We start from the raw sequence: 57,671 nt of genomic DNA, 5'->3' as shown, positions 1-57,671 counted from the left end.
GATGAACCGACGAATCACCTTGATCTGCCATCACGTGAACAGCTTGAAAACACATTAGCTGAGTATAATGGAACACTTGTTATCGTTTCTCACGATCGATATTTTTGGGAGAAAACAACTACGGCAAAACTTGTGTTTGTAAACAATACGATACAAAAGCAGCTCGAAGAACCTACGAAAACAAGAGATGAAATTGAAGAGCTACGTTTAACGTTAGAAACAGAAAGACAAGAAGTATTAGGGAAATTAAGCTTTTTAACTCCTAAAGACAAAGAATATAAAGAACTAGATGAACGGTTTATGGAACTTACGAAGCAGATTAAGGCGCTTTAACGTAAGTAAGGGGGATTAGACATGGGAGAAGAGGGTTTGACTAAGCTATTTAAAATAGATTGTGGTGATATATACCTACAAGAGTTTACGGTCAAAGATGCAGAAAGTATTTATAAAATAGCAAATCAACCGGACATAGAAAAGTTTTTACCGGACTGGAAATCAACGAAAGAACAACGAGTTAATTGGGTTACAAATTATGAAATACCAGAAAATAAAGCATTTCTTCATGCAGTGAGAACTACGACTAACATAGATGATCACATATTAAGACTAGGAATATTTAAGAAAACGACAAATGAATTTGTTGGATGGTGCTGCACAAGTATGAAAGATGAGCTTCCTGCACCGAATAGAGAAATTATGTATGCTGTTTCAAGTGAATATCATAATAATGGATATGCAACGAAAGCAACTAAAGGACTGATTGACTATTTGTTTAAAAATACAAATGTGGATGTCCTTAACGCAATTGCATTAATAAACAACGCACCATCAAATAAGGTCATTGAAAAATGCAGATTTACTTATTTGGGTCAACAGATGATAGAAAATCAAATTTATAATCATTATGTATTGAGTAAATCCGAATGGATAAAAAATAGCGCTCTTTAAAAGGAGCGAAAATGTAATGAAATCATTAAAAAGCTTAGAGCTAAAGTTCTAAGCTTTTTTGCATTGTGTGCTTTTCACCGAAAACAGATGTATTAAGTTGTACATGCAAGAACCATTTTATAAACAACATATTTGAAAAGGGATTTGGAATATTTTGTCGAAAGTGTTTATTTGTGGAAAAGATAAATTTTCACTCTAATAATGTTGTAAATGAATTACCTTAAGCTTTAATAAAAGCATAAAGGGAACAAGGAGTTTGTATCTAAAATTAACGGTTAAGTGTTAGTGGATTACATTTTTTAAAAGTATGAAATAGTTTAAACAAGGGAGGAGAAAGCTTATTATACTTTGGTTTCGTGACTTACCACAAATAAGTATGGATTTGTCAGAATGGACTCCTTTTATACAAAATGATTGGCACCGAAAATATTATATGAAGTTTGTATATGTACTTCAAATCATTATTTTTCTAATACCGTATTATTTTGGAGCAAGTTTCACTCATATTAATATATTTTATCTTATCATTTTAGGTATTTTAGTCTTCATCATTCATGAATGTCTACACATTATTGTTATAAATAAAATGGGGGATATTAGCTTAACTTGTAGCGGAATATTTTTTTGGCTAAATACAAATGCAATCCTATCCAAAACGCGGTTTTGGATTTTTATGAGCTTACCTATAATTGTATTATCGGTCGTTCCGGCGATTATATTATTGTATGTATCGGGAAATATTAAATCAATCTTATTGTTTGTATGTTGGATAAATGCAATAATTTCCGCTTCAGATATATACAATTCATTTTTAATTGCGATTAAACCGAAGAACTCAATTTTTTGTAGAGGTTATTTTAAAGTGAAAGAGACTAAAAAAGGGTATCTCAAAAACATTTCAACTAAAGGTATTACTTGAAAGTATAACTTTGGGAAGGAAAAGACCGATAAAGCTATCGGTCTTTTCTCTTTTATATAATAAAGATATGATATACATTGTATTTCTTGCCACTATACAATTATTATAAGATAGTTATGCGTTAATATTAATTTGTAAAAAGTTTATTGTTAGTTTTTTCAGAAATCTTACGAGCGTGTAAGATAAATGAAAGATGAATCAATATGAGATAAAAGACAATTCATTTACACTCTATTGTGAGAAGTGCAAATGAAGGGAGAATAGAAATGGAAATTTTACATGCGAAAAATATTAGTAAAGTATATAAAGGGAAAATACCTTTTAAAGCATTAGTAGATATTGATTTATCGATTCAAGAAGGCGAATTTGTAGGGATTATGGGTCCATCTGGTAGCGGGAAAACTACATTATTAAATATGGTATCTACTATCGATTCTCCGTCCTCAGGAGAAATAGTAATAAACGGTACAAATCCTTTCCAGTTATCATCAGAAGATTTAGCTTTATTCCGTAGGAAACAATTAGGATTTGTTTTCCAATCATTTAATTTACTTAGCACGCTTACAGTGAAGGAAAATATCGTATTGCCGATGACATTAGATGGCGTTTCTGTGCAAGAAATGAACAAATGCGTACAAGAAATCGCAGAGAAATTAAATATTACAGATATATTGAATAAAAGAACGTTTGAAATATCAGGAGGCCAAGCTCAAAGAACAGCAATTGCTCGTGCAATTGTTCATAAGCCGCAATTATTACTCGCAGATGAACCAACAGGGAATTTAGATTCTAAATCTTCAAATGATGTAATGGAGATGTTAGATACTCTAAATAAGGAAGAAAAAGCTACGATGATGTTAGTGACTCATGATCCGTATGCAGCGAGTTTTTGCAGCCGAGTAATTTTTATTAAAGATGGTCAACTATATAACGAAATTTATCGTGGTGAAAGCAGGCAAGCATTTTATCAAAAGATTATGGATGTCCTTTCTTTGTTAGGAGGGAAAAGGCATGACTTTTCGTCAATTCGCATTTAATAATATTTTTCGTAATAAGCGTACATATGCTGCCCATTTTTTAAGTAGTGCATTTTCTATAATGATTTTCTTTACGTATGCTCTTTTATTATTCCATCCTGATTTACAGGGGGAGTTGAAATCGACAAGTAAAACAATAAGTACATTTGGTACATTAGGATTTGAAGTTTCTCAAGGTTTGATTTTTGTCTTTTCATTCTTCTTCATTCTATATTCAGTGAGTTCGTTTTTAAAAACGCGTAAGAAAGAATTTGGCATTTTAATGATGCAAGGTATGTCAATGAGACAGCTTAAGAAGTTATTGTTAATTGAAAATATGTTAATTGGACTTGGTTCAATTTGTATAGGGGTTCTTATTGGACTTATATTTTCTAAACTAGTTTTATTAATAAGTGCCAGTGTATTAATGATTAGTAACGGCTTACCTTTTTATATACCAGTAAAGGCGGTATTATTAACTGGCATCACGTTTCTATTCTTATTTTTAATTGTTTCGCTAGTTACTTTTAAAATGATAAAAGTAACAGAACTTGTGGAACTTATTCAAGCAGGGGAAAAGCCAAAGCCTGAACCGAAATCGTCAATTTTATTATCAATTTTTTCTTTATTTAGTATAGGATATGGCTATATTTTAGTATTTCGCTTTATCCCAAATTATAGTTTTATTACGCTCGGAATGGGTGTTCTCCTAGTAATTATAGGAACGTACTTTTTATATACACAGTGTAGCGTTTATATATTGCATCTTGTGAAAAGGAGTGAATCTTTCTTTTTAAAGAGAACCAATATATTAACATTTTCAGAATTAATATACCGTATGAAAGATAATGCAACAATGTTTTTTATAGTATCTATTATTTCAGCAGTTGCTTTTACAGCAATTGGCACGACAGCAGCTCTTGGAAACAAAGATTTGGTAAGGATGACAAACCCGTATACATTTCTGTATACAGCTCCTGATAAAAATAAAATAACGGATAAACATCTCTCGATTATAAAAAAACATCTTGCTGATTCTAATATTCCATATCGAATGGCTTCCACTTCAGATATTTATACAGAAAGTAATGTAAATGTAATGAAGTTAAGTGAATATAACGAACTTGCGAGAGCACTCGGGTACCAACAAGAAACGATTGAAAAAGAAGATGAAATGTTATTAATCCCTGGAGTCGTATCACAAAAACAAGAGTTTAAAAATGGTGATTATAAAAAGAATATTGAAGTCATTCAAGGCGATTGGACAAAGACATTTCATGTGAAAAAAACTGTAGATAATTTAGTTTTGCCACACGATACGGAAGGGATTAATATTGCGATTCAAGATCATGTGTATGATGAAATTCCGCTTAATAGTAATCTAGATTTTGAAAATATTATCCAATATCGAACTTATGGATTTGTTGTAGATGATTGGATAAAAACGAAAGAGATTTCAAACCAATTAAGTGACATATTCGATCAAGATCCTAGAGACATACATTTTGAATTTAGAGCACTAACTATAGAGTTGTTAAGTGCAAAACAAACGAATGGGTTATTACTTATGGCAAGTGTTTTAGTTGGAATCGTCTTCTTTACTTTCGCTGCTAGTTTTATTTATTTCCGGTTATATACTGATTTGGACCGCGATCAGCAGCAATATAAGATGATTTCGAAAATGGGATTAAGTAAACGAGAGTTGAAAAAAGTTGTAACAAGACAATTAGTATTAATGTTCTTCTTACCGATTATCGTTGCAGTGATTCATACTGTGGTCGCTTATATGGCATTACAACAATTAGTCGATTTTTCTATTATGAATAGCTCTATCATAATTTTAATTTCATTTATATGTATACAAGTTTTATATTTCTTTATAACTCGTTGGCGTTACTTACAAAAGCTTTATAAAACTATGGAACAGTAGAGAATATCAGCAAGTAAGATTGTAGAAAAGCATGTAAAAAAACAATTTGAGTTATGAAAGGAACTGTGATGAAAAAACCACTCTCTATTTTCATATTAAGTATATTAATTTTAATAAGTTTAAGTGCATGCTCTAAAAATGAAAACAGATTTCCAGCTAACGGCGTATTAATCATTGGAGATGAGAATCATACTTCAACAATTATGAATCGTTATAAGGAAAATACGAAAGAACATGAAGTTTTTTCGGTGAAAACAGGTAGATTTGACCAAAAAAGGGTTTTGATATTAAATGAATCTACTGCAAAAGCGATGATTAAAGCAAAAATTTTTCGTAAAAGAGATCATTCATCTCATTCTAAACCTTTAGATACGTTACCGAGTTTTCCAAAAGAAAGTTCACTATTATTTATAAATGAAGAAGAAAAGAATATAAAAAGTATTGAAATAGAAGGAAAAGTGATACCAGTTACATATGATAGTGATGCTTGGCTTGGTAATAATCGAAATTATGGAACACTATGGTATGTAATTGTGGCGAGCAATAGTGTATATAAAGAAATACAGGCAAATGAAACAAAAATGCAACTTCTTCATCTGAAAGAATCTTTAGGTGACGAAAAACCTAAAATGTCGACAGATAATACATTGACTAATGAATATGTAAAAGTAAGAAAGTTAATTAAAGATTTTGAGGAAGAAGTATCAGTTCAATTTGTCACGATTGGAGAAAAATCATAAAAAAGAGTTCAAGGTTGATAGGAATTTTATCAGCCCTGAACTCTTTTTAATTTTAGACCATTTAGATAACATAGTTTACATTACTTCATTTAATCGCGTCTCGCTCGGTTCTTCAATCGCATTTGAATTTTGAATTGAATTATTTTGAGATTCTTTTTCCTTACGAGACCTTTGTAGCATTTCAAGTATGATCCATAAAGGAACACCTTTATCTTTTAACATCTTCCATAGATCTAATTCGTTAAATTTATGCTCAGGTTGTTTCATTTCTTTTTCAGATGAACGAATATCAAATTTGATGGGATCATTTGATTTTTTATCTTCAAGTTTAGTAGAAGAGATAGTATTATGCTCAAGATTAGATGGAGTTATTTTAGTAGGTTGAGATAACGTATGAATATTTAATCCGATTTGCATGCCTTTTCCTCCTCCTTAAGTAATAAAATTAGTTTTCTTATAATTATTAAAGCTATTTAATATAAGGAACCTATATTTAATTATAAATTTAAATAATTAGATTTACAAGTTATATTGTAAAAAGTAATTCCTCACTTAAATTAATATTTATCAACATTTGTGTATGTTTTCTCTATATACAATGTATATAAAATACTTTACATTATGTTTAAGTTAAGAACTCATTTTTAATAGGGAAATGTAAACGTTTTATTAGGGGGGAGGAAGCATGGGGAAATTATTTTTAAAAATATTTTTATTCGCAATAGGGACTGTGTTTTTATTCGCAGCAAAAATAACTTACGCTGAAGAGAAACAACAAAATAATTATCCTATCATATTAGTGAATGGATTTGCTGGGTGGGGTAGAGAGGAAATGTTAGGGGTTAAATATTGGGGTGGTGTTCATGATATACAAGAAGATTTAAAAAGAAGTGGCTATACAGTACATACTGCTGCTGTTGGACCAGTTTCTAGTAACTGGGATCGTGCATGTGAATTATATGCGCAAATTAATGGAGGTACAGTAGACTACGGTGCCGCACATGCTGAGAAACATGGACATAATCGTTTTGGTAGAACTTATAGTGGTTTTGCACCGAATTGGAGTGAAACAAATAAAGTTCATTTAGTTGGGCATAGCATGGGCGGACAAACAATTAGAACATTAGTACAGCTATTAAAAGAAGGTAGTTTTGAAGAAAAAAATCATGTGAAAAATCATCCGAACACGAATATATCACCACTATTTGAGGGCAAGAAATCATATGTTCATAGTGTGACAACATTAGCAACTCCTCACAATGGCACGACACTTGCGGATGGTAGTCTTCTACTACCGTTCGTTAAAGATTTACTCATTACAGCTGCAAGTTTTGGAGGGAATAATAATTTATCGTTATATGATTTTAAATTGGATCAATGGGGTATAAAAAAGAATACTGGAGAGTCTTTTTTTCAATATACTGATCGTATTGTAAATAGTTCACTTTGGGAAGATACAAAAGATATAAGTCAATGGGATTTAAGTACAGATGGTGCAAAGGAGCTTAATAATTGGGTAAAAACGCAATCAGATGTGTATTACTTATCATATAGTGGTCATGCATCACAAGCGGCACCTATAACAGGTTTACATCTACCTCATATAACGATGAATAAGGTGTTAATGGGTAATGCGTTTTTCTTAGGTTCCTATGCAAGATATGAAGAAAATCGACCATTAATTGATACTTCTTGGTGGCAAAATGACGGTGTAGTAAATACAAATTCTATGGTCGCGCCCTCATCTAATGCTATTGTAAATAGTAATGAGCATTTACAGATTGGGAAATGGAATCATATTGAAACAAAAGCAAATTGGGACCATCTCGATATGGTAGGACTTAGTGTTTCAGATACGTTAGGTTTTTCTAGCATTCAAGAGTTTTATAGAACAATTGCAGAAAAATTATCAAGATTACCGAAATAGGTAATAATAAAGCGCTCTCGATGGAATTCGAGGGCGCTTTATATTATATTGAAAGAGGGATATGGTAGAAAAATATGGGGGGATATTATGAAAGTTCAAGTTGTATTATCTGGATATGGGACAGTAGGAAGAGAGTTTATAAAATTATTAAATGAAAAATATTTATATATAAATGAATCATATGGAATAGATTTAGTGGTAAGCGCTGTATTAGGTAGAAATGTTGCAATACATAATGAGGATGGATTATCTATTCATCACTTATTAATGTATGGTGGCGGTAGCGCTGCAATTGAAGAATACATTGAACATCATCCAGAGGAACGAGCAACAACTAGCATAAGTGGAACTGTATTAGTAGAATCAACAGTTACAAACCTTAAAGATGGAAATCCAGGAAAACAATATATAAAACAAGCGATTGAGAACCATATGGATATTGTAGCAATTTCAAAAGGCGCACTCGTTACAAACTGGAGAGAACTAAATGAAGCAGCAAAAATCGCAAATGTACGAATTCGATATAGTGGTGCAACTGCGGCGGCATTACCGACACTTGATATTGGTCAATTTAGTTTAGCTGGTTGCCATATTGAAAAAATAGAAGGAATATTAAACGGGACTACAAATTATATCCTTTCGAAAATGAATGAGGAAGATATTACGTTTGAAGAAGCACTGAAAGAAGCACAAAGTAAAGGAATTGCTGAAACGAACCCCATATTAGATGTAAGTGGTTCTGATAGTGCGTGTAAATTGTTACTTTTGACAAACAGTTTAATGGGAACAGAAAATACGCTTACTGATATACATATAAAAGGAATCGAACATGTTACAAAAAAACAAATTCGAAATGCTAAAGAACAAAATAAATATATTAAATTAATAGCTTCAGCATATAAGGATAAGGATGGTAAAGTGGCTCTTCATGTGGAACCGTACGAAATAGATAAAGATCATCCGCTAGCAAAAGTAAATGGAACAGAAAAAGGAATTACGTTCTTTACAGATACGATGGGGCAAGTTACTACAATTGGTGGTGCTTCCAATCCACGCGGAGCCGCAGCAGCAGCTTTAAAAGATGTAATTAACTTATACCGCAAAGATTTATCCCTTAGTAATAGGCAGTAAAATGCCTGTTACTAAGGGATAATAATCAGTGGGTGATAATCAGCCCCATTGATTAAAGTTCCACTTTATAAGACCGTACCGCCCTTTATAAAAAATACATATGTAGTGGACCTTTTGAGAATGAAATAAATATGCAAAAATGATTGCAGGGGGTAAGGAATTGTTTAAAGATTTTAAAGTTGTGAAAGATCGTCCCGTTTATATTCAATTGAAAGATTATTTAAAAAAGATGATTATGAAAGGTCATTTGCTCGGGGATCAAAAAATCCCTTCAACTAGGGAACTAAGTGAATTACTAAGTGTGAGCAGAAATACTGTACTCGCTGCTTATGCAGATTTAGAGCAAGAAGGACTCATTTATGCAGTTAAAGGGAAAGGGAATTTTGTAGCGAAGGTTGATATATCGAACACTTCGTCTGTTGAAATAGATTGGAAACATAAACTTAATACAGTTACCTTATTAGCGGATGAATTAGATTTAATGAAACATGGTGTTCGCTGGGAAAAAGGAATGATTGTTTTTAATAGCATTGCTCCGGACGAAAAGCTATTTGATGTGGAAAATTTCAAAAGAGCTTTTCTTACTCGTATGTCCATTGAAGGGGATGTCGTATTAAACTACGGATACGCAAAAGGTTATAGACCTTTAATGAATTATCTACTTCATTATATGGAAATGAAAGGTGTAGATATTTCGAACAAAGATATTTTAATTACAAATGGATTTACAGAAGGATTAGACATCGTGCTATCCTCGTTATCGAAGAAATCAGGGCGGGTTATTTGTGAGAATCCAACTCACCATGCTGCATTGAAGCTTTTCCGTTTACATGGACTTGAAGTTCACGGAATTAATATGAATGAAGATGGCATCGATACGAACGAAGTAGAAAAAAGTTTGCGTGAAAAAGAGTTTGATTTCGCATATTTAATTCCTTCCTATCATAATCCAACCGGTATTGTTACGAGTTCGGAGAAAAGAACGGAACTGATGAGATTATTCTCCAAATATAAGGTTCCTATTATAGAAGATGGATTTAATGAAGAGCTACGTTATTCAGGTTCACACTTAGCACCATTATTAACTTTTGCTGGCGCTGGTAATAATGTAATTTATATTAGTAGCTTTTCAAAGGTACTTTTCCCTGGTTTACGTGTAGGCTGGATCATCGCCGATAAAGAACTGATTCATCATTTAGAAAGTGTAAAAAGAGCAAGAACGATTCACACATCTACGTTAGATCAAGCTGTTCTATTTCAATATTTACATGAAGGATATTTTGAAAAATATTTAAAAAAGGCAAGATCAGTTTATAAGAAGAAATATGAATTAGCTGTTGGGGCGTGTAACGAGTACATTCCGTTTCAAAGAATGACCGGTGATGGTGGACTTCATTTATTTATAGAGTTAGAAGAAAAAATTCATGCCCGCACACTTTTACAAAAGTGTTATGAGCAAGGGGTTACATTTTCTCCTGGAGATGTTTTTTATTCTGATGGAGGAGGAGCGACTACTTTTCGATTAGGATTTTCACGTCTGAAAGAAGAAGAAATAGTTCGTGGAATCAAAATAATCGGTGATACAATAAAAAATGAAATTTGGAGTTGAGGAAATGAGAATTGGCGTTATTATGGGGGGAGTATCCTCTGAAAAACAAGTATCAATTATGACTGGAAATGAAATGATTGCAAATTTAGATAAAAATAAATATGAAATCGTACCAATTACGTTAAATGAAAAAATGGATTTAATCGAAAAAGCGAAAGACATTGATTTTGCGCTGCTTGCATTACACGGAAAATATGGAGAAGATGGGACGGTTCAAGGCACGCTTGAAAGTTTAGGTATTCCATATAGCGGGAGCAATATGTTATCTAGCGGTATATGTATGGACAAAAATATTTCGAAAAAGATTTTACGCTATGAAGGTATAGAAACACCCGATTGGATTGAACTTACAAAAATGGCGGATCTAAATCTTGATGAATTAGAGAAGTTAGGATTTCCGTTAGTGGTAAAACCAAACTCTGGTGGATCAAGTGTTGGGGTAAAGATTGTATATGATAAAGATGAATTAATTTCAATGCTGGAAACTGTGTTTGAATGGGATTCTGAAGTAGTAATAGAGAAGTATATAAAAGGTGATGAGATTACATGTTCAATTTTTGATGGAAAACAGTTACCTATTATTTCAATCCGACATGCAGCTGAGTTCTTTGATTACAATGCAAAATATGATGATGTTAGTACAATTGAAGAAGTTATCGAACTTCCAGGAGAATTGAAGGAACGTGTAAACAAAGCGTCACTGGCTTGTTATAAAGCATTGAAATGCAGCGTTTATGCAAGGGTGGATATGATGGTAAGGGACGGAATTCCATATGTAATGGAGGTTAATACATTACCGGGGATGACACAAGCAAGTTTACTACCGAAAAGTGCAGATGCAGCTGGTATTCATTATAGTAAACTATTAGATATGATTATTGAAACTTCATTAAAAGCAAGAAAAGAAGAAGGATTTTAAGAAGCGCTATCATGAATACTTTTGACAGTAACATGAAGTATGTTATGATGAATACAATACGAAAATTAAATATTTATCCACTAGGGGGGCCTATTATAGGCTGAGATCAAATGAGAATTTGAGACTCTTAGTACCTGATCTGGTTAATACTAGCGTAGGGAAGTGGGAAGACATTACTATTTTATGAATAAATACTGTCAATTTCACTTTCTTTACGTTTGTAAAGAAAGTTTTTTTATTTTACAGATTTAATAACTGTGGGTAAATACTTAAATTTTATACTTTATTGGAGGGATTTAAATGACATTTTCACAATCATTACGTCAAGAAGTAGATTCAATTTGGGAAGCTAGTTTTCATCACCCTTTTGTAAAACAACTTGGTGAAGGAACGTTAGATTTAGCTAGTTTTCGCTATTACGTACTTCAAGATTCATATTATTTGAGTCACTTCGCTAGAGTACAAACTTTAGGAGCTGCAAAGGCTCTAGAATTAGAAACGACAGCTCGTATGGCACATCATGCTCAAAATACATACGAGGCGGAATTATCTTTACATGAGAACTTTGCGAAGAAACTAGGGATAACACAAGAAGAGAAAGATAATTTTATCCCTGCTCCAACTGCATACGCTTATACTTCACATATGTATCGTGCTGCGTATGAAGGACATTTAGGCGATATCATTGCAGCAATTTTACCTTGCTATTGGTTGTATTATGAAATTGGTGAGCGTTTAAAAGAGTGTCAGCCAGAAGAGCCAATTTATAATGAATGGATTTCTGCTTACGGATCTGATTGGTTCCGTACATTAGTTGAAGAGCAAATTACACGATTAGATACTATCGCTGAAAAAGTGACAGAGTCTGACCGTAAGCGAATGAAACAGCATTTTATTATTAGCAGTCAATATGAATATTCATTTTGGGAAATGGCTTATACATTAGAAAGGTGGCCAGTGAGTACAGAAGTAGAAGATGTCATTGGATAATGAGTAGGGGTATTGCTATACATAGGTATGGATAATACTTATGTATATGATTTCACAAAAGAAGTATCGCAAAAAGACGCATCAATCTAAGTGCGTCTTTTTTCAATTTATAAAAATGAGCCTATGGGAAAAATAACCTAAAAATAGGTATATGAACAAGGTGCATTATCTAGTGATAGGTCATATTTTGTAGGGGTACGTATTGAACTTAGTTTATCCCGCGTTAACGGACAGTAAAACTCCCACCTCAAAATTCAGTTGGAGCAAAGAAGTTAGGCGGGAGATCAACTGTCCGTTAACGTCCGATTGGTGAGGGCTAATAATCAGTGGGGGATGAACAAAACCCCCACTGATTAAAGTTTCACTTTATAGCGCTATTTCTACTTAGATTTAACGAACAGAAATATAGGAAAGCATTGAAAAGATTGAAGTTTATAAACGGAGGTCATGAAAATGAATAAGTTTCAACAAGAACTACAAGCGTTAAGCCTTAATGATTACCAATCTGGAAATATTGTGTATTGGGACCAACAAAACCAATATCCATATTATTATATTGAAGATGCTGCTCGTCGCTGTGGCGGTTGTGGTCGTTGTGGAGGTTGTGGAGGTCGCTGTGGTGGATTTCGTTGTGGCGGATTCCGTTGTATTGGTTGCTTCGGTTGTTTTGGTTGTGGAGGTTGTGGCGGCTGTGGTGGCTGTGGCGGCTGTGGTAGTTGTTCTAATTGTTTTAGTGGTTTTAGTGGTTTTAATGGTACTACTGATACAACTGGTACTATTGTAACATATGAATATTGATAAGAAAAACAGGAATCCATTAGTGAAGCATTATATAATTTTTATTAAAGAATTTAATTAAAACACATGTAGTATTCAAGTGAAAGAATGATATTTAGATTTTTAGTTGTAAATCAAGATAAGATATTTAAAGCAATGACTAGACTTAAAACCTAATCATTGCTTTTTTATATTTTTACCATCAAATAAGGAATCTGTTGCTCCTAGTTAGTGGGTAGCGAAAGAAATTATTACAACTATGTAAGGTTAATGTAATGTTAATCGATAGTAAATGAAGATACTTGAGTGTATTTTAAATAAGATTTAAAAGTACTGTTTATTGTTAAAATATTGGGGTAAGTAAAATTCTATTAGGAAGTGTATTAAAATGATTGAAATAAAATCTATTATCCATTCGTACAAACTAAAGAGAAAAATAGCAAGGGATTTATACGGAAACAGAGATGAATTGACATTGTTATTAAATGAATTTAATAACATGAAACACACAGTAACATGTGAAAAAAAGAAAAATAATATATTATCTCGTTTACAATTAATTTATCAACATATGAAATTAGATAAACGGTATCCTCTTCCAATTACTTTTAATAGTAAATTATTGAATCGATTAGAAAAAGAATCTCTTCATTCTATTGAGGAAGGTATAGCATGTCTACAAGTAATGTTAGATATGAATTATGAGAAAATAAAACAATATGGATCGAGTACAAGTAGGTCATTTGTTCCATTATCGCAGTCTTCCATTTGTCTTGCTGATTGTGTTTGTATAACTGGATTTGTATTAGGATTACTAGGTGCAATTACCTTTGGAGGGTTTATGTTATCTGTATGTTCAATTACATAAAGGTTGATGTTTGCAAGAAGGGCACTGACTTAAGGTGTTCTTTTTTATTTGTATTGTAAAATTATTGTAGAGGTTAAATACATTACATCATTCCTATCGCAACAAAGGAGTTCAGCCCCTAACGGTGCGTGTCAAGGGGCTGAAATTTGAGAACTCTTCTTTAATTGATAAATATGATCATCAATCTATCGCATCATACTAGGTTAATTGAATATAAAACTTAATATTTACACGTATTGATATATGTAGGGATGTGAACAAAGCTGAATGGATTATTGCGATTCTAGAGATTGTAAAGCCATACATGGATGAAAAAGATTTTGAGCAAGTAATGTTTAAAACTGTAGTTCTTATGCAAGAGGAAATGGATATAAAATAAAATTGTTATTTCATTGTAAGTAAAAGAGCACACATATAAGTATGCTCTTCGATAAGAAAGGTAGATCTCTATGAGCGGAGAGACTACATACAATATCGTATGTTTGTTTCTTTTAAATGTGAAGAAAAAATCAACAAAAGGTCAACGTAAAGTCAATGAAAATTCAACAAAAATACTATTTGGTAAGTACATGTAAAAAAGAGCGCCTTGTAAAGGCACACTTTGTAAAGTTTTTTTCTACTGTCGTGTTTTTTTTATAGAGTTGAAAGCTATTATCCCACTTATAAAACTAGGCAGTAGGCTCCAAAAGAAGAACCCCTATCGACCAGTTACTAGGGTGACAGTTAAGAAAAGGAGTGGTACTAAAATAATCATTATAAAAGATATTCTTTGATATGGATTTATATAAAAACGCCCCTTTATAGATATATAGTAGTGTATTTATATTTACAATTCAGTAGCTTTGAAAGTTCATTATTTTTAGTAAAGATTTCACTTGGTCACAAATAAAAGAGCAGCTAGCAAAAGCTAACTGCTTTTATAAGAAAATCGGAGAAAGCTAACCATGTGTCTAAAGTATTGACGGAATTTTGAGTTTTATTCAGGAGAGAGAAAGAAATGACATATTTAGAGCAAATAAATAAGCTTTCTTCACAATTACCTTTAGTAGTTCTTCAAGATATTCATAATCATGTAAGAGATTGGTTGGCAAGTGGTGGAGAAGAAAATGATTCGTATATTGGTCAGAAATTACGATTTGCAGAAAATTATCTAAAGGCGAGAGGGACAGAATGAAATGCAAACATAAGTGGATTGACATGGAAGATGGAACAAATGACAAGTTCTGTGTGAAATGTAGCCAAAAGGTGAAACAAATGCAAATTGCATTACCTATAAGTATTTCTATTAGCGTTAGTGCAGCTTTACCAATGGCGAGGGAGAAAATGACTATAAACTCATATGGGAGTTTACAAGAATTTTATAAAGATGAAGGAGTTTAATAAAGAAAGAGGATTCGGAATTCAACCCTTGGGAAATGCAACAAAATAGTTATTTTAATAAAAGAAACCCCGATTGTTTGCGGGGCTTCTAAGGGTAATCGTCAAGTAATGAGGTAATCGACTAATTAACCATATCATGAGTTTTTTTGTAAATGTGTCCGAATAGATAAGGTCATCATTTTGAACAAAAACGCTATTTTATAAAAAAAGAGAAGCGCTTAATCAAGACGCTCCTCTTAATGCCAATATACAATAACTATTCCATTATAATGTATAAGCGTAAAATATTTAACAATTAGCTATGTGGTAAAAATTTCATTTTGTATTAGTTTAAAACTAAAAAAGAGCACCATATAAGTGCTCTTTTCAAGAGTGAGTATAAATACCAATCATCCTATAATAGTATATGCACCGCATTATGTAGTTGCTACTAAAATTAACTTCATTTTTTAAAATTAGAGGTTTCTTTTAATGAAACCTCTAAAAAGATAACTAAATTTACGTTATTGTAAATTCGATTGCGATAGGAGTTCCTCCATCTAGGACAGCTCCTCCTACAATAGTAGCAGCTGTAGTAGTCACACCAGTAATAGTATCCCCTGTTTGAATAACGCCATTAATATAAAGTGTTAAAAAAGCATAAGAAGCAGGGAATGTTGTTACAGCACCAGTGTCATCAGTGAAGTCTGTGTTAGCAAAAGTTAAATCTGCTCCAGCGACAGTCCCTGTTGCTGCTGTACTTACAAATCGTCTTCCAGCTATAAAGGGCTTAACGATAGGCATTTATGTTCACCTCTTTTTTGAGAATAAACTCAGACAAGTTTTTTGAAAGTCTTGTCCTGTATTTTATTCTATGTTGTGCTTCTTTTAAAAGATACGGCTTGTATACTAGTAAAAAATTATAATTATTATGTGTTTAATAGATGCTGTATAAATTTAAACAAAATAATTCGTTTATAAGTGAGTAGATCGAACGGAGGGGAACCGTATCGTATGAATCAATTGTCATTTTTTAAAGACATCGATGAAAAGGAGATGCATAGACTTGTGGTGAAGGAGCTGAAAAACTACAAAGCATTGTGCGTCCGGATGAAAAATCAAGAAGAACAGGCTCGAGCGGGGGGGGGGGCATCGTTCTTTTTCCTAAAATGAAAGGTGACGAAAAGAATCATGAGATACGTGTTAAACAAATTGAACGGACGTTGTAACATCTCTTGATGAAGAGGAACGTAGGATAATTGAAATGAAGTACTTAGGGAATCGAAAGGTTAAAGATTCGTTTGTGTACAACGAATTAATGATAAAGCGTGATCCGTTTTATCAGAAGGAAAAAAGTGATATTCAGTTGATAGCTACAGCTGTGGGGATTATATAAACTTAGTTTTGAGGTATCGGAAATGGGATTCTAATATTTTATAATGTTGTATAGATTGGTTAAGATGAGGTTGTTCCGCTTTACATGTTATATTATTTCCCTGCCCTGCCAATTGGTAGGGTTTTTTAATTCTATTAAAAATAATAATAGCTCGTCCAAACCTTTTAAATCTATCTTACATAGTATGTAGTAATAAATTTAAAAGGGGGAAACTAGTATGTCTTATTCCTACTATGATCATTGTAAGGATAACAAAAAGAAATATCATGATTGTCATAAAAGTAGTAAGAGTTATGACAAATGTGATAAAAAACATGATGAAAAGCCTTGGGTTAATGTAAAAGTGAATTGTTGTTCTGATGATAACCAATACAATCTTGTAAGAGCATCTGCTTTTAGAGCTGTGAGCACAGTTAATCAGAATGTGCCAGCAAATACTTTTGTAAAAGTCTTATTCCAAAATGAACAATTTGATTTAGCAAATGAATATAACCCTGCAACATCCATTTTTATACCAAAGACAAGAGGTGTTTATTCTGTTATTGGAACAATTGCATTCATTCCCAATAATCTAAACGCAAACTATAGAGCGCGGGTAGAAATTCGAGTTAATGGAAATCCGGCAATTGCAATAGATAATGATTTTTTTGGTCCAATAAACTTTGCTAATGTTGTTGCCGTTTCATCAATAATTCAATTGAATGCTGGGGATGTAGTCGAGGTTTTTGCACAAAGTAGCGTAGCTGGAGTAATCTCTACTGTAGAAAATAGTACGCATTTTGAAGCTGCAAGATTTCCGTCTCCAACAGAATAAGTGATATGAAATCCATCAGTAATTTTATCTAAGTAAAGTCCCTAATTTATATTTGACCTGCATAAATGCAGGTCTTTTTTTCGATAAAAAGGGGGATGAAAAAAGGGACGTTTCCGGGGATTTCTCAAAACAGAATCAATATTACTCTATATATACAGTTCTTTGAAAGAAGAATAGTGTGGGGGATATAGCGTAGCCCCTTTATCAAAACGTTACCGGAGAACGAGCAAGGGCGGTAAGAATCCGCAAGAAGGACGAAAATACCAATTGAATTTATATATTCAGCCACGATGTGTGAGTGTTGTGGCTTTTGTGTTTCTTATTGAGCCTGGTGTATTTGCTGGGGTGATTGGTGACATAAACGTTTGATATACAGGTGCTCTCTTTTTATTGAACAAAATGGGGGAGGGTTGTTATAAATGATAGGGCTTAATCCACTCCATGAATGGTGGAAGATGAGTAGTTACACAAAATGGTATCACTACTTCTGGTTGATGCCATTAATTGCAGTGTTTCTCGGAATAGCTTGGGTAGTTTTAACAATCGTTGATTCTGTTTTATTTAAGAAATAGGAATGATGCCGAATGATAAGACCAAAATCAATTATCGTAGACGCTGCCATGATCTGGTTGGCGTCTTGTTTGTTGTTAAGGAAAGATAAGGGGTGAGGTAGACTTGCAAATTGAAATATTATTAGTGTAAAACAAAAAACATAGGCTAGTAAACAAGCTGTTTTCAACTTTTATTCATAGAATATGATGAATTCTATTTTTAGAGGAGGGAATCATATCTATGGGATGCAACAATAATTTTGGACATTCTCGAGATTGTAATAGATTTTGGGATGATTTAGTATTTTGTGGATGCGGTCGTAGACGCAGAAGAAACGATTTTAACGACTGTCATTGTAGACGTGACTGCGATTGTGATGAGTGTCGTCGCAGACGTAATCATGACCGTGATCGTGATGATCGTCGAGATTGGTAAAGCTTTTTAAAAGAGTGCATATCTTTATAGCACTCTTTTTTATTACGATTTTTAATACTTAATAATTTGAAAGGCGCAGTTGAAATTGATCAGTTAATTAAATATAACCTCATCGATTACGCGCTAGACACAAGAAACGAAGAACTGTTCCGTAAGTTGATTGCGAATTAAGGGGGAGAAGAAGCCATGAAAAACACTGGTATCGTAAGAAAAATAGATGAACTTGGTCGTGTAGTGATTCCAAAAGAATTACGTAGAACATTAGGGCTGCATGAAGGTACGGAATTAGAAATCCATGTAGACGGTAAAAACGTTGTTCTTGCAAAGCATGAGAAGGTTTGTGTAGTAACCGGTGAAGCATCCGATGCAAACATTGAGCTGTTCGATGGACAAGTCGTTGTCAGTCAGAAAGGGGCTAAGTTACTGATTGATTCCATCTTTCGTGAAGGTGAGAAACGGGGGTGGTTGGGTTGAGCTATCTCCTTTACAAATTCAAACTCACCACCATTTTCGAACATTGGCCAAACGAAGAATTTGTAGTAGCGGAAATGGAAAGTAAAGCAAGGTTCCTGTACTGGCAGAAGTTTAGAACAAAGTTTCTAACGATGCCGATGGTTGAATTCATGAAGTTTGTAAAGTGCGAGAACGAAGGTGTTTTTGATATCAAGCGCATGTACAGTGCGGAAAAAGCTTTCAAGAAAATGCAGAATTACCGCAATCTTCATTTTGCTTACATGGGTATGCGAGTAACGTAGCTGGCATGTGGGGTATGATCGTTGGGAACTGGAAAACTCATTTCTTCGTTTTGTTCGATGGAGAAATTGAAAAGCACAACTGTCATCCTTTTCGGGAAATTGCTTACTACGATGATGAGGGTAACGTCGTTCGAAATTATCAAAAAGGAGAGTATGTAGTACAAGAAAAAAGGACTAGCAGTCGTACCTGCTGTCCTTTATAGGAGAAAAATTATTCTGGATTAGAACTACGAATAACCAGAAAACGCGCTTTAAAACAGTGTTGTCAAAGATGTGAAAATCTATGCAACAAAAAAGCATAGTCGGAATTCAAAACACCAAATGGCTTGTATTGGTAACAGGCTCAAAAGTAGTATATGTAAAATGAAAAATCTCATACAAAAAGCAGACAACAAATTTGGTTGTCTGCCAGTGAGTCGAATGGATTAGCTAATTGTAATAAATTGCATTCCCATTACGAGAAGAGTGAAGCTGCTAGTTCAAACAGCTTGTTGGTATTATTTTCGATATTAAAAAAAATATACAGGAAAAGCAGATAAGTTAAGAACCTACCTGCTTCTGCTGTAACAAAAGAAAGAAGTATTAGCCGTGGATACGGCGGCTTGAAAATAGTATGTATTTTTATTGAAAAAATATTCAAGGGGTGAAGATACTTGGAATGTTTGATAAACGGTGTCTATGAAATTACTGAGTTAATCAGTAAAGCAAAAGAGAAAAACAATGAGTAAATATAACAATAAAAAGGTAAGACTAGACGGCCATGTATTTGATAGTAAAGCAGAAGCGGATTATTACTCCGGGTTAAAAATACGTCAAGCTGCAGGTGAAATTACAAGCTTTGAATTGCAATGAAAAATTAAGTAACTTTAAAAAATGAGATATGTATCGGAGTCTTTTCATGTACAAAAGAATAAGAGATTTCTTCTGAACATTTAAAAGGAATCTCTTATTCGTAATCGGTAAATTAGGTTTTAGAAAAACGAAAAGATTTTGTATGAAAAATAAATAAAAGAATCCGTTCGTTACAAACGGATTCTTCCCACAAGGTCTGCAAGAAATTCAAGGTAACTGGACCAGAGCAACCTGTGAAATTCCTTTTGATAATACTGTATGCAAATGAATCAAAATGGTTAATGGAAACTAAACAAAATCTTATTTTAAAGCTAAAGAATGCCTTGTAGAGCGCTCCTTATAGCTAATTATGAATGTTTATGTTCAATCTTAGATTTCTTGCTTGGAGGAATAAAATGCTCTTGAACAAAGTTTTGATAGACAATACTGCCAATAATTACAATATAAAACACCGTACAAAAGAAGATTAAAATGTATTTTACTGCCTTGTTCATATTAGTACCGTCCTAAAAGAGAATTATTTGGATTTTAATATGGTATGTAAAAAAGGTGCATTTATACAAGGGAAGGGTAGTTAGCAAAAGTAAAACAAAATCTTTATTTAAAAACTAAAGAGCGCTTTTTAAAGCGCTCCTTAAGAAAAATAAAAAAGAATACCTCATGATACTGTAAGTATGTTTTTTAGGAATGTGAGGATTTAAAACAAAATCGTTATTTGAGAGAAAGGAGAATGGAAATGTCCTTAGTGGGGAATTTGAAAGAACTCCAAGAAAAAGTCATTGATGAAAAGGTATTGGAATTTGCAGAGGACATGGAATGCGTAATAATCGAAAGTGCTGCAAATGGATATTCAGGTTATAGATATCAAATTCATAAAGAAAATCCAGACAAGCATATTCTGCACTCAAAACCATTCACGGAAAAGTTACAAGAATTAATGGATGGTGTGAAAGTTGAATTTAAGGTAGAAGAAAAGAAAAACATTTTAGGTGGATCTTAACGAACATTACATCCGTTTTAGTTGGAATGACTAATTTCTTAATAAAAACGCTATTTTAAATAAAAGAACAGCTAGTGAAATCTAACTGCTCAGTTCTTTGAAAAATAAGAATTAGAATTTGTGTTTAAAATGGTTTACATCAACTAACGAAATTGCTGTAGAGAGATTAATAAATCTTTTTGAATACGCAATAATGTTTGAACATCATCTTCTTGAAGTTGTTGTAGTGCTAATTCCATTGCCTTGTAGGAAATAGAGTTTTCAATGGATTTTTTCGATGCTTCTTGTCCTTGGTTTGTTACCTTTAATTTTATTTCTCTACGATCTTCATCTGATTGTTTTCGCTCGATGAACTGTAGATTAACTAATTCATCTACATTCACACTCAATGTACTTTTAGGAACTGAAAGACGTTCTGAAATCTCTTTAAGAGTAACATTAGGGAGTGCATAAATTGTATTTAAGATACCCATTTGTTGTACTGTTAATCCTAAACTGGAAGCGTTTTGATGTGTGAACTTTATAATTTCTTTGTTTATTGTTACAAATGATTGGACAACTTCTCCTGCTTGTTTGAAACTTTGATTTTTTAAACTCATAATACTCGTCCCTTTTCTTTTTTAATTTAGTTTAACATAGAATAGTTCATCAATGAACTATTTATCTCTAAATTAATTTAGAAAAGAAATCAATACACGTTATTAATAGAAAACTTAATAAAAATTTCATTTTGTCACAAATAAAGAGCAGTTAGCCTAGTCTAACTGCTCGATACAAAGGTAATAATCTAGATGCATAGATATTATATGCTGAATTATTGATTTTATTCAAGGAGGAATAAAGTAAAGATTTTTTAGGAAATAGGAGTAGGAACAAAATAGAAGAGCAGCTAGCAAAAGCTAACTGCTTGTTGAAAAAAGAATCCAACCCAGGTTATTTACTGACAGAGTTTCAGGAAACAAATGATTAAATTAATCTAACCTTTCAATTACAATTGAAGCATTTACATTTGTTTGTGTTCCACCTGCCAAAGTCTGCAAAGTAACCGCAGCAGCGGAAGTATGATTATTAAGGGTAAGAATATCACCTGCTGCTAAAGTGAGAATTGTTTGCCCATTGTTTTGTTGAGTACCTGCACCTGATCCATAAATAGAGTTGGTAACGGGAGCCCCATTTAAAAAGAGGGCAAATTGATTAGGTTCAACTCCTGATACAGAAAAAGAAATTTTATAATCTCCAGCATTAATAACTGTCATCTGAGAAGTTCCGATCGTATGAGTAAAACCGGATGTGATTCTACCGTGTGAATTAAAAAGAATAGGTGCTTCTAAGGCAACAACTTGAGCTGCTGTATTGAAAACATAAGCATACTGGGATAAACCAGATACTGTAAGACCGGTAGGCCCAGTAGGTCCGGTAGCTCCAGTGGTTCCTGGTAATCCAGTAGGCCCAGGAATCCCTTGGATGCCTTGGATACCTTGAAGCCCAGTTGGGCCAGTCGGGCCGATAGGTCCAATAAGTCCTGGATCACCTTGAATACCTTGGATACCCTGAATTCCAGTCGCCCCAGTTATTCCAGTGGGTCCAATAGGACCAATAGGCCCTGGATTACCTTGGATCCCCTGAATCCCTTGACTTCCTTGAGGTCCAGTGGGGCCAGGAATCCCTTGGATACCTTGAAGTCCGGTTGGTCCTGGTGACCCAGTTGGTCCAGTGGGGCCAGTCACTCCGGTTGGTCCTGGTGGTCCCCCGGAAGGTCCAGTCGGGCCCGTTGGTCCTGGCGGTCCCCCGGAAGGGCCGGTAGGTCCAACAGCTCCAGAAGGTCCAGTTGGACCTACAGAACCAGGAATGCCAGGAATCCCTTGAGGTCCGGTCGGGCCAGGAATCCCTTGAATTCCAGGAATGCCTTGAATGCCAGGAATCCCTTGAATTCCAGTACCCCCCGTTATTCCAGTGGGTCCAATAGGACCTTGAATGCCAGGAATGCCTTGGATGCCTTGGATACCTTGAATTCCCGAAGGTCCAGTTGGACCAATAGAACCAGAAATCCCAGGAATCCCTTGAGGTCCAGAAATACCTTGAGGACCAGTAGGTCCCAGGTTACCTTGAATTCCAGTAGGCCCGGTAGGGCCCGGAGGTCCACCTGAAGGTCCGGTAGCTCCAGTAGGCCCCGAAGGTCCAGTAACACCGGTTAATCCAGTAGACCCGATTTGAGGCAACGGAAAGGCGCATGGAAATGGGGTGTGACATTTCTTTTTAAATTTACTCATTTTTACACCTCCGTTATAAACAACTAGCCAATTTATATTTATACTTTAACAACTTATGAGCAAGCAGACATAGGGGTGTAAGGAAAAACTATAAAAATCACATGAAAGGTTTTAAGAGCAAGCCTCTATTTCACATTCCATACCAAAAAGAGCACCATATATAAGTGCTTTTCTGACCAAGACTTATTGTAAACCTATGACTTGTGAGTGTTCTCGAAATCAAGATATGATTCAAAAATTATTTAGTGCAGGGGATATTAAAAAAGAGCGCTTCGGAAAGCGCCCTTCTGTAACGACTATCCAATCTAAAAAGAAATGATGCAATATATCATATGAAATTATGTGAGTTTAGTTGTGTGTTTTTTGTATAAAAATTTCATTTTGTAGAAAAAGAAAACTAAAAAAGAGCACCATGCATAAGTGCTCTTTAAAATAGGAGGTAACACTTTGAGCTGGATAGTTAGGTTAAAAGTATATGATGTAGAAAAGGAATAAGACCTAAGTTTTATTATTAACTCAATATAAAAGAGCAATTAGCTTTTGCTAATTGCTCGGCCCAAGGTAATAGACATAGAGTGGGTATTAGTAAAATTGGCTATTCACGAGCCTGTTTACAGTGTAACCAAGATTATTAAATGTATTCCCTCTTTAAAAATCTTATTCAAACAGTGTTATTTAAAGTGGGAGTGGAGTAATGAAAAAGAATACTTTTCCTTTAAACATGAAATGATTTTTTAATTCTCAGTATTATATGAGTGCTAAGACAAAAATGTGTAATTAAAAGAGCAGCTAGCAAAAGCTAACTGCTCGGTTTGTTAAATGTTGATAATCTAGCATTTACATTTTCAAAGTAGGGTTATGGGTTCTTATTTTTAATTAAATCGGATCGATGGGAAGTACAACAGCTGAAAATCCACGATTTCCGACTTGAGCCGATGCTACAGTCTCGCTAAATTCCCCTATATTCGCAACAATATGATAGCGAATCGGATCTACCGGTAACACCTGGTCTCCAGGGGAGTCTACCCATGTAAATGTGGAGTTAAAGGGATATAGAAAATCCCCATCACTACCGACTGCGTAGTTCCCAGATACAAAAGTTTCTGTTAACAAGATATTATCCCAGAATAACTGATAGGTGATGGTATCTAAGCTAAAGAAATTATCTTGATCTGCTTCAATATGAACAAGAATATCTGTACTTATTGTCGCATTTAACAGAACTCTGTCACCAATATTTTCTATGGGGACAAAGACCTCCATAATTAGAAAGTTATTTGTATTTGCCGGGAGTTCTATAGATTCAGGTTCTGGTGCAAGAGGAGTGAAAAACAGACTTGGGCCAGTGGGTCCCGTAGGCCCAGTCGGCCCAGTAATACCGGTGGGTCCAGTTGACCCGGTCGGTCCAGTAATGCCTGTGGGTCCTGTAATACCCGTTGAACCAGTTGTCCCAGTGAATCCAGTACTGCCGGTCAGTCCAGTAGGCCCGGTAGGTCCAGTAGCACCAGTCGGTCCAGTTAGCCCAGTAGGCCCGGTAGGTCCAGTAGCACCCGTTGAACCAGTAGGGAATTGAAAAGGTTGCATAGGTGGAAGTGTAGGTCCAATTGAACCGGGATTTAGTGCAGCGGAGGATAAAAACTCGTCCAATATAATTCACCTCTGAAAAATTCGTATTACTAATAGTAAATGCAGGAGTAAAGCCGAATGAAATGGACAAGCGATTGTATATGTGAAATTTAATAAAATAGTTATTTGAATGAGTTTTATCAATAAAAAAAGAGCCATATTAAGACTCTTTTTAAAAAGGTTTATTAATTATTTGTTTTCTAACCAAAACAAAAACTGTACCTGCAACAACACAGGTTGCATAGATTTTGCCACTTATGCCGCCGAAAAATTCAAGTCCGAAAGGTAGTAAAAAAGTAGCAATTCCTACTATGTAAGCAAATATGCCGAATAATTTAGCTAGTTTATTTTTATCACCAATAAAAGTAGCATCTTGGTATCCAGCAATAAGAAATAATTGTTTTTTAATATGAATCAGATAACCCATTATTACAATGATTAAACCAACAAGTGCGCAAATTACAAATCCACCCATAATATTCACCTACCTTATTTAAATTTTACCATATTTAGGTTGCTTTTTATAGGGTTAACAAAGAAGCTCATCTTGTTATAAGGGGGAAGGTAGAATCAAAATGACGAAAATAGAGAAATTGAAAGTGAGCATTTTTTTATAAAATTCTTATTTTGGAGGGGAACAGAATGGAAATCAAAGTGAACGAACAAGCTCAAAAGTTTAATTTAGCAACAAATCAAGGGAATTGGCAACAGGCCATAGGTCATGAAATACAAGTTGGGAAGTACAGATTTTGCGCTGTTCCTATGGGATATCACATAAATGTATCTGAATTAACAACAGGGGTCAGAGCAATAAACGTTAATATCACACAAGAAGTTTGGGATGAGACAGGAACTAAAGAAGATACAGTGAAGTTTTTATATAAAGTCGGAAAAAGAATGGAAGAAGTCATAAATAAAGTTGGGAGCTCTAATTTGGATAAGTTAATTGCGGATTCTTTGAAAAATAATTTAGAAAGAATCGGAGAAATGCCGCCGATTGAAGATGTTGATATGGATTGGATGGCGGATGAGATCAGTGATGTGACTCATTAAGTAATACAAAATCCTTATTTAAACATAAAAAGAGCGCTAATCGAGAGCGCTCCTTATACCTAATTATAATGAAAGTGACGAGCTCACATTATTTAGACAGGTAGTATTATTGTATGCCGAACTATGAGATTAGTGAATGGATCTAGATAAAATCGTTATTTCATTGTAAGTAAAAAGAACACACGTATAAGCATGCTCTTCGATAAGAAAGGCGGATCTCTATGAGTGGAGAGACTCCATACAATATCATATGCTTGTCCAGTTAAAAGGTGAAAAGATTTTAAAAAAACGCTATTTTAATAAGGAATGGCTCTTACTTAAAAGTAAAGAACGTATGGAAAGTTTCAAAATGTTTTTGATGGATTACTAGTTAGGAAAACATAAATCTGGAAATAAAGCTTGATATTCTGGGAGTAATCGAAGGTCAATAGTTGAAGTTGCAAAGAATAGATATTTTTTTTCTAATTCATCAAGCGTTGCTAGGTGATGAGTACCTAAGCCATGCTGGATGCTATGTCTAGAAAGAGTCGGACCAATTTGTAATTTTCGATTTTTCATAGCTTTATTCCATGGGCTGTAAAAGAATTTTAAAACGAAAGCAGGATACATGTAAACGGTAAATGGATGAAACGACCAATGTCGCCCCGCCGAATAGTTACCTTGCGAGTAATTGTGGAGGAATCTGCCACCGTAGTATGGGGCAGGTGGAGTAGGATGGATTATTATCCCATGGTAACGCTGTTTGACAAGGGGAATGCCGTATCTCGGATTGGTATAACCGTGAGAAGGTTCATCCACCATTAGAATAGTCCTAATGGAATACATGTTTTTCCCTAAAGTAGCAAGAGAAGAGAAAAAGGCTTCCTTATCAACACAGCAAAGAAATTCAGTGGTATTTAAAACCATTTTCCATCCCGTAATTTCTTTTTCTATTTCCATTACTTCTTGATCAACTAATAAGGCATCAAACTCTAATACTTTTGAATCTCGGATTTCCCAATGAGGTGCAAATAATTTGCATATTTCAACCGAACGATCAGTAGATCCACGATTAATAAGAATGCCATGATCAAATAGTTTTGTGTGGTGCATTAACCACCATGGGAGTAAATACTCTTCATTGTAAAAATGTGAAATTAAAGTTGTACTAATTAGAAACACCTCCGTTTAACAATGGATAAAATCTTTTTTGTTTTATTATAATATGTTGCTTATTCTAATAATTCTTAGGTATTAATTTAAATGAGTTTAAAACCCAAAAAGATATGTAAAAAAATTGTGTAAACACATTTAAATAAAAATTTCATTTTGTATTAATTTAGAACATAAAAAAGAGCACTTAATAAAGTGCTCTCGTAACGAGGCTCATTTTGTAAAGACTATTTCAATTTATAAAGAAAGGAACACATAATATTTTATGAAGTTATTTTCGATTAAGTGTGTATCTTTTATACAAAATTTTACTTTATAGGAAATGAAAAAGAGCATCATGTGTAGATGCTCTTTGATCAAGAATTTCAGGAGAAAACATATAATGTGAGTTTGCTCATTATAATGTATGCATGCAATTTTTTCTTGTGTCTTTCATATAAAAAAGAGCACATATTTATAGTGCTCTAAAGTTAGGAGGTAACTCTGTCTTTGAACAAAATGAGCTACGTTGTAGATATATGTAATAAATAGAATGATAAGAACCAAAAAATAGCTAGCAAAAGCTAGCTACTTAGCCCCAGGGAAGGGAGAGGAGCGATCAATTAGGTCTAAGTTTGGAATAAGGGTTTTAGATTTTAAGACCTAACCTAAATATAGTATGGATTTTATTTGAGCTATTATGCATATAACTGGTTCCTCTTAAAAGAATGATCAACAAAAAAACAGCTAGCAAAAGCTAACTGCTCCAATCTTAAAGAAATATTAACTGAAATGTCTTAGAAGTTTCTGTATTTAAAGTATGTATCAAAATTTAAAGTATATTTAGTGTATTAAAAAAGGGGACTTCAAAAAATTCCTTTTCTCGGAGTAAATAATCAATGATATTATTTAAGGTTTAAAGAAATTTTATTGGAAATTGGTCAAAAAAGTATACAGATTTCATATAAAATTTTTGAAATAAAAAAGAGCACCATTATATGGTACTCTTCTATGAATCAGTACACCATTCAAATATTGTTAATGTTTGTGAGTCATGAACAATTAAATGGTTTGAAAAGTAAGGATTCAAGATAATGTATGTAAGATGAGTATAAGTTGTTACAAAGAAATAAAAATTAGTCGGCAAAAGCAAAATGATTAGCTCTTAATGGAAAATACAATGCATTATTAGAAACTCATGATACAAACAACTAGGTTGTGAGGGTTAAACTTTTTCAAAAAACTTCGTTTGATATTACTCTAGAATGGAATTATTGAACTTATAAATTAATATGTCTTTTCATTTATTGATAAAATAAACACGTTGATAGGAGTAATAATGTATTCCTTTAAAAATATGCGTTTTTACTAGGAAATTAATCTAAGCACTAGATAAATAGATGCGTATACTTATATTATGTGAGTTGTGAAAGTAATTAAACTGAATTTTTATAGTTTAATTATTAGTAACTATTTTTATTCTAAGAAAAATGAATATTCAAAAATATTCAACGCTATTACAATTGAGTGTTTCTTAGTATAAGAGTATTCTCTCAAAATTATTAAATAAGGAGGAAATAAATGAAACATAATGATTGTTTTGATCATAATAACTGCAATCCGATTGTTTTTTCAGCAGATTGTTGTAAAAATCCACAGTCAGTTCCTATTACTAGGGAACAATTAAGTCAATTAATTACTTTACTAAACTCATTAGTATCAGCTATTTCAGCATTTTTTGCAAATCCAAGTGATGCAAACAGAGTAGCGTTATTCAATTTGTTTAATCAATTTTTAATTTTCTTAAATTCCTTATTACCTTCCCCAGAAGTTAATTTTTTGAAACAATTAACTCAAAGTATTTTAGTTTTATTACAATCTCCAGCTCCTAATTTAGGACAATTGTCTACATTATTGCAACAATTTTATAGCGCCCTTGCACAATTCTTCTTCGCTTTAGATCTTATCCCTATATCCTGCAACTCAAATGTTGATTCTGCAACTTTACAACTTCTTTTTAATTTATTAATTCAATTAATCAATGCTACGCCAGGGGCGACAGGTCCAACAGGCCCAACAGGTCCAACGGGTCCTGGAGGTGGAGTAACAGGTCCAACAGGCCCAACAGGTCCTGGAGGTGGAGCAACAGGTCCAACAGGTCCAACAGGTCCAACAGGCCTAACAGGTCCAACGGGAGCAACAGGTCTAACAGGAGCAACAGGTCTAACAGGAGCAACAGGTCTAACAGGAGCAACAGGTCAACAGGAGCAACAGGTCCAACAGGTCTAACAGGTCCAACAGGTCCAACAGGAGCAACAGGTCCAACAGGCCTAACAGGTCCAACAGGTCTAACAGGAGCAACGGGAGCTGGAGCAGTTATTCCGTTTGCATCAGGTGGACCAGTAGCATTAGCAACTGTTTTAGGTGGATTAGCAAACACAGGAGCACTTCTTGGATTTGGAAGTTCATTCTTCCCTGTAATTGTCCCACCTGGTGGTCCAATTACTATAGGTCCTGTACCTCCAGTATTTGATTTTGCATTTGTAGCCCCTCGCGCAGGTACAATTACTTCGTTAGCAGGGTTCTTTAGTGTAACTGTAGCGGTTGCTTTAGCATTAGGAAGCATACAAATTCAAATGCAGTTGTACAGCGCACCAGCAGCAAGTAATACTTTCACTCCAGTAGGTGTACCATTACTATTAACACCAGCATTTAGTGGTCTAATTGCTATCGGTGCTACTTCAAGTGGCATTGTCGGAGAAGCAATTGCGGTCGCTCCACAAGATAAGATATTACTTGTTGTTTCATCAACTACACCTGGTTTTGATATAGCTACTGCTATTACAGGCTTTGCCAGTGCAGGTATAACATTCGTATAATCACTTGTAAGTTTTGTAGTTGAAAATTTTGATATAAAAAAGAGACTGTCAAAAAAGTATCCACAGATTAACTTTTGAAGACAGTCTCTTTTTTTTATTGTTTTTATACTTTATGCCTGGTGAAAACCATTAAATATGCTTAGAGAATCTGGTGAGATTTTGTTAAGTTAAATGATCACTGCTAGTAAATTACATAATAATAGACGTAAAAAATCAAGGTTTACAGCAGATTGTGGATTACAAACTAATTTCATACACATATAAAGGTATATATCTAAAATATTTAAAGTTTTAGCCTTATACATGTAAGGATTGAGACGTGGGAGGATTATATTTGGACCAATTATCATTTTTCATGCATATAGAGGAGAAAGAAATCCGACCTTTCGTGATAGAAGAGTTGCGAAAATACAGAGTGTTACGTATTAGATTCCAAAATCAGCAAGAAAGAACGGAATTGGGAGCAGAATTGCTGTTTCCTGAGTTAAAGCAAGTGGACAAACATGAGTTGAAGTATAGACAGTTAAAACGAGCTTTTGAGGAAGCTCTCGATGAGGATGAAAAAAGGATTCTTGAAATCAAGTATATGAGCATTAAAGAATTGAATGATGATTATATTTATACTGTTCTTGGTATGAAACGAGGAAGGTTTTATAGAAAAAGAAAATCTGGAATCGTTAATTTGGCTACAGCATTAGGTATGATATAAAAAATAATAGAACTTTTTGGGCACTGTTTTGGGCACTAAATAGGGTACCTTTTTACACTGGGATCAACGGTACGATATTCCTACAGTTACTTGTTCTTTGAAAAGAGCATAACGTGGGGATAACGTATCTATGCGCTCATAATCAATGATTATAGCACCTTTATCAAAACGTTACCGGAGAACGGGCATGGGCGGTAAGAATCCGCAAAAAGGACGAAAAGACCAGCAAGAATCTTCTCAACGAATTAATCATTTAGAGACTCAAGTAGAACAGTTGACTAGGGAAATGCAACAAGCAACACAGCAGATTAACCAAATGAACTCTGCTTTAAATCAAAACGCCACTAGTGCACAATATGCTGGTAACAGTATGGCTGCATTACGCGAAAGATTCGGTGGAGTGAGTGAAACACAAGCAACGATGATACAAGGTCTAGAACGAGCCAGTGGAGCATTGTTTTCAACAGGTGCAGCCGCCACAATTGCTGGTGGAGCAGTCGCTATGGGGCTTGGTTCAAGTGTAAAAGTAGCAGCTGATTTTGAGCAACAGATGGCTATGGCTAAAGTGGGTGCGATTTCTGGTGCGACAGGAAATCAATTAGGCAGTTTAACTGAAACCGCTAAAGAGTTAGGAGCATCCACTACCAAGTCAGCTAGTGAAGTTGCAGTAGGTATGCAGAACTTAGCCGCTTCAGGCTTCGAGGTAAAACGATATTATCGGAGCAATGCCTGGTATTATCGCTGCTTCCGAAGCCGCACAGGAAGATATGGCTATGACCTCTGAAACTGTAGCAGCCGCTTTAAATGTTTTTGGTATGGAAGCGAAAGAGTCTTCTCATATAGCGGATGTATACTTTCTCAATCAGCCAATCAATCTGCTGCAGGTATCTTGGATATGCAGTACAGCTTTAAATATGCAGCACCAGTTGCGAAAATGTTTGGTATATCCCTTGAGGAATTATCTGCCGCTACTGGTATCATGACAGACTCAGGTATCAAAGGCGAACAAGCAGGTAAAGCCTAAATAATTCCGATTATCATACCAGAAGATGTCCAAGGTGGTTTTTGCAGGGCAATATACCAAAAACGATTGATAGGGAATAAAATACTGGAAAGATAAAACAAACCATATGTGAGTAAGAATAACATGATACTAGATTTTCTCATAAACATTCTCCTTATTTTATAGAAGATTACAGAACTCTATACAATAGTATGTCCTTTCAATATATAAAATTATTATATTCAATATGTACATAGGTATTTTTACATTTTGATTAAAGTTACTTAGTGTTACGGTATACAGAAAAAAGAAACTGGGGGATATAGCACATCGCCATCAAGTTAATAAATTGATTGTTCCCTAAAGCAAAAAAATGAACTTAATTTTCATAGATAAATATAGAGAGAAGAAATTCTGTTTTTGGGGTACCTCAAAATCTTGGCTTGATGGGCATGGGGTAGCGTCAGGCAAAGTCGGATTTAAGTTCACTCACACTAGATGTGAAAGAACCCAATAAAAAAGCAATGACCCTTTTTTATAGTTATGATGTAATCACTACAAAAACATAATAACCAACCAAAAGATCATTGCAATGGATAACATTATTTGCTTACAACTAAAGGTTTATAAACTTTCTTGTCAAACAAATACATAATATGGCTAAGTACCAAGAAAAATACTATAAGGCCACCGATGTAGACAAGGGATTTTGCTCCTATTCTGTCATAGTCAAAGAAAAAGTAAGCATAATGTACTGGCTTCCCATCAATTGGCGATATATTGTACACATATCCCATTAGACCTGCGATAGTAGCAAATGCCACATATGAGAGCGGGTATATCAAAACATAATATACATCTCGGTATTTTAAATGATTAGATTCTGTAAATAGAAAATAATCCACAAGGCAAAGAATAGGTGTAATCAAATGTACTGCAAGATTATCAAATTTCCAAAGATAAAAACTTCCACCCATTGTAAAGGTAGTAGGAGCAAGCAACACCCAATAAACGATAAGTGTTAAAAGTAAATCAATTACACATATCATTTCAAAGCGTGGAAAATAGCCAGCACTTCCCGTCTTACCATCATTTATCAATCCCTTAACTGTACGTATAGTAAGTATACTAAACAAGATCAGTGCTAAAAAATTACTTTGGATAGTATAGTACATAAATATCTTAAAATTCATTTCGCCCGATTGGATGCCCATACGTGATAATAGACCATATAATGCAAAAATAAGGCTACCAATTCTAAATAATACCGCTATAACTCTATTACGTATCATACAATTCCTCCTAATTTATATTAATATCATTTCATTCAACCAAATATTCATCCATCATTTCATCTTAAATTTTTACATGAAACGTTATTTTAGCGTTTTAGCGAAGCTTTGTCAAAAATTTACCCTTACCTTCATTTGAATTTATTTGGATTTTCAGATTGATTGTTACTATTCAGCCTTAATGATTAAATAAAAACTATAAATAGACCAGTCTATAGTTGGACTGGTCTACCTGTAAATGCCTTTTCTATTGATTCTAGAATAGAGAGTTGTTTCCTTTTACAAGTCTCAACAAAGCTCATAACCGTGCAATATAATTCATTTCCGCTTTGTTTTCTAAAGCAACCCGATACCTTCTGTTTCAGCTTGCATTTTCGTAAATCTCGCTCGGAAAGATTATTGTTATATGCTACCTTGAAATCCCTTAAGAATAGCAAATGATTCGATTTATACTTCGTTAATCTGTTCAGGAGAGTCTTTTCGGATTCCTTGGCATATTTCCCTTTAGTTTGGATATTTTCGTCATACCCTTTACTAAGCAGATTATCATATCTGGTTTCGTATGCTATAATTTCTTCTTCAGGGAAGCAGGTCGTTGCAAGAGTAAGTGAATGCTAGTGAAATATATAATGGTTGAATGCAGAAATAGGAGAATAAATGGTTCACATAACGACTATGTACTGAGTTCATCATTAAATTAGAGTTAAATCATTTTTTGAGGTATTTTTATTAAAAAGGTATTTTATTTGTTTGAAAGGAGTTAGAAAAGTGAAAAAAAAACATCAAGAACAACCAACCTCATGGCGGCCTAGAGGTTTTATTCAATGGTTACTGACAATCCTTGCAGTAATTGCATTTCCTATTATCAGCATTATGACATACTATATTTGGAATCCAGGCGGTTTTCCTAATATAATGAGTGCTCTTGGAGCGGGTGCATTGATAATACCTACGTTGCTATTAGGTATAACTGTTGTGATAATCATTTTATTAGTATTAGCTGTCTGGAGGAAAGCTTTACTAGCTCGTACAATTTTGATCCCTTTAGTTTTATTATTAAGTTTTCTAACTGTCGAGCCAATCATTAAAATGTTAAACTATGCAAAAAACGAGAATGTTTCCGTTTCACTTAGTTCTCATTTTTTTGGTAAGACAGAAATCACATCAAAATTCACACAGGACGTCGTATACGAAACAACACCTGATGGCGTGGAATTAAAGCTTGATGTATGGCGAGCCCATGGAGACTCAAAACAATCACTACATCCCGCTATTGTAAAAGTGCATGGAGGTGGATGGGTTGAGGGTGATAAAGAAATGGCCCCTCACTGGAGTCAATGGTTAAGTGAATTAGGATATACTGTGTTTGCTATACAATATCGTATGCCACCTCATGCAGGATGGAAAGATGAAGTAGCTGATGTAAAATCAGCAATAGGATGGGTAGCAGAACATGCGGATGCTTACAATATTGATCCTGAAAAAATAAACGTAATGGGACTGTCAGCAGGTGGAAATCTAGCTATGCTAGCCGCCTATAGTATGGGAGATACAAAGTTACCTCCTTCAACAAATGTACCGTCAGTAACTATTAACTCTGTGATTAATATATACGGTCTGTCTGATATGGAGGGAATTTATAAGAATAGTCCAAGTCCTGATTATATGCAAGATGTAATGAAAAAATATATTGGGGGTACACCTTCACAATTCCCTGATCGTTATAAAATACTTTCTCCGATCAGTTACATTCAGGAAAAAACACCTCCTACTATTACACTTTTAGGAACAAGTGACCGAATTGTACCAGAAGAACAGGCTGAAATTTTGGATAGAAAACTAAAAGAAAATAACGTTTCTCATGAACTTTATCTTCTTCCAAGAGCCGACCATGTTTTTGATGGAGCACCAGATAGCTTGAGTACTCAGTTTGCTTATGAAAAAGTAAAAGCCTTTCTTCAAAAGTATAATAAATAAACATGGGGAAGAATAATCCGGGAAGGTTTATTTACATCATTGTAAAAATTTAAACAAGCATTTTGATGAGTTTTTTCAAAATGCTTGTTTTTTAGTATAAATCCAGTATTTATAGTTTTGGAATTTGATTTACACTTCCCAGTGTAGGTGCTCCTTCTAGGCCTAATATGGTATTAGTGGAAAAAACACCTATTGGAAGATTAATATTTAGTGTAATGAGTGCATTTGCGGAATTTGAAAGAGATATGATCGTAGAACGTACACAGGAAGGAAAAGCGATTGCGAAATTAAATCCTGATTTTAGAGAAGGACGGCCAAAGAAATATAATAAGAAACAAATAGATCATGAGTTAATATTATTAAAGATCCATTCTTATAAACAGGTGGCAGAAATGACAGGAATCAGTGAAAGTACTTTGTTAAGGGCGAAGAGAGCGTGAGATAAAGGTAATAAAGAGGGGGAAATATGTGAAATACAGTAAGGGGTACCACCACACATCCATCAAGCTAAAAAATTGTATCCATAAAACGAAAAAAACGCTATTCTTTTTGTAGAAATATACAGAAAGGATGGCGTTTTTGTATGAATCTATCGATTCAAGATGAGTTTCATTTATTCGCTGAAGAACTACAGCGATATCTATCTCCACATATCTTCCAACAACTCGCACAGGAGACAGGTTTTGTAAAACGTAAAAGTAAGTATGGCGCACGAGATATGGCTGCTTTATGTATTTGGATCAGTCGACATGTAGCAAGCGATTCTCTCACTCGATTATGTAGTCAGCTTTATGCAAATACAGCTACACTCATGAGTCCAGAAGGACTTAATCAACGTTTTAACCGATGCGCTGTTTTATTTCTACAGCGTATATTCTCTCTTTTAGTCAAAAGCCAACTAAACGATTCGTCTCAAATCCAAAACCAATATACTTCTTATTTTCAACGTATACGTATTTTAGATGCTACTATTTTTCAAGTACCCAATCATTTATCCCCTATTTATCCTGGTTCAGGAGGATGTGCACAAACAGCCGGTATTAAGATTCAACTAGAGTATGATTTACATAGTGGGAAATTCCTCAATTTTCAAATGGAACCAGGTAAAAATAATGATAAAACCTTTGGTACAGAGTGTTTAGATACCTTATGCCCAGGAGATTTATGTATTCGAGATTTAGGATACTTCTCTCTAAAAGATTTAGACCAGATGGATCAACGAGGGGTATTCTATGTCTCACGGTTGAAATTAAATAATAGAGTATATGTAAAAAATGAATCGCCAGAATTCTTTCGGGATGGGACAGTTAAAAAGCAATCTTTATATGTTTTACTTGACCTTGAAGATATCATGCATCAGATAAAACCAGGAGATACTTATGAGATTCGGAATGCCTATGTTGGACAACAAAAATTACCCTCACGAGTTGTGATATACAGACTTACATCAACTCAAATTCATAAACGTAGGAAGCAACAATCTTATGTTGAAAAGAAAAAAGGAGTTACATACTCTGAAAAAAGTAAACGATTAACAGAAATCAACGTTTATATTACCAACATACCATGGGAAATTGTTCCGATGGAACAGGTTCATGATATCTACTCACTACGTTGGCAAATAGAGATTGTATTTAAAACATGGAAATCTCTTTTTGGTATCAATCATTGTCACAATATTAAGCGAGAGCGTCTAGAATGTCATCTTTATGGACAGTTAATCGCTATTTTTCTTTGTTCTTCCACTATGTTCAAAATGCGACAGCTGTTACTACAGAAAAAACAAAAAGAATTAAGTGAATATAAAGCAATTTATATGATTCAAGATCATTTGTACTTAGTATATGAAGCTATACAAAAAGACACCCAAGAAGTATCAAAAATTTTCTTTCGTCTGTTTGACCTCTTACAGAAAAACGGACGGAAATCGCATCGATATGAGAAAAAGACAGTCTTTGATATTTTAGGTGTCGTTTATCAGTGTACTGTATCCAATCTAAAGCAGAAAACTGCATAATCTTTAAAAATACACCTTATCAAGGTTTATTTGATATGCGTATTTTTAAAAACAAATAAACAAAATATCAAGCATGTAGGCAACATGAACGGAAGTTCATAGGAAACCCAACCTTAGCTTGATGGGCATGGGGATATAGCAACAAAGTACGATTTATTTATAAGGTATAGTAATAGAGGCAATAAAAAAAGTGCTAACAAGTTTGCAAACGAACTTGCTAACACCTATACAAAATAGACATAAAATATCGCTGATATGTCTTCTTTAAAAATAGCTTTAATTAATGAAATAACACTTATACGAAAAACTCATAAAATCATTCTCAATATCTAAATTTAACAATGTCTGTTTCTATGATGCTCCATCTTGGCAGGACAAAGATGTGTCTGTCTCTGTAGATGCAGGATTAGGATTTACGATTGATGCGAATCTAACTGTCTATGGAACATCAATCACAATATAAAGTACACAATAGCAAAGGTAAAGCATACTAAGTAACGGCAAATGAAGCCTATGTATATGTAAAGTGATTTTCACAAAAGAACAGTTTTGTGTACAAAAATAAGAGCCATCCTATTGGATGGCTTTTATAGTTTATATTAACTAATTCATTGAATTTAAATTCTATATTCAAGCCGAAAATGTCTGTACATACAGTTTTCATCATTGGTTCAATATGCGATACATTTATGTACATGTCGTGGATTATTCTGTCACGATAGTATGAAGTTAATATTTCCTCTTTATATTGCATCGAATAAAGAAGAACACAGTCAATCTACTCTCGTATATCCTCTGTAACAATGATTTTTGATACTTCATTCAAATCCTCAAGTATTTCGTGGGTTTTTCATACTATCTTACACTAATTCACTATATATCACCCTTTATTTATTATATATAGTTTGGAAAAATTACCATTTACACACAATCAGTATTAGTGTATTATTCATCTAGTACACTAATACCGAGGAGGGAATAAATGGAAATAGAGTTTTCTCCTAATATCCCGATTTATATTCAGGTAATGGAATACATAAAAAAGGAAATTGTAACAGGTCGTTTAGCACCGGGTGATAAAATCCCAGCTGTACGTGAACTAGCCAGTGAATTACAAGTGAATCCCAATACGATTCAACGCACATTTCAAGAGCTAGAAAGAGAAGGTATTGCTGTGACACGAAGGGGAACAGGGAGATTTGTAACGAGTGAAGGAGAAAAGATTACTGAACTACGCAAAGAAATGGCAACAGAGTTGCTTGATAATTTTATAAATGGAATGGACAATTTAGGATTTACGAACGAAGAAATTCTTCCAATCCTCCATTCTTCATTAGAAAAGAAAAGGAAGGAAAACGAATGACAGAGTTATTAAAAATTGAAAATCTGTGGAAAAGATATAACTTAAAAACAGTGCTTCAAGATTTAAGTGCAACAATTTCTGAAGGGAAAATTATTGGTCTTGTTGGTGATAATGGTAGCGGAAAAACGACATTATTAAAAATGATTGCTGGTTTGCGTTATCCTTCTAAAGGAACTATCACAATTAAGGGTCAGAAGGTAGGAATAGAAACAAAGAAAACTGTTTCATTTATGCCTGATAGTCCTGTTTTTGACGAGTGGATGACGATAAAAGATGCTGTAGTTTTCTATCGGGATTTTTATAGTGATTTTGATTTTCATCAAGCAATGGACTTAATAGCTGAGTTTAAAATGCCATTAGAAGAGCATATAGTTGCTTTATCAAAAGGTGGAGTGGAAAAATTACAACTTATCTTAACTTTCTCCAGGAAAGCAAAGTTATATATATTAGATGAGCCATTGGGTGGAGTTGATCTTGTTTCTAGAAAACATGTACTAGATTTAATTCTTAAATTTTACCGAGAAGATTGTACCATTCTCATTTCAACTCATTTAATAGAAGAAATCGAAAATATATTTGATGAAGTAATCTTTTTAAAAGACGGAACTATTATATTACATGAAAACGTAGAGGAAATTCGTTTTCATCACGGGAGAGCAGTACATGAGTTGTTTAGGGAGGTGTTTGAGCAATGAACCCACTTTTTCTCTATTTATATAAGTGCAATAGAAAAAAAATAGCAGTCTTTTATTCTGGTTTTATTATTATTTCTTTACTTCTTTTATTTAGTACGATAGGACTCTCAAGGGCACTACCTCCATTTATAAAGGATTTAGTATTACTCATATACCTAATAATAATTGGTATAGCTGCATTTTTACTTCTTCTAATAGCGCTGCCTTCTTTCAATAAAATATTAAAAAATTCTATGATTCGTTATACAGCCATCCCAACCCCAATATATATATATGCGAATTTATTATTTTTTACATTAATGTTTATTATTTTATTAGGTATAGGCTTAATTTTTTCATATTATTTTTCACAAAGTCTTTATGATGGAAAAGTAATTGGTTATAATCCCAGTCTTTATGGTGGGGAAGTAACCGGAGAATTTCGACAAGAATATCACAAGTTGTATAGTTACGGAATCTTCCAACACATATTTGCTTTTCTTTTATGGGGAATCGATTTCATGAGTATCCTTATTTCTTGTTATTTTATCATAGCCATTATAAGGCTGTTTCCAGTGAAGTCATGGATGAGTAAAATAATTTTATTCATCATTTTCGTTGCTATCTTTTCAACAATACAAACAATAGTAATGAATGTGTTAAGTAATTTAGAGAAATATGCAGTTACTATTAAAAGTTCTGGGTTCATGGATAAGAATGATTTTTTTGATACATCATTTTACCCTATTGAAGATTTCACTATTTTGGGTCTATGTTTTACTTGCTTGTTAATAATTGTACTCGTAGCGATTACAGGTCGCATTATCAATAAGAAATTAGAGATATAAAAATTCACTTTAAACGCAAAATACATTTTAGGAGGAAATAATGAAAACATCTAATCCAATATTAAAAAAAGACAAATTTCATAAAGAGAAGACAAATGCTTCTACGATGACTATTGGCGGAACGATAGTAAAAACATTTATTATGCTTATCTTACTTCTTGCAGCGTCTGTCTATTCCTACGTACAGATGACACAAGGGACAATGAAAATACCCGTGTTAATTGGAATTATAATAGTTACTCTAATTGTCGCTTTTGTAGTTATATTCATTCCGCGCATATCCCCAATTTGCGCACCGATTTACGCAATATTACAAGGAGTTTTATTAGGAAGTATTTCAGCATATTATACAATGCGCTTTGGTGATTCTATCGCTTTAACTGCCGTATTACTAACAATTTCGATTTTATTTGCAATGTTAGTGTTATACGCAACTCGAATAGTAAAAGTAACTAAAAAGTTTCGTGCGGTTGTAACGGTTGCAACACTTGGAATTTTTATTATGTATTTTATTGTTTTCTTATTGGGCATCTTAGGGGTGAATGTTCCATATATTCACCAAGGTGGGACAATTAGTATCATCATAAGTGCAATTGTAATTGTTGTTGCTGCATTAGATTTATTACTAGATTTTGATTCAATTGAACATGGTACTCATAGTGGAGCACCAAAGTATATGGAATGGTACAGTGCAGTAGGGCTTATGATGACATTAGTATGGTTATACTTGGAGATCCTTCGTCTGGTTTCTTACATTATGAAAAACAAAGACTAAAAAACATCCTGCATGTTTCAAACATGCAGGATGTTTTTGTGAAGGTTTGTGTAATAGAAGAAATATAAAAAAGTGCTAACAAATTTGCAAACGAACTTACTAACAGCTATACAGAATAGACATAAATTATCGTGTCTTATTTGAAAATAGCTTTAATCAGTTAAATTAAACTTATACGAAATGCTCATAAAAATAGTCTTAATACCAAGAGTTTAACCATCCAGATATTTTATTGGTATTGAGTCGAAACCGGGACATGATATTGATTTCTACTCAATTGATGAATGTTTAAAAGAGCGTCAGCCAGAAGAGCCAATTTATAAAGAATGGATTTCTGCATCGGACTGGTTCCGTACTTTAGTTGAAGATCAAATTGCACGGTTAGATACTATCGCTGAACAAGTGACAGAGTCTGACTGCAAGTGAATGAAACAGCATTTTATTATCAATAGTTAATATGAATATTAATTTCGGGAAATGGCTTATACTTTAGAAAAGTGGCGAGTGAATACAGATGTAAAAGAAGTAATTGGATAAAAAAGGTATTACTAAACTTAGGAATAGACAATACCTTTTTATAGTTATTTTTGTAAAGTTATTGTAAATTGCAAATATAATACACTATTTATATTGTATAATTCTAATGTGTTGTATTTAATATTAGTAGGTGGTGATGTATATGTTGTGTTTTATAAAATATAGAAGATAAGCAATTATTATTTTTTATTTATAATGTATTATTTGAATAAATTAATAATAATTCAATTTTAAAGAACCGGGTTTTAATTGATTAGATTATGTAACGTAACGGTTTCTTCTAGTTTTTAGATGATCAAGGCAAATGAAGAAAGGAAGTATTCATTACATGGAAAAACTACGGTTATTAACATTTGAGAATATAGTAGAGCCGCTTTTAAATGAAAGTGTATCATTTATATACTTTCCTATCGAATGGCTTGATATTGTAGAAATACATTATAAGACATTTTTATTAACAAGTAAGTTAAAACGATTGAATGAAAGATTATATGATATGTTTTCTGATATATTATTTATTCAGCATAATCCATATGTATTAAATGAAAATATACCATGGATTGTATGTAAAGAACCTATTAGAAAAGAACAACTCGATTATATTTTCCAAAGTTGGTATGAGATTATTCATGATTGGAAACCTAATAAATTAATAGAATCGCCAAAATATGAATGGCATTACGATTTAATTTCTAATTTAACAGTACTACATGATAATGAAATATATTCTAAGTGGGTGCCCGCTTTAATTTCACATATTTTTTGTGAACAATCTGTACGATTAGAGAATATTAACGAAGAAGATATATATTTTTCTCCTCTTAGATCACAAAATATTTGTGAGGCAATGTCAGAGCCTATTAAAGATGAAAAAACACAAGATTATTTCGCCTACGTATATCGGTTCGAATGTATCACGCGCGGTGGCGAGAATATTCCATTATTAAATGTTTCAATAGGAATTCGGAGGTTTTATCAAGAATATAATCATCCAGATATTCCTTTGCTATTAAGACGTAAACGGGGCATGATATTGGTTTCTACGCCAGAATTTGCATCGAATAATAAGAAATTACGGTTTGTAAAACTAAAAGTACAACAAGCTACAAACGGCATAAAATGGATTAAGATATTTAGAAATTTAAAAGATGATTTTCGTATAGGTGGAGAAGTTGAATTAGAGCATATTCTTCAATATCCGAAAGATTATATGCTAGGAGAAAATCTTAGGGTGTTACTTCCATACAATGAGAGAATATATAAAGTTCAAGGTACTAAAATAAAACCCGGTATAAAAGTAAAGGAAAGAGAGTATCTATTTAAAGGGTTTCAGCAAAAATTCACTTATTTCACATTACTACCAGAATGTAAAAAGATAGCAACAAATAATGAAAATGAATTATTCCCTTTAATTGCACCAAAAGGATTAGAGACTATAACGTTAGAAATATGGTCTGAAAAAATATCGTTGGAAGTTGAACAAGCGTTATTTGAAAGTGAAATTTTGTTAGCTCAAATCGGTGAGTCGTTATATGTATTAAATGCAGATTCTCTAGTATTGTTAAAAATAGTAAGATATAATATTGAAAAAGTATTACAAAATCCATATAAAATGCAATATTGCCAGAAATACAAAACAAATTTAGTAGAGGATGTTATGAAAGCGGTTTATGCTACTGCAGGTGAGCGCAATGATGCGACATTGGCGTTAATCGCAATGGAAAATTGTGATGGGCGTGAAAAAATTGATCCAAAGCAAATCGTTAGAGAAGGGTTTGCACGAACTAACCGTATTTCAGCATTTATTAATTTATTTATTGGCCAAAGTGTATCTCGTACAACAATTATTAATTGTATCCTTAGTTTATTAGAACAAAAAGGATTTTTGAAACGTAGTTGGAATAAAATAAATTTACCTTGTACATATGTTAATTTATCAATTGAGCGAATCTCGAAATTTGATTTCTTACCTATTTTTTCACAAATAAAAGGAAAAGAAATTTCATATAAACTATACGGGAATACAGAGTGGCAAACGATTGATTGTTTATTATTAAATATAAATAAACATAATGCCTTTTTACCGCAGCCTTCAAAAAGAAATGATATGGGGATTCTATTTAAACAATTTGTTTCTGAAACATTATCAGGAATTTTACAACATGTAAAAGCGCAAAATGAACAAGTGTATTTCATTATAGATGCGAATTTAAGAAAATATTGGATAAAAGAGTTACAAAATAAAAAAATTGATATAGATATTTTACCGGAGATTGTTCCTGATGCGCTAAAGGTCCCTAATTTAAACATTATAAGAATAAATACATCTTTTGATACACCAAAATACGGTGTGATAGAACGTGATGATGCTCCTAAAGGTACAAGTTTATATGTAGATCAAAAAGGGATGTATTATAGCACTGGCGAATATTCGCTAAATGGTAGTGAAACATTGCAGCGATACATACTTGAAATATTAACGCTAGGTGTAAAACCTGTAGAAAGGAATTATATCGCTAAAATGGTACACTATATGTGCTGTAATTCAAGTATGCTTCAGGAAAAAAATATACATATGCCGTATTCTATGCATATGGCGAAAGTAATAAAGAGCTATATGACTGATATAGATGCAAGAGAGTTTAAAGAGTTTGATGATGAATTGGATGTAGATATAATGAAAATAGAAAAGAAAGATTCAATTATTTTGCTTTAAATAATAGTAGACAAATCCTGCTCGTTATATTGATCAGGATTTGTCATTTTTTCATGTAAATAAGGATATCCTTTGTCATGTATCTTTTCTTTTATGTATTTACTTTATTTACATACAGGATTAAGATATTTTTTAGAAATACAAAATCTACATCATATGGAAAAGCAATATGAATTGATTCAAAAGAAATTTGAAAGGAATGAGGAATTGTGAAGAAATTAGATGTGTTATTAATGCTATTAAGCGGCCTCTTTCCAGTTGCAGGAATTATGAAGCAAATCCCACTAGAACAATCTTTATATATCGGAGGCCTTTTATTTTTTACTAGTTTCGGTAGCTATTTTGCGAAAAAAATATATTCACGTATATGTAGTTGGATAGCGTATGCGCCATTTATAACACTGCTGTTAGTCATTTGGCATCAAGATATTTCAACAAGTTCAATAATAGGGAATGCGAAAATCGCCGCTTGTATCGCTTTAATTCCATGTTTATTCCGTTTTCGTACATATGGACTTACTTTCGGTTTATTCTCATTATGGGCCGCTTTACTTTGGGATATTAAAGAAGTACAGTCGTTAGTCATACTTGAACGTATGTCGAGTTTAATGACAAGTCATTACTTATATCTTCTACTGTTAGTTGGAGGACTTATATTAGGTGGATTACTTGCGATGTTATTACATCGTAAAGAGCAGGATGATTATAAAGAAAATATAAATCTATTTCAACAAAAAAAGAAGCGCAAAAAATTATCATTTAAGATTCCACTTCCTAGATTACCGAAATTAAAGATCAAATTATTTAAGTTTGGTGGAAAAGTATCAAAACGAAATACGCCAGAAAAAATACGTGAGCATAATTACGAAGAACCAGCTCAAGCTGCAACATATGAAATGACAGAGCAAATAAATCCATATAAAGAAGGTATCGCTCAAGGACAAACGAGGATGGAACGTCGTAGAAATAGGTATAATGCATAAGATATTTGAGTAACCCTTTAATGATTTATCATTGAAGGGTTTTTTATGTAATTATATATAGATTGCTAATGAGGAATTTATAGCATACCCTAAAGTTAAGGACTTAAATAAAATAATGGGAGGACAAAATGCTTATTATTACATATATTTCTGTCTGTATATTATTTTTAGTTAGCTTTTTACATGTTTACTGGGCTTTCGGAGGTAAGTGGGCGACAAATAGTGTCATTCCAACAAAAGCTGGAGAAAAGGCGTTTACACCAAGTGTAGGAATGACATTGTTCATTGCTTTATTATTAAGTATGGCGGCAATAATTTTATTACAACAAACAAATGTTGTTCATTTCGAAGTTCCTAATATTATCGTTCAATTGGGCTCCTGGATTTGTATGATTGTTTTTTTTATAAGAGTAATTGGTGAGTTTCATTATTTTGGCATCTTTAAGCGAAAAAAAGATACGTATTTTGCTAAAATGGATACTGTTTTATATATACCACTTTGTGCATTTTTATCTTTATCGTTCTTACTAGCAATTATAACGTGAACATAAAATAGTAGCTGCTTTTTCTAAAATAAATAAACGTGAATTAGCAAGGAGTAAAAGTGAGAAATCTAGTAGTAAATAAAAAGGATGTAAGCGTCTTCTTATCGAAATATAGATTATTATGAAAGGCGGTGACACTATGAAGTATGTTAAAGTCTGTATGAATGGCGGAAGTGAACACAAATTCTCGATGACTTTAGATCGGTTTGAAGAACTTATTACTACAGAGAATGGACTATTAGAAAATAAATTAGTTAGTATTGAAAATGTAATGATTAATCCTACTAATATATCTTCTGTAGTTGAAAAAATTGGTGTACCGGCTAAGTTTATGGAAGCTTAAAAATCGGTACATAAAAAACATCCATAGGGATGTTTTTTTATGTGTAAATATAATAATTATACAATTAATAAATGAGCAGAATTTTTAGCAATACGTATACATTTGATGTTTAATAGATGCACAATAAAATAAGTACAAGCATATATTATATTGTAGGACAAGACCTTCGTGTCCTACTTAATACTCAGAAAAAACCTCTATTACATGAGAGTATCCAATTGCAGGGTGCTCTTTTTTATCCCGTTCTTTAACTTTCAATTTTAAACATATCTTTGATGTTAATAAATATTAAAAATAATATAATAGCAAAAATTAAGTTAGATAAATAGAAATCTTGATGAAATAGTAATTCAAAGATGACATCGAAAACATATAATAAGGCGATAGTAGGTAATATACAAATAAATATAAATCTCCAATTTTTCAAATAATGTTTATAAGTAGTAATCGCTTTCTCCATACATATAGCTCCTACATTTTTTTATTTTCTATATAATTATACATTTAAATAAAAGGATTTACAAAGGAATATTTAGTAATTAAGAATTGTAGGAGAGATTTTGTTGAAAATGTGGATAGCTGTAGCAATCTGAATAATAAATGCTTTTACTTAAAAAACTTTAAAAGAATGATACTAAAATGATACACTATAATATACGTTATTTATGAAACGAATAGAGGGATTTGTATGATAGATAAAATCAAAAATGTTGTAGAGGATATGTACGAAGATGAAGCAAAACATTTACTTCAAAGTATTCTTATTCAGTTGAATTTATTAGAAGAAAACTATAGTGAAGATGCAATTAAAAATTTGATGGATATTCCTAAGCAACTAACGAGTAATACATCATATATAAGAAATGTAAAAGAAAGCACACACGTACATATTGCGTTTGATGATTCAACAGCTGGATGTTTAAAATATATGCTTAGTCAAGAAGAACAATTGGAAGAGAGGGTTGTCGCTTTTTCTGAATTCTTTTCAATTGGGCCGATAAACAAGCTACATATGAATGAGGGACAACTTGCAAGACAGAAATGGTTAGTAAATAATTTAACTGCTTATGATAATTATTTTGAAGAAGAGTATTTACCAAGGTTTTTAGAAACTATGGAAGAACTACACACTATTCCTATTGAAACACCTATTACAATTTGGAAAGCTAATAACGCACATGAACATGTAGGCCTATGTTTTGTAATGGCGCAATTAAAAGATAAGAAAAACATTCGCGTTATTAATACGTCTGAAGCAAGTAAAGAAATATTAAAAAAAGAGTATGCTATTCGTGGAACTGGAGAGTTAGCACCTGAAAGTTTAGCTCTAATTCAAAAAAGTTTTGTAGAATTGCCATATTTAACTGTAGAGAAACGTATGCAGTTTGAACATGAGTGGGATAGTCTATCGAAAAGTACGGAATTTTTAAGAGTTTGGACAGACAATGAAGTGCGTTCTGTACAAGAAGATTATTTTGATCAATTTATTATTGAATGTGCGAAAAGTATAGGTGCTGATCGAGAATTCCTAAAAGCCCCTAGGGTAATTGGTGAAGCACTTGGTCATGTAGAGCAGTTAGTTGGCGATACGTTTTTAGAATATCGCTTAAAGGAATTAATTAAACAAGAAGTATTTGAATTTGAAGGTTCGTTAGATGAAATGCGTTTTTATAGTGTGAAATTAAGAAAATAATACATCTATTCCGATTATGAAGAAGCTCGTATTTTTAAAATACGAGCTTTATTTTTTTGTTGAATTTAGGCTATACATAAGCTTCCTATAGGAGGCAAATCACATATGAATGTTAAAGGTACTGAATGAAAAGTAGGTGATTTGTTAATATGTATAACCAGCAAAATTATCCATATGATCAAGGGATGTATTATAATCCACAAAACTACGGGTATGAATCTGTAAATGAAGTGAGAGATATGGAACAAGAAGATTATAGACCAGATGATGCGGAAGATGCTCCAACGTCACCACCACCGTCACAAGCGCCGTCGTTACCGTCTACATTTGCTTCTCCAGCTCAAGCAGGGAATATGAAATCATGGATGTGTAACTGTCTAGGAAGATGGGGCTACTTACGTTTGCATCGTCCTGGACCTTTCGGAAGAGACTTATGGTTCTTCCCGACTGAAGTGAGGAGAAATGGGGTTTCAGGTTACACTTGGCAAGGTGGTCGCCGTCGTAAAGTAAGTTATCGCTATCAACAAATTAGTAATTTCATGTGTTTTGCGTAAAAAAGAGTGAGAGAGTAGAAGGATTTTACTCTCTTACTCTTTATTTTTCAATATACGAAGTAAGATTTTGAATGAAAATTTACAATTTTCTAGTTTTTATTAGAGTATAATGCATATGTTGGTTGGTTTTCAAAAACAAATGAGAGTGAGGGAATACAATGTCAATGAAAAATAAAGTTGGGCTAAGAATAGAGGATGGTATTAATTTAGCTTCAGCTCAGTTTAAAGAAGATGCGTATGAAATTTATAAAGAATCTAGAAAAGTGCAACCTATCTTATTTGTGAATAAAACTGAATTAGGTGCAGAGTGGCTTATTACAAGATATGAAGATGCTTTGCCACTATTAAAAGATAATCGCTTAAAAAAAGATCCGGCCAATGTATTTTCTCAAGATACATTGAATGTCTTTCTTACTGTTGATAATAGTGATTATTTAACGACGCACATGCTAAATTCAGATCCACCTAACCACAATCGTTTACGATCACTCGTACAAAAAGCTTTTACACCGAAGATGATCACGCAATTGGAAGGAAGAATACAGGATATTGCAGATGATTTGTTAAATGAAGTCGAGCGAAAAAGTTCATTAAATCTTGTTGATGATTACTCGTTTCCTTTACCGATTATTGTAATAAGTGAAATGCTCGGCATTCCAAAAGAAGATCAAGCGAAATTTAGAATTTGGTCTCATGCTGTCATTGCTTACCCAGAAACACCAGAAGAAATAAAAGAAACTGAAAAGCAACTATCTGAGTTTATTACATATCTCCAATATTTAGTTGATGTTAAGAGACAAGAACCAAAAGAGGACTTGGTGAGTGCTTTAATACTTGCAGAAAGTGAAGGACATAAACTTAGCGCTAGGGAACTATATTCAATGATAATGTTACTAATTGTGGCGGGACATGAGACGACGGTAAATTTAATAACAAATACGGTATTAGCGCTTCTTGAAAATCCGAATCAATTACAGTTATTAAAAGAAAATCCCAAATTAATTGATGCAGCTATTGAGGAAGGGTTACGATATTATTCTCCAGTTGAGGTTACAACTTCAAGATGGGCGGCTGAACCTTTTCAAATTCACGACCGAACAATCGAAAGAGGAGATATGGTTGTCATTGCATTAGCTTCTGCAAACCGTGATGAAAATGTATTTGAAAACCCAGAAGTATTCGATATTACTCGGGAAAATAATCGCCATATTGCCTTTGGTCATGGTAGCCATTTCTGCTTAGGAGCTCCACTTGCTAAGTTAGAAGCAAAGATTGCTATTACTACTTTGTTTAATCGAATGCCTGAACTACAAATAAAAGGTAACCGTGAAGACATTAAATGGCAAGGTAATTATTTAATGCGTTCTTTAGAGGAATTGCCTTTAAATTTCTAGAATAGTTAAAAGGAGACATGCATACATCGAAATGGATTTACATAGAGTATGTATGTGTTATTTAAATTCGAAACGGAAGGGTGAAAACATCCCAATGATCAACTAATTCTATTTGTAAGAGATCTTCGTTAAAAAACGAAATATTCTTCTGAATAGGATTAGTCTGCGCATTTATAGAAAAGGGATGTATTTCGCTCTGCGAATATATAGTCTTTTTATATGATTTGTGTTGCCTCCTGTTCAGAACATGAAATAGGGGGATTTTTTATGTCGACAAATGTAGTAATGAAACAAAACAATGGGGTATCACAAGTATTAAAAAATCGGTTTGTGCAAGGAATTCTTGCATCAGCATTATTTTTACAAATTGGAATATGGGTTCGGAACTTTGCGGTATTATTATATGTAATGGAAATGACGAAAGGTGATGCTTTTGCTATTTCAATGATTTCGGTTGCTGAGTTTGTTCCAATTTTCATCTTTTCCTTTATAGGTGGAACCTTTGCTGATAGGTGGAAGCCAAAGAAGACAATGATTTGGTGTGAAACGTTAAGTTCCATTTCAGTATTCGCTGTATTAATTACACTTATGTTTGGAACATGGAAAATCGTGTTTTTTGTCACGCTTATTTCTGCAATCCTTTCGCAGTTTTCTCAACCATCAGGTATGAAATTGTTTAAACAGCATTTATCAACGGAACAAATCCAATTAGCGATGTCTATATATCAAACAATATTTGCGATTTTTATGGTGCTAGGACCGATTCTTGGAACATTTATCTTTCATAGTTTTGGAATTTATATTTCAATTATCATAACAGGTATCGCTTTTTTACTGGCAGCAGCTGTATTGTTATTTCTTCCGAAAGATCTTGAGAATGATATTGAGAAGAAAGAAATCACGCTATTACAGGAGATGCTGGATGGTATTAAATATGTGAAAAAGAAAAAAGCATTAACTTTGCTTGGACTTTGTTTTATGGCAGCAGGACTAGGTATAGGATTGATTCAGCCATTAGGTATATTTATTGTGACTGAGCAGTTAGGGTTATCAAAAGAGAGTTTGCAATGGTTACTAACAGTAAATGGCGCGGGTATGATTGTTGGCGGAGCTTTAGCGATGGTATTTGCGAAAAACGTAGCCCCGCAAAAGATGTTAATTGTAGGGATGCTCGGTCAGGCGATCGGCATTGGTATTATAGGTTATTCAACGAATTTATGGGTGACACTTACAGCACAACTTTTTAGTGGGTTAGCTCTTCCATGTATCCAAATAGGTATTAATACGCTCATTATTCAAAATAGCGATACTGATTTTATCGGTCGTGTAAATGGCATTTTAAGTCCACTATTTACCGGTTCAATGGTAGTAACAATGAGTGTAGCCGGTTCATTAAAAGAGGTGTTCTCATTAAGTACGATGTATGAGGGCACAGCTTTACTATTTATAATTGGATTATTATTTATTTTACCTATATACAATTTAAAGCCAGTAATAGCGGTAGAAAGTGAAATAAATGGTAAGGGAAGTGCTGTACAACATGAATCCTAATCCAAATGTTAAATATCCTATTGAAGGAAATCAAAATGTCCATTTTATAAAAAATACAATAACGAAAGCTAATATACTTGTTGGTGACTATTCTTATTATGATGCGAAAGATGGAGAAACATTTGAAGATCGAGTATTACATCATTATGAATTTCTTGGAGATCATCTTACTATTGGAAAGTTTTGTTGTATTGCAAATGGAGTTACCTTTATTATGAACGGAGCGAATCATCGGATGGATGGATTTTCGGCATATCCATTTAATATATTTGGAAATGGGTGGGAGAAGTATACACCTAATTTGTCTGATTTACCTTACAAAGGGGATACAGTTATAGGAAATGATGTATGGATTGGTATGGATGCAACGATTATGCCTGGAATAAAAATAGGAGATGGTGCAATCATTGCAGCTAAATCTGTTGTGACTAGAGACGTCGCACCATATACAATTGTTGGCGGAAACCCTGCAAATAAAATAAAGGAACGATTTACAAATACAATAGTAGAAGAGTTATTGCAAATTCAATGGTGGCATTTTGACATTGAAAAAATAACAGAAAATATAGATGCTATTGTACAAGGAAATATTGAACCATTAAGAAAGCTAAAAAGGTAATAAAAAATGCATGACAAAGAGTATCATACCTCCGAATTTTGTTAATGATAATAGAACAAGGAGGTGTGATACTATGGCACAAGACGTTTTATGTGAAGTAAACAACTGTAAATTTTGGGCTAACGGCAATAAATGTAGTGCAGATGCAATTTATGTAGTAAGTCATAAAGGGAAACATGCATCAACTACGGAAGAAACAGATTGCAAAACTTTCGATCCAGAAGTATAAATTTTTTGAAGGGTAGCCAAATCGTGGTTGCCCTTTTATTAATTATAGTATTGATAATAAATCTCATTTTCATTCATTATTTTTAACTTTTCTTGTTAATTTTTATATTTTCTTCATAAGTGATGTAATCCAGAGTAATTCGTGTTCTATACGTGATTTACTAAATTCAATAACTTCTGTAATAAAAGATGAGCTAACATCTAAAGATTGAATAGCAGTAAGCTGTTTATTTAGTACGTCTTGGCGTATTGTTAAAATTTCTTTTCTACCTTCGTAATCAAGTTTTTCAAATAGAGCGATACGTACAAGGAACTCAGCGTTATTTGTCGCAATTTTTTCAGGAAACTCTCTTAACATCTCTGAAAAAATTTCTTCACCTGTTTCAGTTATATCGTACATATTTCGGTTTGGCTTTCCGACTTGTTTATGTATTTTTTTCGTTATAGCACCCATATTTTCGAAGCGCCGAAGAGCGGGATAAAGTGTGTTATGATTTAATTCGAAATTCTCACCTAACCGGTTTTGAACATTTTTCTTTATTTCATATCCATGTTTTGGTCCAGTTGTTAATTCTGCTAATAGTAAAATGTCAACGTACATAAAAATCCCCCTTATATATTTCTCAAGTTCTCCAATAAAAAATCTCCTTTAGTATATGTTAAAATAACATATGTTAGATTATACAACTTTGAACTACCGACCTATCACTTTTATTGTAAAAGAAAAGGGAGGAAAGAACTATGGCTTCGCCGGAAAATGTGATTTTAGTTCATGAAATTTCAAAGCTGAAAACAAAAGAAGAATTGTGGAATCCGTATGAGTGGTATCAATTTATGAGGGATAATCACCCTGTACATTACGATGAAGAGCAAGATGTATGGAATGTTTTTTTATACGATGATGTAAATCGAGTTTTATCGGATTATCGCTTATTTTCAAGTAGAAGGGAGCGAAGACAATTCGCAATCCCTCCTTTAGAAACTAGGATAAATATAAACTCTACGGACCCACCAGAACATCGCAATGTACGTTCTATCGTTTCTAAAGCATTTACTCCAAGAAGTTTAGAACAATGGAAACCCCGAATTCAGGCGATCGCAAATGAACTTGTACAACATATTAGACAATATAGTGAGGTTAATATCGTTGAAGAATTTGCTGCACCTTTACCTGTTACCGTCATATCCGATTTATTAGGAGTGCCAACAACGGACCGTAAAAAAATTAAAGCATGGTCTGATATTTTATTTATGCCGTATAGTAAAGAAAAGTTTAATGATCTGGATGCGGAAAAGGGTATAGCACTAAATGAATTTAAAGCATATCTTCTACCGATTGTTCAGGGAAAGAGATACCATTTAACCGATGATATTATTTCGGATTTAATACGAGCTGAATATGAAGGCGAAAGATTAACAGATGAAGAAATTGTTACTTTTTCTTTAGGTTTATTAGCGGCAGGCAATGAAACAACTACTAATTTAATTATTAATAGCTTTTATTGCTTTTTAGTGGATTCACCTGGAACATATAAAGAATTAAGAGAAGAACCTAAATTAATTTCAAAGGCAATTGAGGAAGTATTGCGCTATCGCTTTCCCGTTACATTAGCTAGGAGGATTACAGAGGATACAAATATATTTGGGCCTTTTATGAAAAAGGATCAAATGATTGTTGCGTGGGTAAGTGCAGCAAATTTAGATGAGAAAAAGTTTTCGCAAGCCTCTAAATTTAATATACACCGAATAGGAAATGAAAAGCATTTAACATTTGGTAAAGGTGCTCACTTTTGCTTAGGAGCACCACTTGCACGTTTAGAAGCTGAGATTGCATTAAGAACTTTCATAAATGCTTTTGAAAAAATAGAGTTATCTCCATTGTTCAATTTAGAAAAATGTCTATTGGAAAATGAACAAACGTTAAATTACTTACCTATTCTTTTGAATAATAGGTAAATCGATCAGCAAGGTACAAATTTACTGTACCTTGTTTTTTTATCCCGCGTTAACGGACAGTAAAACTCCCACCTCAAAATTCAGTTGGAGCAAAGAAGTTAGGTGGGAGATCAACTGTCCGTAAACGTCCAATTGGTTCAACTAATAATCAGTGGGAGATGAACAAAACCCCCACTGATTAAAGTTTCACTTTATTTCTCAATTGTAAAATTTTAGTTAGTTATTTAGTATGGGGGTGTGTGAAAAAGAATGGAGGAGGACGCTTATGTTAACGTGTAATGGAAGTAAAACGTTTCAAACATTTATTAAAACTGTAACGGATTTAATGGATAGTAATTTATTAGAAGATCAAATTGTTTGTGCGATTGAAAAATTACTAGAAGAACTTTTAGAAAAGAAAACATGGCTTCCGTTAGAAAAACAGAAGGCGAATTCGGCTCAATACGCACGACATTTGTTATATGAAGATCCTTTTAATCGTTTTGAAGTATTAGCTCTTGTATGGAAAGATGGACAATCTACACCTTTACATGATCATGATGGTACATGGGGAGTAGAAGGCGTTTTTACAGGGAGGATAATGGTGCAAAACTTTATACAAACGAAGCAGTTTAAAAATTCACTTGTTTATTTAACACATACAGGAAATCTTTATTTGGGAGAAGGAGAAACAGATAAAGTCATTCCACCAGCTGATTGTCATATTCTTGAAATAGCTAAAAATGAAAGAGTTGTCACTATTCATATTTACGGAAAACGTTTAGAAAAGTTTAAAGTATATGTCCCAACTGAAGAAAAGAATGTGTACATGTGTGAGACGAAATATATTAGTTATAGTTCATAGTATAAAATTAGTTATAGTTCATAGTATAAAATCAAAAACTTTTCTTTAAAAAGAAAAGTTTTTGATTTTATTATTAATTATTTCTTGACCTGAAACGCTTTTCATAAATTATAAATAAGGAGTACTTCACGAGATCAGTATGAAAACGATACCTTTTGTTTATAATGAACTCGTGTATTTATAGAAAGTGGTGAAGAAATAATGAAATTAATCGCAATTGATTTAGATGGAACTCTTCTTTCAGGGAATAAAATGATTAGTAAAGAGAATGCAGAAGCAATTCGAAAATGTCAGGAAGCGGGTCATGTTGTAGCAATTTGTACAGGACGTTCTATCGTCGACATTGAAAGATTGTTGTTAGAAGTTAATTTAGAGTGTCCAATTATTGCGGAAAATGGTGCGCTTATATATAAAGATAAAAAAATGATGAAGAGATATCCAATTCAAAATATGCAAGCACTTGAGATTGTAGAATATCTTGAAGAGAATGGCTTATATTATCAGCTTTATACTGATAAAGGTGTGTATGTACCGGATTATGGAGTAGAGAGTGTACGTAATGAAATTGAGTATGTGAAGAATTCAAAAGAAAATTTCGACTTGAAAGAATTAGAAACGATCGCAGCTTTATACCTTGAGCATACAGCGTTTCATAGTGCAGAAAGTTGTAAACCGATTGTAGAAACTGATATACATGTGCACAAGCTTTTACCATTTTCTTATGACATAGAAAAATTAAAAAAGTTAAAAGCAGCGTTTCTGCATAATACTGATTTAGCAATTACATCTTCGTATTGGCATAATTTAGAAATTAATCATCGAGATGCTCAAAAAGGAAATGGATTATATACTTTAGCAGAACATCTAAATATTCCAGTTGAAAATACTGTAGCGATAGGTGATGGGCTAAACGATGTATCCATGATGGAAAAAGCAAACATATCAATTGCAATGGGGAACGCAGTCGAAGAAATAAAAGCAATGTGTAAATACGAAACTTTATCAAATGAAGAACACGGTGTTGCACATGCTTTATATAAATATGTAATGTAATATAAAAAGAAAAAAAGAATCCAAAGATTCTTTTTTTCTTTTTATTAGGGGTAAGGTATTCTATGAGATTCATAGAAGCCTTATTACTTTTTATTATATAGAATATATTGGAATAAATGTTTATATTTTTCATATTAATTGTGAAAATTTTATGAACTTTATATTTTTTGTATTTTTATACTACTAAAATCGATGTGTATGACTCTGATATTAAAATCCGGTTTCTGCATGAGTACCCGTTTTAGGTTGGTCGTACATCCAGAATTAATATGTGATGAACAAAATACGTACTGATTAAGGATTCATTTTATACGCAAATTCTTCTCTATTTTAATTGAAAAATAAAATTTATTCGAATAATTATTCTGCAGCTATATACCTAAAGGCACATTCTACGTATAATGGAGAAGTATAAATTTTGAATTTGTATTAATTTTACATATTGAGGTGAAAAAGGAATGAATGCGCGGCTAATGGAACTTATTGATGTGAGTACAATAGAAACCATGGCAGAACAGTTTTATAAATTAACCAACATATCACATCAACTTCTTGATGCTGAAAAAGAATGTATATTTTCTTTTGGAATAAATGAAATGAAAATATGTAAACTTCCCAAAATTGAAATCCCCATTTTTTTATACAATCAACATTTAGGATCTTTTGTAGTATGGTCAAACAAAAGTGACATTTTCAATTGTCAAAAATACTTTGAAATGCTTTCAAATCTAATTATAGATGGAGCAACAAAGGTATTTCAAAGTAAAAATACAACGTTGCTTTCTCGAAAAGAGGAGGAACTGCATACGATTTTACAAAACATGCCTGTTATGGTTGATGCGCTTGATTATAATGGAGATTTTGTTTTGTGGAATCGGGAGTGTGAAATTGTAACAGGTTATACAGCTGAAGAAATAATAGGGAATCCAAATGCCCTACAATTATTGTACCCAGATCATAATTATCGTCACCAAATACAAACGAAATTTTTAACTTGTGGAAAAAATTTCAGGGATTGGGAAATGCACTTAACATGTAAAAATGGTGAAATCAAAACAATCATGTGGTCCAATATATCAGAACAGTTTCCTGTAACAGGATATAGCTACTGGGCTGTCGGGGTAGATATTACACATTTAAAAGCGATAGAAGACCAGTTAAAACAACAAACGTCTGAATTGGAATTAATTTTTAAGGCTTTACCAGATTTATGTTTCTTAACAGAAGATGATGGCACAATTATAGATTATAAAGCAGGATCCCCTTCGAAATTTTACGTACCGGCACAAGCTTTTATGGGAAAAAAGTTTTTCGAAGTATTACCATCTCCAGTAGCACAGCAGTTTCAGGAAGCAATTCATCAAGTGAAGGAAAAAGGGACGAATGTAATTGTTGAATATCCACTTACAATTAATGGGAGTGTCGATTTCTTTGAAGCTAGATGCTTACCATTATTACACGATAAAATTATGATCATTGTACGCGATATTACAGAACGGAAAAAGACAGAAGAATTGCTAAATAAATCAGATACACTTGCAGCAATTGGTCAATTAGCAGCTGGTGTGGCTCATGAAGTGAGGAACCCATTAACTGTCATTAAAGGGTTTATACAGTTATTTCAAATTAATAAAGAAGATCAAGAAAAATATTTTGATTTAATGCTTTCTGAAATTGAAAGAATAGAAGCGATTCTTCAAGAGTTTTTATCAATTGCTAAAACAGATGAGATAAATACAGAACAAAAAAATATTTATCAAATTTATAATAATGTCGTATCGTTAATGAATACAAAAGCAATTATGACGAATATTCAAGTGGAACTATATGCAGACAACAAAGACATAAGCATTGAATGCTCAGAAAATCAATTGAAACAAGTGTTTATTAATATTTTGCAAAATTCAATCGAAGCTATGCCAGATGGCGGGAAAATTATAATTCATATTAAAGAGATAAACGATGAAGGTGTCATTATTCATGTAATTGATGAAGGAATAGGGATACCTGAAGATAGAATTAAGAGATTAGGTGAGCCTTTTTATAGTACGAAAGAAAAAGGTACCGGTATCGGATTAATGTTAAGTTATAAAATCATTGA

The 57,671-nt window shown here is 33.2% G+C and carries 58 protein-coding genes, 11 pseudogenes and 1 riboswitch (1 of these 70 running past the window's edge); of the genes and pseudogenes, 56 read left to right on the top strand and 13 right to left on the bottom strand.

The window, feature by feature from the left end; all coding sequences use genetic code 11:
* The 6 genes from abc-f to DM800_RS27210 all read left to right on the top strand — a co-directional run.
* Positions 1-333 carry the final stretch of a ribosomal protection-like ABC-F family protein gene (gene abc-f / locus DM800_RS27235; protein WP_147788026.1) on the top strand. 1,296 nt of this gene lie to the left of the window's left edge, so 333 of the gene's 1,629 nt are visible here — the last part of the coding sequence; the start codon falls outside the window, past its left edge; its stop codon occupies positions 331-333.
* Between the two features lie 21 nt (positions 334-354).
* Positions 355-948, top strand: coding sequence for a GNAT family N-acetyltransferase (locus tag DM800_RS27230; RefSeq protein ID WP_147788025.1), 594 nt, complete (start codon positions 355-357; stop codon positions 946-948).
* Positions 949-1,324: 376 nt separating this feature from the next.
* Positions 1,325-1,867 (top strand): DUF3267 domain-containing protein, encoded by a 543-nt coding sequence (locus DM800_RS27225; protein WP_147788024.1) that lies wholly within the window; start codon positions 1,325-1,327, stop codon positions 1,865-1,867.
* Between the two features lie 266 nt (positions 1,868-2,133).
* On the top strand, positions 2,134-2,904 hold the full coding sequence (locus DM800_RS27220; RefSeq protein WP_088063561.1) for an ABC transporter ATP-binding protein: 771 nt from the start codon (positions 2,134-2,136) through the stop codon (positions 2,902-2,904).
* Complete coding sequence (locus DM800_RS27215; RefSeq protein WP_147788023.1) at positions 2,879-4,813, top strand: ABC transporter permease; 1,935 nt, start codon at positions 2,879-2,881, stop codon at positions 4,811-4,813. The genes DM800_RS27220 and DM800_RS27215 overlap by 26 nt, the downstream gene beginning before the upstream one ends.
* A 68-nt stretch (positions 4,814-4,881) precedes the next feature.
* Complete coding sequence (locus DM800_RS27210; RefSeq protein ID WP_142291748.1) at positions 4,882-5,553, top strand: lipoprotein BA_5634 family protein; 672 nt, start codon at positions 4,882-4,884, stop codon at positions 5,551-5,553.
* A gap of 75 nt (positions 5,554-5,628) precedes the next feature.
* Here the strand turns inward: DM800_RS27210 and DM800_RS27205 are convergent, their stop codons facing one another.
* Positions 5,629-5,970, bottom strand: coding sequence for a DUF3914 domain-containing protein (locus DM800_RS27205; protein ID WP_098147139.1), 342 nt, complete (start codon positions 5,968-5,970; stop codon positions 5,629-5,631).
* A gap of 268 nt (positions 5,971-6,238) precedes the next feature.
* On the opposite strand from DM800_RS27205, the gene DM800_RS27200 reads away from it, so the two are divergent.
* The 10 genes from DM800_RS27200 (at position 6,239) to DM800_RS27165 (ending at position 15,154) form a co-directional block, all read left to right on the top strand.
* Positions 6,239-7,480: an esterase/lipase family protein gene (locus DM800_RS27200; RefSeq protein WP_147788022.1), complete on the top strand. Its 1,242-nt coding sequence runs from the start codon at positions 6,239-6,241 to the stop codon at positions 7,478-7,480.
* A gap of 87 nt (positions 7,481-7,567) precedes the next feature.
* Positions 7,568-8,611, top strand: coding sequence for a homoserine dehydrogenase (locus DM800_RS27195; protein WP_097856942.1), 1,044 nt, complete (start codon positions 7,568-7,570; stop codon positions 8,609-8,611).
* Positions 8,612-8,771: 160 nt separating this feature from the next.
* Entirely contained in the window at positions 8,772-10,220 is a 1,449-nt protein-coding gene (gene pdxR / locus DM800_RS27190; RefSeq protein ID WP_088060315.1) for a MocR-like pyridoxine biosynthesis transcription factor PdxR, read from the top strand.
* A 4-nt stretch (positions 10,221-10,224) separates the two neighbouring features.
* The gene (gene ddlB, locus DM800_RS27185) at positions 10,225-11,139 is read left to right on the top strand and encodes a D-alanine--D-alanine ligase (protein ID WP_147788021.1); all 915 of its coding nucleotides are present in this window, start codon (positions 10,225-10,227) and stop codon (positions 11,137-11,139) included.
* Positions 11,140-11,211: 72 nt separating this feature from the next.
* Positions 11,212-11,317, top strand: a riboswitch (TPP riboswitch).
* Between the two features lie 122 nt (positions 11,318-11,439).
* Positions 11,440-12,129 (top strand): thiaminase II, encoded by a 690-nt coding sequence (tenA, locus tag DM800_RS27180; protein WP_147788020.1) that lies wholly within the window; start codon positions 11,440-11,442, stop codon positions 12,127-12,129.
* A 453-nt stretch (positions 12,130-12,582) separates the two neighbouring features.
* Positions 12,583-12,927, top strand: coding sequence for a heterocycloanthracin/sonorensin family bacteriocin (locus tag DM800_RS27175; RefSeq protein ID WP_147788019.1), 345 nt, complete (start codon positions 12,583-12,585; stop codon positions 12,925-12,927).
* Positions 12,928-13,294: 367 nt separating this feature from the next.
* Complete coding sequence (locus DM800_RS27170; protein ID WP_147788018.1) at positions 13,295-13,774, top strand: homoserine dehydrogenase; 480 nt, start codon at positions 13,295-13,297, stop codon at positions 13,772-13,774.
* Positions 13,775-14,027: 253 nt separating this feature from the next.
* Positions 14,028-14,153 (top strand): hypothetical protein, encoded by a 126-nt coding sequence (locus DM800_RS29785; RefSeq protein WP_255447083.1) that lies wholly within the window; start codon positions 14,028-14,030, stop codon positions 14,151-14,153.
* Positions 14,154-14,771: 618 nt separating this feature from the next.
* Positions 14,772-14,948, top strand: a complete 177-nt coding sequence (locus DM800_RS29410; protein WP_170958655.1) for a DUF6877 family protein — start codon at positions 14,772-14,774, stop codon at positions 14,946-14,948.
* Complete coding sequence (locus DM800_RS27165; RefSeq protein WP_052760572.1) at positions 14,945-15,154, top strand: hypothetical protein; 210 nt, start codon at positions 14,945-14,947, stop codon at positions 15,152-15,154. The genes DM800_RS29410 and DM800_RS27165 overlap by 4 nt, the downstream gene beginning before the upstream one ends.
* A 498-nt stretch (positions 15,155-15,652) precedes the next feature.
* On the opposite strand, the gene DM800_RS27160 is transcribed toward DM800_RS27165, so the two are convergent.
* On the bottom strand, positions 15,653-15,937 hold the full coding sequence (locus DM800_RS27160; protein ID WP_001123250.1) for a DUF4183 domain-containing protein: 285 nt from the start codon (positions 15,935-15,937) through the stop codon (positions 15,653-15,655).
* A 210-nt stretch (positions 15,938-16,147) separates the two neighbouring features.
* On the opposite strand from DM800_RS27160, the gene DM800_RS29405 reads away from it, so the two are divergent.
* From DM800_RS29405 to DM800_RS27125, 10 genes and pseudogenes are all read left to right on the top strand, one after another.
* Positions 16,148-16,306 (top strand): hypothetical protein, encoded by a 159-nt coding sequence (locus tag DM800_RS29405; RefSeq protein WP_176546303.1) that lies wholly within the window; start codon positions 16,148-16,150, stop codon positions 16,304-16,306.
* A 91-nt stretch (positions 16,307-16,397) separates the two neighbouring features.
* On the top strand, positions 16,398-16,529 hold the full coding sequence (locus tag DM800_RS29780; RefSeq protein ID WP_255258669.1) for a hypothetical protein: 132 nt from the start codon (positions 16,398-16,400) through the stop codon (positions 16,527-16,529).
* Positions 16,530-16,746: 217 nt separating this feature from the next.
* The gene (locus tag DM800_RS27155) at positions 16,747-17,343 is read left to right on the top strand and encodes an ABC transporter permease (RefSeq protein ID WP_147788017.1); all 597 of its coding nucleotides are present in this window, start codon (positions 16,747-16,749) and stop codon (positions 17,341-17,343) included.
* Positions 17,344-17,762: 419 nt separating this feature from the next.
* Positions 17,763-17,915, top strand: a complete 153-nt coding sequence (locus DM800_RS29400) for a hypothetical protein (RefSeq protein WP_157349655.1) — start codon at positions 17,763-17,765, stop codon at positions 17,913-17,915.
* Between the two features lie 220 nt (positions 17,916-18,135).
* Positions 18,136-18,330, top strand: a complete 195-nt coding sequence (locus DM800_RS27150) for a hypothetical protein (protein ID WP_080000129.1) — start codon at positions 18,136-18,138, stop codon at positions 18,328-18,330.
* A gap of 81 nt (positions 18,331-18,411) precedes the next feature.
* Positions 18,412-18,501: pseudogene (locus DM800_RS27145) on the top strand (IDEAL domain-containing protein); the annotation flags it as partial.
* Between the two features lie 15 nt (positions 18,502-18,516).
* On the top strand, positions 18,517-18,804 hold the full coding sequence (locus DM800_RS27140; RefSeq protein ID WP_060488507.1) for an AbrB/MazE/SpoVT family DNA-binding domain-containing protein: 288 nt from the start codon (positions 18,517-18,519) through the stop codon (positions 18,802-18,804).
* Positions 18,801-19,085: a hypothetical protein gene (locus DM800_RS29395; protein WP_179955713.1), complete on the top strand. Its 285-nt coding sequence runs from the start codon at positions 18,801-18,803 to the stop codon at positions 19,083-19,085. Before DM800_RS27140 ends, DM800_RS29395 begins: the two co-directional genes overlap by 4 nt.
* A gap of 720 nt (positions 19,086-19,805) precedes the next feature.
* Positions 19,806-19,934 (top strand): annotated as a pseudogene (locus tag DM800_RS27130) (DUF1064 domain-containing protein); the annotation flags it as partial.
* A 739-nt stretch (positions 19,935-20,673) separates the two neighbouring features.
* Positions 20,674-20,971, top strand: a pseudogene (locus DM800_RS27125) (hypothetical protein).
* 109 nt (positions 20,972-21,080) lie between these two features.
* Here DM800_RS27125 and DM800_RS27120 read toward each other — a convergent pair.
* On the bottom strand, positions 21,081-21,536 hold the full coding sequence (locus DM800_RS27120; RefSeq protein ID WP_087984005.1) for a MarR family winged helix-turn-helix transcriptional regulator: 456 nt from the start codon (positions 21,534-21,536) through the stop codon (positions 21,081-21,083).
* A gap of 372 nt (positions 21,537-21,908) precedes the next feature.
* Complete coding sequence (locus DM800_RS27115; RefSeq protein WP_147788016.1) at positions 21,909-23,207, bottom strand: BclA C-terminal domain-containing protein; 1,299 nt, start codon at positions 23,205-23,207, stop codon at positions 21,909-21,911.
* A 196-nt stretch (positions 23,208-23,403) separates the two neighbouring features.
* Between DM800_RS27115 and DM800_RS29775 the strand changes: the two genes are divergently transcribed.
* Entirely contained in the window at positions 23,404-23,526 is a 123-nt protein-coding gene (locus tag DM800_RS29775) for a hypothetical protein (RefSeq protein ID WP_255289565.1), read from the top strand.
* Positions 23,527-24,083: 557 nt separating this feature from the next.
* On the opposite strand, the gene DM800_RS27110 is transcribed toward DM800_RS29775, so the two are convergent.
* Together DM800_RS27110 and DM800_RS27105 are read right to left on the bottom strand one after the other, a co-directional pair.
* Complete coding sequence (locus tag DM800_RS27110) at positions 24,084-24,854, bottom strand: collagen-like triple helix repeat-containing protein (RefSeq protein WP_147788015.1); 771 nt, start codon at positions 24,852-24,854, stop codon at positions 24,084-24,086.
* A 151-nt stretch (positions 24,855-25,005) separates the two neighbouring features.
* Positions 25,006-25,308, bottom strand: a complete 303-nt coding sequence (locus DM800_RS27105) for a DUF3784 domain-containing protein (protein WP_080497114.1) — start codon at positions 25,306-25,308, stop codon at positions 25,006-25,008.
* A gap of 167 nt (positions 25,309-25,475) precedes the next feature.
* On the opposite strand from DM800_RS27105, the gene DM800_RS27100 reads away from it, so the two are divergent.
* Entirely contained in the window at positions 25,476-25,886 is a 411-nt protein-coding gene (locus DM800_RS27100; protein ID WP_147788014.1) for a hypothetical protein, read from the top strand.
* A 366-nt stretch (positions 25,887-26,252) separates the two neighbouring features.
* On the opposite strand, the gene DM800_RS27095 is transcribed toward DM800_RS27100, so the two are convergent.
* Entirely contained in the window at positions 26,253-26,978 is a 726-nt protein-coding gene (locus DM800_RS27095; RefSeq protein ID WP_255447082.1) for a glycosyltransferase family 2 protein, read from the bottom strand.
* Positions 26,979-28,598: 1,620 nt separating this feature from the next.
* Here DM800_RS27095 and DM800_RS27090 point away from each other — a divergent pair.
* From DM800_RS27090 to DM800_RS30005, 5 genes and pseudogenes are all read left to right on the top strand, one after another.
* Positions 28,599-29,896: pseudogene (locus DM800_RS27090) on the top strand (exosporium glycoprotein BclB-related protein).
* 334 nt (positions 29,897-30,230) lie between these two features.
* Positions 30,231-30,605, top strand: coding sequence for an ArpU family phage packaging/lysis transcriptional regulator (locus DM800_RS27085; protein WP_147788013.1), 375 nt, complete (start codon positions 30,231-30,233; stop codon positions 30,603-30,605).
* Between the two features lie 145 nt (positions 30,606-30,750).
* A pseudogene (locus tag DM800_RS30015) lies at positions 30,751-31,302 on the top strand (phage tail tape measure protein); the annotation flags it as partial.
* Positions 31,303-31,330: 28 nt separating this feature from the next.
* A pseudogene (locus tag DM800_RS30010) lies at positions 31,331-31,396 on the top strand (hypothetical protein); the annotation flags it as partial.
* A 59-nt stretch (positions 31,397-31,455) separates the two neighbouring features.
* Complete coding sequence (locus DM800_RS30005) at positions 31,456-31,629, top strand: phage tail tape measure protein (protein ID WP_306298738.1); 174 nt, start codon at positions 31,456-31,458, stop codon at positions 31,627-31,629.
* On the opposite strand, the pseudogene DM800_RS27070 reads toward DM800_RS30005, so the two are convergent.
* From DM800_RS27070 to DM800_RS30000, 3 genes and pseudogenes are all read right to left on the bottom strand, one after another.
* Positions 31,629-31,772 (bottom strand): annotated as a pseudogene (locus DM800_RS27070) (TspO/MBR family protein); the annotation flags it as partial. The gene DM800_RS30005 and the pseudogene DM800_RS27070 overlap by 1 nt on opposite strands.
* 438 nt (positions 31,773-32,210) lie before the next feature.
* Positions 32,211-32,900, bottom strand: coding sequence for a Pr6Pr family membrane protein (locus DM800_RS27065; RefSeq protein WP_063224289.1), 690 nt, complete (start codon positions 32,898-32,900; stop codon positions 32,211-32,213).
* A gap of 212 nt (positions 32,901-33,112) precedes the next feature.
* Positions 33,113-33,469: an IS66 family transposase gene (locus DM800_RS30000; protein ID WP_370512878.1), complete on the bottom strand. Its 357-nt coding sequence runs from the start codon at positions 33,467-33,469 to the stop codon at positions 33,113-33,115.
* 181 nt (positions 33,470-33,650) lie between these two features.
* On the opposite strand from DM800_RS30000, the gene DM800_RS27055 reads away from it, so the two are divergent.
* The 4 genes and pseudogenes from DM800_RS27055 to DM800_RS29995 form a co-directional block, all read left to right on the top strand.
* The gene (locus DM800_RS27055) at positions 33,651-34,877 is read left to right on the top strand and encodes an alpha/beta hydrolase (protein ID WP_255447079.1); all 1,227 of its coding nucleotides are present in this window, start codon (positions 33,651-33,653) and stop codon (positions 34,875-34,877) included.
* Between the two features lie 164 nt (positions 34,878-35,041).
* Positions 35,042-35,317: pseudogene (locus DM800_RS27050) on the top strand (recombinase family protein); the annotation flags it as partial.
* 143 nt (positions 35,318-35,460) lie between these two features.
* Complete coding sequence (locus DM800_RS27045) at positions 35,461-36,894, top strand: IS4 family transposase (RefSeq protein WP_147788012.1); 1,434 nt, start codon at positions 35,461-35,463, stop codon at positions 36,892-36,894.
* Between the two features lie 325 nt (positions 36,895-37,219).
* Positions 37,220-37,388, top strand: a pseudogene (locus tag DM800_RS29995) (N-acetylmuramoyl-L-alanine amidase); the annotation flags it as partial.
* A gap of 98 nt (positions 37,389-37,486) precedes the next feature.
* Here DM800_RS29995 and DM800_RS29765 read toward each other — a convergent pair.
* Positions 37,487-37,732: pseudogene (locus tag DM800_RS29765) on the bottom strand (YolD-like family protein); the annotation flags it as partial.
* A gap of 144 nt (positions 37,733-37,876) precedes the next feature.
* On the opposite strand from DM800_RS29765, the gene DM800_RS27030 reads away from it, so the two are divergent.
* The 9 genes and pseudogenes from DM800_RS27030 (at position 37,877) to DM800_RS26990 (ending at position 45,678) form a co-directional block, all read left to right on the top strand.
* Positions 37,877-38,257: a GntR family transcriptional regulator gene (locus tag DM800_RS27030; protein WP_147788011.1), complete on the top strand. Its 381-nt coding sequence runs from the start codon at positions 37,877-37,879 to the stop codon at positions 38,255-38,257.
* Positions 38,254-38,952 carry an ABC transporter ATP-binding protein gene (locus DM800_RS27025; protein WP_147788010.1) on the top strand — a complete coding sequence of 233 codons (699 nt, stop codon included), beginning with the start codon at positions 38,254-38,256 and terminating at the stop codon, positions 38,950-38,952. The genes DM800_RS27030 and DM800_RS27025 overlap by 4 nt, the downstream gene beginning before the upstream one ends.
* Positions 38,949-39,779, top strand: a complete 831-nt coding sequence (locus tag DM800_RS27020) for an ABC transporter permease (RefSeq protein ID WP_147788009.1) — start codon at positions 38,949-38,951, stop codon at positions 39,777-39,779. The genes DM800_RS27025 and DM800_RS27020 overlap by 4 nt, the downstream gene beginning before the upstream one ends.
* A gap of 40 nt (positions 39,780-39,819) precedes the next feature.
* Entirely contained in the window at positions 39,820-40,554 is a 735-nt protein-coding gene (locus DM800_RS27015) for a Bax inhibitor-1/YccA family protein (RefSeq protein ID WP_088008798.1), read from the top strand.
* A 267-nt stretch (positions 40,555-40,821) separates the two neighbouring features.
* Positions 40,822-41,091, top strand: a pseudogene (locus DM800_RS27010) (thiaminase II/PqqC family protein); the annotation flags it as partial.
* A 328-nt stretch (positions 41,092-41,419) separates the two neighbouring features.
* Entirely contained in the window at positions 41,420-43,807 is a 2,388-nt protein-coding gene (locus tag DM800_RS27005; RefSeq protein WP_142287472.1) for an RNaseH domain-containing protein, read from the top strand.
* Positions 43,808-44,016: 209 nt separating this feature from the next.
* On the top strand, positions 44,017-44,790 hold the full coding sequence (locus tag DM800_RS27000; RefSeq protein WP_142287471.1) for a DUF3959 family protein: 774 nt from the start codon (positions 44,017-44,019) through the stop codon (positions 44,788-44,790).
* Positions 44,791-44,918: 128 nt separating this feature from the next.
* Positions 44,919-45,335 (top strand): DUF3995 domain-containing protein, encoded by a 417-nt coding sequence (locus tag DM800_RS26995; RefSeq protein ID WP_060486846.1) that lies wholly within the window; start codon positions 44,919-44,921, stop codon positions 45,333-45,335.
* A 139-nt stretch (positions 45,336-45,474) separates the two neighbouring features.
* Positions 45,475-45,678 (top strand): hypothetical protein, encoded by a 204-nt coding sequence (locus DM800_RS26990; RefSeq protein ID WP_000878362.1) that lies wholly within the window; start codon positions 45,475-45,477, stop codon positions 45,676-45,678.
* Between the two features lie 247 nt (positions 45,679-45,925).
* On the opposite strand, the gene DM800_RS26985 is transcribed toward DM800_RS26990, so the two are convergent.
* Complete coding sequence (locus tag DM800_RS26985; protein WP_048560963.1) at positions 45,926-46,138, bottom strand: hypothetical protein; 213 nt, start codon at positions 46,136-46,138, stop codon at positions 45,926-45,928.
* A 228-nt stretch (positions 46,139-46,366) separates the two neighbouring features.
* Between DM800_RS26985 and DM800_RS26980 the strand changes: the two genes are divergently transcribed.
* The 6 genes from DM800_RS26980 to DM800_RS26950 all read left to right on the top strand — a co-directional run bounded on the left by DM800_RS26980 (position 46,367) and on the right by DM800_RS26950 (position 51,718).
* Complete coding sequence (locus tag DM800_RS26980; protein WP_087984408.1) at positions 46,367-47,371, top strand: DUF1835 domain-containing protein; 1,005 nt, start codon at positions 46,367-46,369, stop codon at positions 47,369-47,371.
* A gap of 149 nt (positions 47,372-47,520) precedes the next feature.
* Entirely contained in the window at positions 47,521-47,925 is a 405-nt protein-coding gene (locus tag DM800_RS26975) for a hypothetical protein (RefSeq protein ID WP_000282702.1), read from the top strand.
* Positions 47,926-48,083: 158 nt separating this feature from the next.
* Positions 48,084-49,319: a cytochrome P450 gene (cypA, locus tag DM800_RS26970; RefSeq protein WP_147788008.1), complete on the top strand. Its 1,236-nt coding sequence runs from the start codon at positions 48,084-48,086 to the stop codon at positions 49,317-49,319.
* A 267-nt stretch (positions 49,320-49,586) separates the two neighbouring features.
* Positions 49,587-50,870 carry an MFS transporter gene (locus tag DM800_RS26960; RefSeq protein ID WP_147788007.1) on the top strand — a complete coding sequence of 428 codons (1,284 nt, stop codon included), beginning with the start codon at positions 49,587-49,589 and terminating at the stop codon, positions 50,868-50,870.
* A complete protein-coding gene (locus DM800_RS26955; protein ID WP_088063589.1) occupies positions 50,860-51,489 on the top strand; it encodes a Vat family streptogramin A O-acetyltransferase in 630 nt (209 codons plus the stop codon). The genes DM800_RS26960 and DM800_RS26955 overlap by 11 nt, the downstream gene beginning before the upstream one ends.
* A gap of 73 nt (positions 51,490-51,562) precedes the next feature.
* Positions 51,563-51,718, top strand: coding sequence for a DUF1540 domain-containing protein (locus tag DM800_RS26950; RefSeq protein WP_000046089.1), 156 nt, complete (start codon positions 51,563-51,565; stop codon positions 51,716-51,718).
* Between the two features lie 102 nt (positions 51,719-51,820).
* Here DM800_RS26950 and DM800_RS26945 read toward each other — a convergent pair whose 3' ends face one another.
* Complete coding sequence (locus DM800_RS26945) at positions 51,821-52,318, bottom strand: PadR family transcriptional regulator (RefSeq protein ID WP_147788006.1); 498 nt, start codon at positions 52,316-52,318, stop codon at positions 51,821-51,823.
* A gap of 140 nt (positions 52,319-52,458) precedes the next feature.
* On the opposite strand from DM800_RS26945, the gene DM800_RS26940 reads away from it, so the two are divergent.
* The 4 genes from DM800_RS26940 to DM800_RS26925 all read left to right on the top strand — a co-directional run.
* Entirely contained in the window at positions 52,459-53,673 is a 1,215-nt protein-coding gene (locus DM800_RS26940; RefSeq protein WP_098090073.1) for a cytochrome P450, read from the top strand.
* A gap of 265 nt (positions 53,674-53,938) precedes the next feature.
* Positions 53,939-54,517: a cysteine dioxygenase family protein gene (locus DM800_RS26935; protein ID WP_147788005.1), complete on the top strand. Its 579-nt coding sequence runs from the start codon at positions 53,939-53,941 to the stop codon at positions 54,515-54,517.
* A 201-nt stretch (positions 54,518-54,718) separates the two neighbouring features.
* The gene (locus tag DM800_RS26930; protein ID WP_098200331.1) at positions 54,719-55,570 is read left to right on the top strand and encodes a Cof-type HAD-IIB family hydrolase; all 852 of its coding nucleotides are present in this window, start codon (positions 54,719-54,721) and stop codon (positions 55,568-55,570) included.
* Between the two features lie 458 nt (positions 55,571-56,028).
* A partial coding sequence (locus DM800_RS26925) for a PAS domain-containing sensor histidine kinase (RefSeq protein WP_147788004.1) occupies positions 56,029-57,671 on the top strand: 1,643 nt, incomplete at its 3' end.

It is taken from the genome of Bacillus sp. AY18-3 (assembly GCF_008042305.1).
Lineage (GTDB): Bacteria > Bacillota > Bacilli > Bacillales > Bacillaceae_G > Bacillus_A > Bacillus_A wiedmannii.
The sequence above is the reverse complement of the archived record's forward strand: the minus strand, read 5'-3'. Positions and strand labels throughout refer to the sequence as shown.

Coding starts and splice junctions, on each gene's coding strand:
- DM800_RS27015 (WP_088008798.1), top strand. CDS start 39,820: ATGAAAACATCTAATCCAATATTAAAAAAAGACAAATTTCATAAAGAG.
- DM800_RS27230 (WP_147788025.1), top strand. CDS start 355: ATGGGAGAAGAGGGTTTGACTAAGCTATTTAAAATAGATTGTGGTGAT.
- DM800_RS27030 (WP_147788011.1), top strand. CDS start 37,877: ATGGAAATAGAGTTTTCTCCTAATATCCCGATTTATATTCAGGTAATG.
- DM800_RS29405 (WP_176546303.1), top strand. CDS start 16,148: ATGAATCAATTGTCATTTTTTAAAGACATCGATGAAAAGGAGATGCAT.
- DM800_RS26960 (WP_147788007.1), top strand. CDS start 49,587: ATGTCGACAAATGTAGTAATGAAACAAAACAATGGGGTATCACAAGTA.
- DM800_RS26930 (WP_098200331.1), top strand. CDS start 54,719: ATGAAATTAATCGCAATTGATTTAGATGGAACTCTTCTTTCAGGGAAT.
- DM800_RS27200 (WP_147788022.1), top strand. CDS start 6,239: ATGGGGAAATTATTTTTAAAAATATTTTTATTCGCAATAGGGACTGTG.
- DM800_RS27170 (WP_147788018.1), top strand. CDS start 13,295: ATGATTGAAATAAAATCTATTATCCATTCGTACAAACTAAAGAGAAAA.
- DM800_RS27140 (WP_060488507.1), top strand. CDS start 18,517: ATGAAAAACACTGGTATCGTAAGAAAAATAGATGAACTTGGTCGTGTA.
- DM800_RS26940 (WP_098090073.1), top strand. CDS start 52,459: ATGGCTTCGCCGGAAAATGTGATTTTAGTTCATGAAATTTCAAAGCTG.
- DM800_RS27065 (WP_063224289.1), bottom strand. CDS start 32,900: ATGATACGTAATAGAGTTATAGCGGTATTATTTAGAATTGGTAGCCTT.
- DM800_RS29775 (WP_255289565.1), top strand. CDS start 23,404: ATGACTTGTGAGTGTTCTCGAAATCAAGATATGATTCAAAAATTATTT.
- DM800_RS26985 (WP_048560963.1), bottom strand. CDS start 46,138: ATGGAGAAAGCGATTACTACTTATAAACATTATTTGAAAAATTGGAGA.
- DM800_RS29400 (WP_157349655.1), top strand. CDS start 17,763: ATGATAGGGCTTAATCCACTCCATGAATGGTGGAAGATGAGTAGTTAC.
- DM800_RS29780 (WP_255258669.1), top strand. CDS start 16,398: ATGAAGTACTTAGGGAATCGAAAGGTTAAAGATTCGTTTGTGTACAAC.
- DM800_RS27175 (WP_147788019.1), top strand. CDS start 12,583: ATGAATAAGTTTCAACAAGAACTACAAGCGTTAAGCCTTAATGATTAC.
- DM800_RS27045 (WP_147788012.1), top strand. CDS start 35,461: ATGAATCTATCGATTCAAGATGAGTTTCATTTATTCGCTGAAGAACTA.
- DM800_RS26995 (WP_060486846.1), top strand. CDS start 44,919: ATGCTTATTATTACATATATTTCTGTCTGTATATTATTTTTAGTTAGC.
- DM800_RS27095 (WP_255447082.1), bottom strand. CDS start 26,978: ATGCACCACACAAAACTATTTGATCATGGCATTCTTATTAATCGTGGA.
- DM800_RS26945 (WP_147788006.1), bottom strand. CDS start 52,318: ATGTACGTTGACATTTTACTATTAGCAGAATTAACAACTGGACCAAAA.
- DM800_RS27105 (WP_080497114.1), bottom strand. CDS start 25,308: ATGGGTGGATTTGTAATTTGCGCACTTGTTGGTTTAATCATTGTAATA.
- DM800_RS29410 (WP_170958655.1), top strand. CDS start 14,772: ATGACATATTTAGAGCAAATAAATAAGCTTTCTTCACAATTACCTTTA.
- DM800_RS26990 (WP_000878362.1), top strand. CDS start 45,475: ATGAAGTATGTTAAAGTCTGTATGAATGGCGGAAGTGAACACAAATTC.
- DM800_RS26950 (WP_000046089.1), top strand. CDS start 51,563: ATGGCACAAGACGTTTTATGTGAAGTAAACAACTGTAAATTTTGGGCT.
- DM800_RS27005 (WP_142287472.1), top strand. CDS start 41,420: ATGGAAAAACTACGGTTATTAACATTTGAGAATATAGTAGAGCCGCTT.
- DM800_RS26935 (WP_147788005.1), top strand. CDS start 53,939: ATGTTAACGTGTAATGGAAGTAAAACGTTTCAAACATTTATTAAAACT.
- DM800_RS27150 (WP_080000129.1), top strand. CDS start 18,136: ATGGGATGCAACAATAATTTTGGACATTCTCGAGATTGTAATAGATTT.
- DM800_RS27155 (WP_147788017.1), top strand. CDS start 16,747: ATGTCTTATTCCTACTATGATCATTGTAAGGATAACAAAAAGAAATAT.
- DM800_RS27160 (WP_001123250.1), bottom strand. CDS start 15,937: ATGCCTATCGTTAAGCCCTTTATAGCTGGAAGACGATTTGTAAGTACA.
- DM800_RS27100 (WP_147788014.1), top strand. CDS start 25,476: ATGGAAATCAAAGTGAACGAACAAGCTCAAAAGTTTAATTTAGCAACA.
- DM800_RS27020 (WP_147788009.1), top strand. CDS start 38,949: ATGAACCCACTTTTTCTCTATTTATATAAGTGCAATAGAAAAAAAATA.
- DM800_RS27225 (WP_147788024.1), top strand. CDS start 1,325: ATGGATTTGTCAGAATGGACTCCTTTTATACAAAATGATTGGCACCGA.
- DM800_RS27165 (WP_052760572.1), top strand. CDS start 14,945: ATGAAATGCAAACATAAGTGGATTGACATGGAAGATGGAACAAATGAC.
- DM800_RS27220 (WP_088063561.1), top strand. CDS start 2,134: ATGGAAATTTTACATGCGAAAAATATTAGTAAAGTATATAAAGGGAAA.
- DM800_RS26975 (WP_000282702.1), top strand. CDS start 47,521: ATGTATAACCAGCAAAATTATCCATATGATCAAGGGATGTATTATAAT.
- DM800_RS27205 (WP_098147139.1), bottom strand. CDS start 5,970: ATGCAAATCGGATTAAATATTCATACGTTATCTCAACCTACTAAAATA.
- DM800_RS26980 (WP_087984408.1), top strand. CDS start 46,367: ATGATAGATAAAATCAAAAATGTTGTAGAGGATATGTACGAAGATGAA.
- DM800_RS27210 (WP_142291748.1), top strand. CDS start 4,882: ATGAAAAAACCACTCTCTATTTTCATATTAAGTATATTAATTTTAATA.
- tenA (WP_147788020.1), top strand. CDS start 11,440: ATGACATTTTCACAATCATTACGTCAAGAAGTAGATTCAATTTGGGAA.
- cypA (WP_147788008.1), top strand. CDS start 48,084: ATGTCAATGAAAAATAAAGTTGGGCTAAGAATAGAGGATGGTATTAAT.
- DM800_RS27115 (WP_147788016.1), bottom strand. CDS start 23,207: ATGAGTAAATTTAAAAAGAAATGTCACACCCCATTTCCATGCGCCTTT.
- DM800_RS27120 (WP_087984005.1), bottom strand. CDS start 21,536: ATGAGTTTAAAAAATCAAAGTTTCAAACAAGCAGGAGAAGTTGTCCAA.
- DM800_RS26955 (WP_088063589.1), top strand. CDS start 50,860: ATGAATCCTAATCCAAATGTTAAATATCCTATTGAAGGAAATCAAAAT.
- DM800_RS27025 (WP_147788010.1), top strand. CDS start 38,254: ATGACAGAGTTATTAAAAATTGAAAATCTGTGGAAAAGATATAACTTA.
- DM800_RS27195 (WP_097856942.1), top strand. CDS start 7,568: ATGAAAGTTCAAGTTGTATTATCTGGATATGGGACAGTAGGAAGAGAG.
- ddlB (WP_147788021.1), top strand. CDS start 10,225: ATGAGAATTGGCGTTATTATGGGGGGAGTATCCTCTGAAAAACAAGTA.
- DM800_RS27215 (WP_147788023.1), top strand. CDS start 2,879: ATGACTTTTCGTCAATTCGCATTTAATAATATTTTTCGTAATAAGCGT.